This is a genomic window from Rhodospirillum rubrum ATCC 11170, from assembly GCF_000013085.1.
GTDB lineage: Bacteria > Pseudomonadota > Alphaproteobacteria > Rhodospirillales > Rhodospirillaceae > Rhodospirillum > Rhodospirillum rubrum.
In genome coordinates this window covers 1,313,423-1,371,093 of record NC_007643.1, presented here as the reverse complement: position 1 = coordinate 1,371,093, position 57,671 = coordinate 1,313,423, and the positions used below count along the sequence as shown (strand labels likewise).

At 64.2% G+C, this 57,671-nt stretch carries 43 protein-coding genes, 3 pseudogenes, 1 CRISPR repeat array and 1 riboswitch (2 of these 48 running past the window's edge); of the genes and pseudogenes, 20 read left to right on the top strand and 26 right to left on the bottom strand.

All coding sequences use genetic code 11. The features are described from left to right. The 3 genes from kdpB to kdpF all read right to left on the bottom strand — a co-directional run. On the bottom strand, positions 1-931 hold the beginning of the coding sequence (gene kdpB, locus RRU_RS06055) for a potassium-transporting ATPase subunit KdpB (protein WP_011388911.1). 1,118 nt of this gene lie to the left of the window's left edge; only the first 931 of its 2,049 coding nucleotides appear in the window; it begins with the start codon at positions 929-931; its stop codon lies beyond the left edge, outside the window. 9 nt (positions 932-940) lie between these two features. Next, positions 941-2,650: a potassium-transporting ATPase subunit KdpA gene (kdpA, locus tag RRU_RS06050; RefSeq protein ID WP_011388910.1), complete on the bottom strand. Its 1,710-nt coding sequence runs from the start codon at positions 2,648-2,650 to the stop codon at positions 941-943. A gap of 61 nt (positions 2,651-2,711) precedes the next feature. Further along, positions 2,712-2,801: a K(+)-transporting ATPase subunit F gene (kdpF, locus tag RRU_RS06045; RefSeq protein ID WP_081467691.1), complete on the bottom strand. Its 90-nt coding sequence runs from the start codon at positions 2,799-2,801 to the stop codon at positions 2,712-2,714. A 289-nt stretch (positions 2,802-3,090) separates the two neighbouring features. Here kdpF and RRU_RS06040 point away from each other — a divergent pair. Next, positions 3,091-3,508: pseudogene (locus tag RRU_RS06040) on the top strand (transposase); the annotation flags it as partial. A 44-nt stretch (positions 3,509-3,552) separates the two neighbouring features. On the opposite strand, the gene RRU_RS06035 reads toward RRU_RS06040, so the two are convergent. Beyond that, the gene (locus RRU_RS06035) at positions 3,553-3,693 is read right to left on the bottom strand and encodes a hypothetical protein (RefSeq protein WP_158308120.1); all 141 of its coding nucleotides are present in this window, start codon (positions 3,691-3,693) and stop codon (positions 3,553-3,555) included. A 777-nt stretch (positions 3,694-4,470) separates the two neighbouring features. Here RRU_RS06035 and RRU_RS06030 point away from each other — a divergent pair. The 9 genes from RRU_RS06030 (at position 4,471) to RRU_RS05990 (ending at position 15,700) form a co-directional block, all read left to right on the top strand. Then, positions 4,471-4,632 carry a hypothetical protein gene (locus RRU_RS06030; RefSeq protein ID WP_158308119.1) on the top strand — a complete coding sequence of 54 codons (162 nt, stop codon included), beginning with the start codon at positions 4,471-4,473 and terminating at the stop codon, positions 4,630-4,632. Further along, positions 4,599-4,979: a hypothetical protein gene (locus RRU_RS06025; protein WP_162470588.1), complete on the top strand. Its 381-nt coding sequence runs from the start codon at positions 4,599-4,601 to the stop codon at positions 4,977-4,979. Before RRU_RS06030 ends, RRU_RS06025 begins: the two co-directional genes overlap by 34 nt. Next, positions 4,976-6,043, top strand: a complete 1,068-nt coding sequence (gene cas1, locus RRU_RS06020; RefSeq protein WP_014626110.1) for a CRISPR-associated endonuclease Cas1 — start codon at positions 4,976-4,978, stop codon at positions 6,041-6,043. The genes RRU_RS06025 and cas1 overlap by 4 nt, the downstream gene beginning before the upstream one ends. A gap of 28 nt (positions 6,044-6,071) precedes the next feature. Further along, positions 6,072-6,446, top strand: coding sequence for a CRISPR-associated endonuclease Cas2 (cas2, locus tag RRU_RS06015; RefSeq protein ID WP_011388908.1), 375 nt, complete (start codon positions 6,072-6,074; stop codon positions 6,444-6,446). Positions 6,447-6,654: 208 nt separating this feature from the next. Further along, a CRISPR array of direct repeats spans positions 6,655-7,229; the repeat unit is 37 nt; unit sequence CTCGCACCCTATGCCCCGCCATCGAGGGGACTGAAAC. Positions 7,230-7,406: 177 nt separating this feature from the next. Next, positions 7,407-8,312 carry a CRISPR system precrRNA processing endoribonuclease RAMP protein Cas6 gene (gene cas6 / locus RRU_RS06010; RefSeq protein WP_011388907.1) on the top strand — a complete coding sequence of 302 codons (906 nt, stop codon included), beginning with the start codon at positions 7,407-7,409 and terminating at the stop codon, positions 8,310-8,312. 169 nt (positions 8,313-8,481) lie between these two features. After that, positions 8,482-10,107 carry a hypothetical protein gene (locus RRU_RS06005; protein WP_011388906.1) on the top strand — a complete coding sequence of 542 codons (1,626 nt, stop codon included), beginning with the start codon at positions 8,482-8,484 and terminating at the stop codon, positions 10,105-10,107. Then, on the top strand, positions 10,107-11,981 hold the full coding sequence (locus RRU_RS06000; protein ID WP_011388905.1) for an RAMP superfamily CRISPR-associated protein: 1,875 nt from the start codon (positions 10,107-10,109) through the stop codon (positions 11,979-11,981). Before RRU_RS06005 ends, RRU_RS06000 begins: the two co-directional genes overlap by 1 nt. Next, positions 11,974-13,317: an RAMP superfamily CRISPR-associated protein gene (locus RRU_RS05995; RefSeq protein WP_011388904.1), complete on the top strand. Its 1,344-nt coding sequence runs from the start codon at positions 11,974-11,976 to the stop codon at positions 13,315-13,317. The genes RRU_RS06000 and RRU_RS05995 overlap by 8 nt, the downstream gene beginning before the upstream one ends. Further along, on the top strand, positions 13,310-15,700 hold the full coding sequence (locus tag RRU_RS05990; RefSeq protein WP_011388903.1) for a TIGR03986 family type III CRISPR-associated RAMP protein: 2,391 nt from the start codon (positions 13,310-13,312) through the stop codon (positions 15,698-15,700). The genes RRU_RS05995 and RRU_RS05990 overlap by 8 nt, the downstream gene beginning before the upstream one ends. An 82-nt stretch (positions 15,701-15,782) precedes the next feature. Here RRU_RS05990 and RRU_RS05985 read toward each other — a convergent pair whose 3' ends face one another. From RRU_RS05985 to RRU_RS05970, 4 genes are read right to left on the bottom strand one after another with little or no spacing between them, the layout of a single operon-like run. Then, entirely contained in the window at positions 15,783-16,967 is a 1,185-nt protein-coding gene (locus RRU_RS05985) for an aspartate aminotransferase family protein (protein ID WP_011388902.1), read from the bottom strand. Continuing rightward, on the bottom strand, positions 16,964-18,229 hold the full coding sequence (gene hemA / locus RRU_RS05980) for a 5-aminolevulinate synthase (RefSeq protein WP_011388901.1): 1,266 nt from the start codon (positions 18,227-18,229) through the stop codon (positions 16,964-16,966). Before hemA ends, RRU_RS05985 begins: the two co-directional genes overlap by 4 nt. Continuing rightward, entirely contained in the window at positions 18,226-19,092 is an 867-nt protein-coding gene (gene pdxY / locus RRU_RS05975) for a pyridoxal kinase (RefSeq protein ID WP_014626109.1), read from the bottom strand. Before pdxY ends, hemA begins: the two co-directional genes overlap by 4 nt. Next, on the bottom strand, positions 19,089-20,315 hold the full coding sequence (locus RRU_RS05970; RefSeq protein WP_011388899.1) for a benzoate/H(+) symporter BenE family transporter: 1,227 nt from the start codon (positions 20,313-20,315) through the stop codon (positions 19,089-19,091). The genes pdxY and RRU_RS05970 overlap by 4 nt, the downstream gene beginning before the upstream one ends. Positions 20,316-20,428: 113 nt before the next feature. On the opposite strand from RRU_RS05970, the gene RRU_RS05965 reads away from it, so the two are divergent. The 3 genes from RRU_RS05965 to RRU_RS05955 all read left to right on the top strand — a co-directional run bounded on the left by RRU_RS05965 (position 20,429) and on the right by RRU_RS05955 (position 24,282). Continuing rightward, the gene (locus RRU_RS05965) at positions 20,429-21,919 is read left to right on the top strand and encodes a PLP-dependent aminotransferase family protein (protein WP_011388898.1); all 1,491 of its coding nucleotides are present in this window, start codon (positions 20,429-20,431) and stop codon (positions 21,917-21,919) included. Positions 21,920-22,133: 214 nt separating this feature from the next. Continuing rightward, a complete protein-coding gene (locus RRU_RS05960) occupies positions 22,134-23,438 on the top strand; it encodes a serine hydroxymethyltransferase (RefSeq protein ID WP_011388897.1) in 1,305 nt (434 codons plus the stop codon). Between the two features lie 28 nt (positions 23,439-23,466). Further along, positions 23,467-24,282 carry a YggS family pyridoxal phosphate-dependent enzyme gene (locus tag RRU_RS05955; protein ID WP_011388896.1) on the top strand — a complete coding sequence of 272 codons (816 nt, stop codon included), beginning with the start codon at positions 23,467-23,469 and terminating at the stop codon, positions 24,280-24,282. 144 nt (positions 24,283-24,426) lie between these two features. On the opposite strand, the gene RRU_RS05950 is transcribed toward RRU_RS05955, so the two are convergent. The 7 genes from RRU_RS05950 to RRU_RS05920 form a co-directional block, all read right to left on the bottom strand. Continuing rightward, a complete protein-coding gene (locus RRU_RS05950) occupies positions 24,427-26,442 on the bottom strand; it encodes an elongation factor G (protein ID WP_011388895.1) in 2,016 nt (671 codons plus the stop codon). 373 nt (positions 26,443-26,815) lie between these two features. Next, the gene (locus tag RRU_RS05945) at positions 26,816-27,268 is read right to left on the bottom strand and encodes a pseudoazurin (RefSeq protein ID WP_011388894.1); all 453 of its coding nucleotides are present in this window, start codon (positions 27,266-27,268) and stop codon (positions 26,816-26,818) included. Continuing rightward, positions 27,265-28,065, bottom strand: coding sequence for an ABC transporter ATP-binding protein (locus RRU_RS05940; protein ID WP_011388893.1), 801 nt, complete (start codon positions 28,063-28,065; stop codon positions 27,265-27,267). The genes RRU_RS05945 and RRU_RS05940 overlap by 4 nt, the downstream gene beginning before the upstream one ends. After that, on the bottom strand, positions 28,062-29,090 hold the full coding sequence (locus RRU_RS05935; RefSeq protein ID WP_011388892.1) for a FecCD family ABC transporter permease: 1,029 nt from the start codon (positions 29,088-29,090) through the stop codon (positions 28,062-28,064). The genes RRU_RS05940 and RRU_RS05935 overlap by 4 nt, the downstream gene beginning before the upstream one ends. Further along, entirely contained in the window at positions 29,087-30,118 is a 1,032-nt protein-coding gene (locus tag RRU_RS05930; protein ID WP_011388891.1) for an ABC transporter substrate-binding protein, read from the bottom strand. The genes RRU_RS05935 and RRU_RS05930 overlap by 4 nt, the downstream gene beginning before the upstream one ends. Positions 30,119-30,344: 226 nt before the next feature. Beyond that, a riboswitch (cobalamin riboswitch) is annotated at positions 30,345-30,561 on the bottom strand. A 168-nt stretch (positions 30,562-30,729) separates the two neighbouring features. Beyond that, positions 30,730-31,932: a pyridoxal phosphate-dependent aminotransferase gene (locus tag RRU_RS05925; protein WP_011388890.1), complete on the bottom strand. Its 1,203-nt coding sequence runs from the start codon at positions 31,930-31,932 to the stop codon at positions 30,730-30,732. A 143-nt stretch (positions 31,933-32,075) separates the two neighbouring features. Beyond that, positions 32,076-33,572 (bottom strand): TrkH family potassium uptake protein, encoded by a 1,497-nt coding sequence (locus RRU_RS05920; protein ID WP_011388889.1) that lies wholly within the window; start codon positions 33,570-33,572, stop codon positions 32,076-32,078. Between the two features lie 264 nt (positions 33,573-33,836). Between RRU_RS05920 and uvrB the strand changes: the two genes are divergently transcribed. The 5 genes from uvrB to RRU_RS05895 all read left to right on the top strand — a co-directional run bounded on the left by uvrB (position 33,837) and on the right by RRU_RS05895 (position 40,581). Next, positions 33,837-35,981, top strand: coding sequence for an excinuclease ABC subunit UvrB (gene uvrB / locus RRU_RS05915; RefSeq protein WP_162470604.1), 2,145 nt, complete (start codon positions 33,837-33,839; stop codon positions 35,979-35,981). Positions 35,982-35,997: 16 nt separating this feature from the next. Continuing rightward, positions 35,998-37,422 carry an anthranilate synthase component I family protein gene (locus tag RRU_RS05910; RefSeq protein ID WP_011388887.1) on the top strand — a complete coding sequence of 475 codons (1,425 nt, stop codon included), beginning with the start codon at positions 35,998-36,000 and terminating at the stop codon, positions 37,420-37,422. After that, the gene (locus tag RRU_RS05905) at positions 37,419-38,285 is read left to right on the top strand and encodes an aminotransferase class IV (protein WP_011388886.1); all 867 of its coding nucleotides are present in this window, start codon (positions 37,419-37,421) and stop codon (positions 38,283-38,285) included. The genes RRU_RS05910 and RRU_RS05905 overlap by 4 nt, the downstream gene beginning before the upstream one ends. A gap of 448 nt (positions 38,286-38,733) precedes the next feature. Beyond that, a complete protein-coding gene (locus RRU_RS05900) occupies positions 38,734-39,072 on the top strand; it encodes a P-II family nitrogen regulator (protein ID WP_011388885.1) in 339 nt (112 codons plus the stop codon). A 213-nt stretch (positions 39,073-39,285) separates the two neighbouring features. Beyond that, entirely contained in the window at positions 39,286-40,581 is a 1,296-nt protein-coding gene (locus RRU_RS05895; protein WP_011388884.1) for an ammonium transporter, read from the top strand. A gap of 56 nt (positions 40,582-40,637) precedes the next feature. On the opposite strand, the pseudogene RRU_RS05890 reads toward RRU_RS05895, so the two are convergent. Continuing rightward, positions 40,638-41,228 (bottom strand): annotated as a pseudogene (locus RRU_RS05890) (integrase core domain-containing protein); the annotation flags it as partial. Positions 41,229-41,458: 230 nt separating this feature from the next. Here RRU_RS05890 and RRU_RS05885 point away from each other — a divergent pair. Continuing rightward, positions 41,459-41,650 (top strand): hypothetical protein, encoded by a 192-nt coding sequence (locus RRU_RS05885; protein WP_014626102.1) that lies wholly within the window; start codon positions 41,459-41,461, stop codon positions 41,648-41,650. A gap of 277 nt (positions 41,651-41,927) precedes the next feature. Here RRU_RS05885 and RRU_RS05880 read toward each other — a convergent pair whose 3' ends face one another. The 9 genes and pseudogenes from RRU_RS05880 to RRU_RS05840 all read right to left on the bottom strand — a co-directional run bounded on the left by RRU_RS05880 (position 41,928) and on the right by RRU_RS05840 (position 53,055). After that, positions 41,928-42,641 (bottom strand): AbiV family abortive infection protein, encoded by a 714-nt coding sequence (locus RRU_RS05880; protein ID WP_081467690.1) that lies wholly within the window; start codon positions 42,639-42,641, stop codon positions 41,928-41,930. A gap of 120 nt (positions 42,642-42,761) precedes the next feature. Continuing rightward, positions 42,762-43,522, bottom strand: a protein-coding gene (locus RRU_RS05875) for an IS5-like element ISRhru5 family transposase (protein WP_085977019.1) whose coding sequence is annotated in 2 segments (ribosomal slippage) — positions 42,762-43,207 and positions 43,207-43,522 — 762 coding nt in all. Because the reading frame shifts where the segments join, the coding sequence is not laid out codon by codon here. A 71-nt stretch (positions 43,523-43,593) separates the two neighbouring features. Next, positions 43,594-43,887 (bottom strand): annotated as a pseudogene (locus RRU_RS05870) (transposase); the annotation flags it as partial. Between the two features lie 240 nt (positions 43,888-44,127). Then, positions 44,128-44,442 (bottom strand): helix-turn-helix domain-containing protein, encoded by a 315-nt coding sequence (locus tag RRU_RS05865; RefSeq protein WP_011388880.1) that lies wholly within the window; start codon positions 44,440-44,442, stop codon positions 44,128-44,130. Positions 44,443-44,526: 84 nt separating this feature from the next. Then, entirely contained in the window at positions 44,527-45,930 is a 1,404-nt protein-coding gene (locus tag RRU_RS05860) for an FAD-binding oxidoreductase (protein ID WP_014626100.1), read from the bottom strand. A 72-nt stretch (positions 45,931-46,002) separates the two neighbouring features. Then, positions 46,003-46,518 carry a prolyl-tRNA synthetase associated domain-containing protein gene (locus RRU_RS05855; RefSeq protein ID WP_011388878.1) on the bottom strand — a complete coding sequence of 172 codons (516 nt, stop codon included), beginning with the start codon at positions 46,516-46,518 and terminating at the stop codon, positions 46,003-46,005. Between the two features lie 57 nt (positions 46,519-46,575). Then, positions 46,576-47,553, bottom strand: a complete 978-nt coding sequence (locus RRU_RS05850) for an MBL fold metallo-hydrolase (RefSeq protein ID WP_011388877.1) — start codon at positions 47,551-47,553, stop codon at positions 46,576-46,578. 49 nt (positions 47,554-47,602) lie between these two features. Next, the gene (locus RRU_RS05845) at positions 47,603-51,064 is read right to left on the bottom strand and encodes a pyruvate carboxylase (protein ID WP_011388876.1); all 3,462 of its coding nucleotides are present in this window, start codon (positions 51,062-51,064) and stop codon (positions 47,603-47,605) included. Between the two features lie 137 nt (positions 51,065-51,201). Then, positions 51,202-53,055 carry an ABCB family ABC transporter ATP-binding protein/permease gene (locus tag RRU_RS05840; RefSeq protein ID WP_011388875.1) on the bottom strand — a complete coding sequence of 618 codons (1,854 nt, stop codon included), beginning with the start codon at positions 53,053-53,055 and terminating at the stop codon, positions 51,202-51,204. 176 nt (positions 53,056-53,231) lie between these two features. Here RRU_RS05840 and RRU_RS05835 point away from each other — a divergent pair, with 176 nt between their 5' ends. After that, positions 53,232-54,422, top strand: coding sequence for an NnrS family protein (locus RRU_RS05835; protein ID WP_011388874.1), 1,191 nt, complete (start codon positions 53,232-53,234; stop codon positions 54,420-54,422). A 385-nt stretch (positions 54,423-54,807) separates the two neighbouring features. Here RRU_RS05835 and RRU_RS05830 read toward each other — a convergent pair whose 3' ends face one another. Continuing rightward, positions 54,808-57,671: the 3' portion of an efflux RND transporter permease subunit gene (locus RRU_RS05830; RefSeq protein ID WP_011388873.1), read on the bottom strand. It continues 295 nt past the right edge of the window; 2,864 of the gene's 3,159 nt are visible here — the last part of the coding sequence; the start codon falls outside the window, past its right edge; it ends in the stop codon at positions 54,808-54,810.

Here is a 57,671-nt window from a genome sequence, read left to right as displayed (position 1 = left end):
CGGTTTTATCGAGCAGCAGCACGTCGATATCGCCCGCCGCCTCGACCGCCCGGCCGGATTTGGCGATGACGTTGAAGGTGACCAGCCGGTCCATGCCGGCGATGCCGATGGCCGAAAGCAGGCCGCCGATGGTGGTGGGAATCAGGGTGACGAACAGGGCGAGCAGGAAGACCACCGGGATCATCGCCCCCGAGAAGGCGGCGAAGGCCGGCAGGCTGGCGACCACCAGCAGGAAGATCAGCGTCAATCCGACAAGCAAGATAGTCAGGGCGATTTCGTTGGGGGTCTTCTGGCGCTTGGCCCCTTCGACCAAATTGATCATGCGATCCAGAAAGGACTCGCCGGGATTGACGGTGATGCGCACGACGATGCGGTCCGACACCACCCGGGTGCCGCCGGTGACCGCCGAGCGATCGCCGCCGCTTTCGCGGATGACCGGGGCGGATTCGCCGGTGATCGGCGATTCATCGACCGTGGCGATGCCGACGATCACATCGCCGTCGCCGGGGATGACGTCGCCGGCTTCGCAGACCACCAGATCGCCGCTGCGCAAGCTGGCCGCCGAGACGCTTTGCTCGGCGGTGGCCGTCGGGCTGGAGAGCTTGCGCGCCAAGGTTTCGGTACGCGTCTTGCGCAAGGAGTCGGCCTGGGCCTTGCCCCGGCCCTCGGCCATCGCCTCGGCGAAATTGGCAAAGAGCACGGTGAACCACAGCCACAGGGCGATCTGCCCCTCGACGGCGACGGGGCCGAGGCCATGGATCAGGTCGCGCACGAACAGCACGGTGGAGAGCACAGCGACGACGGCGGTGACGAACATCACCGGATTGGCGATCAGGCTTCGCGGGTCGAGCTTCAAGACCGCGTTGCGGGCGGCGGGCACGACCAGGGCGCGCTCGAACAGCGCGGCATGCCTGGGGCGATGGATGCTCATGATGTCACCTCAGAAAAGGCTGCCCGATCTGAGCATAAGCTGCTCGAGGATCGGACCCAGGGCGAGGACGGGGAAATAGGTCAGGCCGCCGACGACGACGATCACCCCGACCAGCAGGCCGATGAACAGCCCGCCATGGGTGGGGAAGGTGCCGGCCGAAACCGGAACGATCTTCTTGGCGCCCAGGGACCCGGCGATGGCAAGAACGGGCAAGATCACCAGGAAGCGCCCGATCAGCATCGCCAGGCCGATCATCAGATTATGGGGGAAGACATTGGCGGCGAAGCCGGCAAAGGCCGAGCCGTTGTTGGCCGTTCCCGAGACATAGGCGTACAGCGCCTCGGTCAGGCCATGGGGGCCGGGATCTTGCACCGAGGCGGCCGCCTGGGGCCAGGTGAGCGCGACGGCGCCGAAGCCCAGGATGCACAGGGGCGGCACCAGCAGCGAGATCACCGCCAGCTTCATCTCGCGGGCCTCGATCTTCTTACCCAGATATTCGGGGGTTCGCCCAACCATCAGCCCGGCGATGAACACGGTGACCATGACGAAGATCAGCATGCCGTAAAGACCGGCGCCGACCCCGCCGAAGATCACCTCGCCCAGCATCATGTTGATCATCGGCACCATGCCCGCAAGCGGCATGAAGCTGTCATGCATGGCATTGACCGAACCGTTGGAGGCCGCCGTCGTCGCCACCGCCCAGATCGCCGAATTGGCCACGCCCAGGCGCACCTCCTTGCCTTCCATATTGCCGCCGCCGGCCTCGATGCCGGCGACGACCATCGCCGGATTAGCCGCGGATTCCTGCCAGAGTGTCACGCCAAGGCCGACGACGAACATCAAGGACATGGCGGCGAAAAGCGCCCAGCCCTGGCGGGTGTCGCCGACCATGCGGCCAAAGGTGTTGGTCAGACCGGCGGCCACCGCCAGCAGCAGAACCATCTCGATCAGATTGGACAGCGGCGTCGGGTTCTCGAAGGGATGGGCGGAATTGACCGAAAAGAAGCCGCCGCCGTTCGAGCCAAGCTGCTTGATCGCCTCTTGCGAGGCCACCGGCCCCAGGGCGATCACCTGGGAGCCGCCCTCGAGCGGCGCGGCCTGGACATAATCGCCAAGGGTTTGCGGCGCGCCCTGCCAAACCAGAACCAGGGCGGTGACGAAGGCGAGCGGCAGCAGCAGGTAAAGGACGGTGCGGGTGAGATCGACCCAGAAATTGCCGAGCGTGCGGGCCGAGCGCCGGGCGAAGCCGCGGATCAAGGCCACCAGCACGGCGATGCCGGTCGCCGCCGAAACGAAATTCTGCACCGTCAGCCCGACCATCTGCGAGAAATACGACAGCGTGCTTTCGCCGCCATAGGCCTGCCAGTTGGTATTGGTCACGAAGCTAACGGCGGTATTGAAGGCGAGATCGGGGGCGACGGCGCCCAGGCCCGCCGGATTGAGCGGCAACCAGCCCTGGACGCGCAAGATCAGATAGAGCCCAAGCAGGCCCGCCAGATTGAAGACCAGCATCGACAGCGCATAGGCCGCCCAATGCTGCTCCTCCTTGGGGCGCACCCCGCTTAGCCTGTACAGGCCGCGCTCGAGCGGTCCGAAGACCACCGAGAGCAAAACCCGCTCGCCGCTGAAAACCCGGGCCATATAGCCGCCGAGCAGCGGCGTCAGCCCAAGAATGATCGCGCAAAACAGAACGACCTGAAGAATGGCGTTGGCGTCCATGATCGGACCTTCATTCTAGAAAGTTTTTTTGGCGGACCCGGCCGGAGTCTCCCCCGCCGTTCTAAAATTTCTCGGGTCGGACCAGGACATAGCCGAGATACCCCAGCAGGCCCAAGGCCACCACGGCCCCCAGGATAAGGTCGAAAGCCATCGCCTTGTCCCTCACAACTGATCGCAGCCGCGCAGGAAAGCCGCGCAGCCGGCAAAAAAGACAACAATGATCGCCAGGAAGAAAACGTCCATGAAGCGGCTCCCGCACGAAAAGAAAGGATCCCCTTCCTTAGAACCAACGCCCATAAAGGCGCCACGCGGATTTAGACGCTTCGCATCAAGCCGGTATAAACGGCTCTTATCGGGGTAAGCGGGAAAGGGAGCGCGGAAGGCCCGCTTTGTGGGGATAAAAGGGGATTGGGGATAAAAGGGGTCAGACCCCTTTTATGGGGCACCGCGTCGTCTCCGCCTTCATCGGCACCGCCTTTGCCCAGGAAACCGCCACCGCCGCCCATGCCTAATGGCGCTAGGTCGCCGACCAACTGCGTCCCAAGGCGCGCAAACTGGCCGAACTGATGGATGAGGTCGAAATAGATGTCCTCACCTACATAGTCTTCCCGGCGCCCCACAGGGCCAAGCTGCACTCCACCAATCCCATTTGAGCGGGTCAACGGCGAAATCAAACGCAGAACCGAGGTCGTCGGCATCTTTCCAAACGAAAACGCCATCACCCGCCTGATCGGCACTATCCTCCTTGAGCAGAATGACGAATGAGTCGTCCAGAGAGCCCGCTACATGCCCCTGGAATCCGTCGCCCCCTTCGGCGATGATCCCATCATCGACTTGCCGCCCGTCGCGGCAGTATGATCAAACTGGCCACCCCTGCCGGAGATCAAATGGCGATACCGCTGTTACACCACTCGGCGGGACACGATCCGTTCGAGATCGGTGAGAATGCGCTCCGCCGCCTTGAGGATGCAGCCGGCCTCTTCTTCAGGCGCACAGATGGGTGCGGCGATCGTCTCCGCCGCCGCTGGCGTCATAAGGTTCATGAGATTGCTCTGGGATTGAGGTTTCAGGAAAAGGCCGGGGCAGACTCTCTCTTTCCCGCTCCCGGTCCACCCGTCCCGGAACAGCACTCTTGCTCTTTCCCTTTGCGAAGCGGCTACCTATATCTCGTTTGTAAGGCCGCCATGGGTCTCCAATCCTCACCGCAGGGACGATGTCTCTTGCGACCAACCTAGCGGACAGGGTGAGGCTTTACCACCGGCAGGCTGGAGCCGACCTGCCTTCTTCGATCCGATTGCCTAGTCGGGTCGAAGGACACGGTAATGAATGATCGACAGCGGGCGACGTGGCGTCGCCTTCTTACGTTCTTGATCTGGCTCCTGAAAATGATCTTGAACGGAGAACCGACGTTGTAGCCCAGAGAGCTCCCCTCCCAGAGGGGGGCTCTTCTTACTTCCTAAATATCGCAAACCTTGGCGAGCCGTTGCAGAGCGCGTGGCGATCGGGATCGATGACGACGCCGAATCTGCTGCGCTGGTCATATTCGGCATCCGGCACGAGATGGCGGCGCTTTTCCCGATCGAACTTGCCCCACCCCCACGCGTACCGCCAAGAGTGACGATGCATTCCCACTATGCCGGAATGCTGGTCCGACCTGATGGCGCTGATCACCACCCAGTCTTGCGCATGGCATTCGTGGAAGAGGCGCTAGGCCGTGTAGACGAATTTCGCTCAGAAAAGAATTGCCTATTTCCAAGGAAAATCTGTTGTGATTCATAGAACTCCGACCGGAAGGAGGAGTCGGAAGGATGTCCACGCAGATGAGCGAAGAGGACTGGGAGCACACGTTGATGGTGTTTCGCGCGTGCCTTCCGCGCCGAGGGCGCAAGGCCGCAGATGATCGGCGGTTTCTGGGAGTCTTGCATTTTTTCACGGTCGAGAACGTCCGTTGGCGGGCGCTTCCCAAGGAATACGGCAACTGAAATACCGCCTAAAAAGTGGTCTAAAAAGTGGTCAGACCCTTTTTTTATTTCATAAAAATAGACCTCATTATTCGTTTCCACAGCAAAACTCCCTAAGATTTTTGAAATTTATAGGGGACAGCTCTGGAGAATCACTTGTAAACTTTTTCAAAAGTGGCAGCACATCCAAACGTAACACCAGCCTGCTCATTCATGGATTCTCGGCAACCGGTCCGGCCGACGCCTCGATCTTGATTGGCCAGTTCGACGCCCTGGCCGGCTTGCTCATCCAGGCCTTCCCGGCGGAGGCGGAGCGTTGGTTGGATCTGGCGGCACAGGTGCCCCCCCGCCTCGGTCAAGCCCCATGACCACCCTTTACGTCACCCAGCCCGGCTCGGTCGTGCGCTCCGAAGGGGGATCGCTGACGGTTTGGGTGGAGACCGAGGCCGACGATCCCGGCCCCAATGACTCGCCCGTGCGCCGCAAACGTCTGGCCTCGGTCGAACCCCACCGGCTGGAAAGCCTTGTTCTTCTTGGCTTCACCACCATCACCGCCAATGCCATGCGCCTGTGCATGGCCAATAAGATCGCCGTCTCGCTTCTTGACGGCGGCGGGGGATTGGCCGCCCGCGTCGTGCCACCCGAGGCCCGCTCGGCCGACCTGCGCCTGCACCAATACGCCCTTCACTTGGACCCGCCCGAGCGGCTGATCCGCGCCCGCGCCGTCGTCACCGCCAAATTGCGCAATGCGGCGGCGGTTCTGCGCGGCATCCGCAGCAATCAGGCCTCCAGCGCCGCTTTGGCCAGCGCGATCACCCAAACCGAGGCCAGCGCCGAGGCGGCGGCGGCGGCCGTTTCGGCGGAAAGCCTGCTGGGAATCGAAGGCAATGGCGCCCATCAATATTTCGCCGGTCTGCGCACGGCCTTCGTCGGTGGCATTCCCTTTCTTGGACGGGCCCAACGCCCACCCCCCGACCCGGCCAATTCCCTGCTGTCCTTTGGCTATGTCTTGCTGGGCAATCGGCTGACCGGCCTGCTGGAAGCCCGGGGTGTCGATCCCTGCCTGGGCTTCTTTCACGATCTGCGACCGGGACGGCCGTCGTTAGCCCTGGATCTGCTGGAAGAACTGCGCCACCCGGTGGTTGATCGCCTGGCCCTGCGGATCTGCAATCTGCGCAAGATCCAGCCCCAGCATTTCGAACCCGACGCCGAGCGCCCGGGCGGAGTCAAACTCACGGTCGACGGCCGCAAGATCTTTCTGGAGGAATGGGAAGGCCACCTTGCCCGCCCCTTGCGCGAACCGGGCGTGGCCGCCGAGCACCGCCTTGACGTGCACCGCCTGCTTCAGCGTCAGGTCGACCGTCTGGTCAGCGACCTGCGCGGCGGCGAACCCTATCGCCCGTTCCGCTTTGGCACCAGCCGCCCGGGCTGACCCGGCCGAACCAGGAAAGAGCCAAACGATGGTTTGGTGGGACGATCCCGACGACGCCTTCTGCGAAGATCCCTTCGATCCCGAAGGAGATTACGGCGCCTTGCAGGTGGGGAAACAGCCGATGAACCGCTATGTGATCTGTTATGACATCGTCGATGACAAACGCCGGCTCAAAGTCGCCAAATGCCTTGATAGCTATGGCAGCCGGGTTCAGTTCAGCGTGTTCGAAGTGCTGGTGTCCAAGCCGCTGATGACCCGCATGGTCCGCGAACTGGGCGCGCTGATCAACGCCAAAACCGATCGCATCAGTATTTACCCCCAATGCGCGACCTGCGACGCCCGCCGCACCGATCTGGGCGCCACCGTTGAAAAGCCGGTTCACGAACCGTGGATCATCGTTTAAACTGCCCCCATTGCGTGAGTCGTAACCTCAAAAACCACCCAAAAACCCCTTAGGTTACGACTCAGGCCAACTGTTTGAAATCGTTTATAAAATGTGAAAACCTTCTGCTTAAGAAGGGTCTTTTCGCCCCCTAAAAACACCCCGTCCGCCGAGGTTACGACAAACCACCCTGTAACCCATTGAATAATAGAGCCTTTTAGAACCGGCTCTCGCACCCTATGCCCCGCCATCGAGGGGACTGAAACCCCTTCCAGGAAAGCCTGGGCGCGAGCGCCCCGGACGTCTCGCACCCTATGCCCCGCCATCGAGGGGACTGAAACCCGCGAAAGTCGGGATCATCGGGGCGAAGAACAAGCTGGTCCTCGCACCCTATGCCCCGCCATCGAGGGGACTGAAACGGGAACCCCAGCTTAACGAGGCCGCTCTTGGCGTTGTAGCTCGCACCCTATGCCCCGCCATCGAGGGGACTGAAACATCGGGGCGGTAATCCTGCGCACCCTTCGCCATGTCAACCTCGCACCCTATGCCCCGCCATTGAGGGGACTGAAACATCAGCAAGGAAAACTCGGTGGGGGTTTCAGTTTGCGGCTCGCACCCTATGCCCCGCCATCGAGGGGACTGAAACGCGGTCCCGTCCGGCCGAAGGATGGTGGCGTGCAAGGGCATATCCTCGCACCCTATGCCCCGCCATCGAGGGGACTGAAACGTGTTCCAGAGGCCGGAGGGTGGAGGGAGCTATCCCAATCCTCGCACCCTATGCCCCGTCATCGAGGGGACTGAAACTGGATTACTCCCGAACGGCAAGGGGATGTAAAAAAGGGGTCAGACCCCCTTTCTCTCCTTTGACCCCCTTTCTCTCCTTTCTCGCCTTTCTCTCTGGGGTGTGGAACGCCTTGCCCAGGGCGGGCCGGGAAACACTCCCCCCTTGTCAACCAAATCGGGTGGACGGCATACTGGCTGATGCTTGGCTTTGATCCCATTGATTGGATGGCGGTTCCCGGCTCGTTGGCGAACGACTTGCAACGGCGGTTGCGCGGGGTTGTGGTGTCGCCGCGCCGGCTGTCTTTGCTGACGCCGGGCGTGAACGCCACCATTCCCATGCTGCGCGGGGTCTGGGGATGCGCCCTGCATGACCGCGACCGGGAAACCTATGCCACGGTGTTCGAGGGTCTGGGGCCCGATGGCGATCCCAGTGACCGGCGGCCGCTTTATGTGTTGCGCCCAGCCCCGGCCGACCCGCGCGACGCCCCGGCCCTGGAGTGGATCAGCCTGGGCGGCGCCCTGGCCCACGACAGCGTGTTGCTCGACGCCTGGATGGATGCGGCCGACCGTGGCCTTGGACCGCGCCGCCACCCTTTCGGATTTCGCGCGATGCGCCACCTGCGCGCCGATGGGTCCTGCGGGGGCGTAGCGCCCGCGGCGCTGCCGCTGGCTCCCCTGCCCTGGCCGCTGGCCGGTCCCCCGGCCGACACGCCCTGCCGGCTGACGTTCCATGTGCCTTTGCGCCTGATGCGCAAGGGGCGGCTGATCCTTTGCCCGACGCTGGGCGATATCGTCGCCGTCGGCCTGCGCCGTTTGGCCGATCTGGCGGGCAGCGCCGCCGAGGGCGAAGCCCTGCGCGCCCTGCAACCCGCCCTGCTGGAAACCGCCCATGCCGTGGCCGTTCGCCCTTGGCAGGGGGAAAGCGCCATCTTGCAGCGCTATTCCGCCAATCAGGGCGAGATTGAAATGAATGGCGTGCGGGGAACCCTGGCGTTTCCCTTCGGTCCCGGGGCCCTTTGGCCGCTGCTGGTCGCCTTGAGCTGGGTTCACCTAGGCAAAGGCACGGTCTTTGGCCTGGGGCAGCCGATCCTCGAAGACCTGTAAGCGGGATCGGGCCGGCGACCGTGGCGGGGAAAAACCCGGCCATTTCGTTCGCTTATTCCCCTCGAGCATGATTTTAAAGAAAAAAACCACCTTCCCTAGCCAGACTTTCGGTATCACGCTACAGTGATTTGCTGGTTTCAACCGATGGAACAGGGAGGGCCGAGACCCCATGGCGCGACTATTGTGCCGTGTCGAAGGCGTCAATTTTGGCGCGACCGTCTTCGACACCAATGATCTTTCAACCATCCGGGGCGCCTCCCTAGCCCTTCTCGCCCTTCCCGAAACCGTCTCCGCGGCCCTTCCGTCCGACGCGATGCTTCTTTACGCCGGGGCCTCCCAATGCGCCCATATCGTCGACACAGCGCTCTCGGCGGACGCCCTTGCGGCGACGGTAACCAAGGCCCTGGCCGCCGCCGATGGCCCTCTGGCCCATCTGACCACGGTGGTCGATGTCGTCGCCATTAAGGGCGGCGACGAGATGGACGCCTTGAACCGGGCCGAGGCCCGCAACCACGCCCGGCAGTTCCGGCAATGGACCCTCGACCCCCTGCCCTTCACCGCCGACGCCAAGGATGTCGGCGCCCTGGAAGGCGCGCGGCCGGGGACCGTTTCTTCGATCCTGCCCAAGGGGAAGGGCGCCCCCCTCCTTGATCCCGAGGCCGCCGCGACCGGCGGACAGCCCGACCGTCCGCTGTCGGAGGCCGTGAACGCCAAGCGACGTCATGGCAGCAGAAAAGCGCGTCAGGGCTTTTTCACTAGCCAATTGGCGGAGCAAGCCGATGCCATCCTGGGACGCGGCCCCGACCGTTTGGCGTTCACCGACAGTCTTCAAGATATGGTCGAGGGCGCGCCGGCGACCATTCCCCCCTCGGCCCGGGGCAAGGTGGCGGTCGTCTACGCCGATGGCAATGCCTTTGGCAAAGCCCGCAAAAAGGCCGGGGTCGAAGTCTTCTCCCGGCAGCTTGGCGCCTTGCGCAAAACCCTGTTGAAGGAAATCCTGCGCTGGTTCGCCGCCGGGGCGAGAACCCCGGCCCTGGCGCCCCTCTTCGCCGTCGACGACGGGGCTCAACGCCACCTGCGGCTGGAGACCCTGCTGTGGGGCGGCGACGAGGCCCTGTTCGCCATGCCGTCCTGGCTGGCCCTGCCCTTCGCCCGGGGGGTCTTCAAGGTCACCGAGGGGTGGTCGATCGAAGGCCAGCCCCTGACCCACGCCATGGGCATCGTCATCGCCGACCGTAAAACCCCCATCCGCCAATTGACCGCCCTGGCCCACGCCTCGGCGGATCTGGCCAAGGCCGCCGGCCTCAACGATCGGTCGAGCTTGACGGTGGACGTGTTTGAAAGCCTTGCCCCGCCCGACGAACCCGACGCTCTGGGCGAGGCCCGCGAAACGCGGTTCGGCACGCCCGGCGAAGGGGCTTTGGCCCGGGTCTTGGCCTTTCCGGCGACGGCGGACGACCTGGACACCCTGTTCAAACGGCTGGGCACCCTCAAGGGAACAAAACAGGACGAGGGCTTCCCCAGAAGCCAGATCTACGCCGCCCTGCGCGCCGTCACCGCCAAGGGGGCGCGACCCCTGGACCCGGTAGCCGAGGACTTGGCCTATGCGGTTCTGAACGACCACGACTTGCGCACGGGCCAGGACGCGATGAATCCCGTCAACCATCGGCTGCCCGCCATCGGGGGCCGCCCCTTGGCCGTCGACCTCGTCTTGCTGACCACCCTGTGGGACTACCTCCATTTCGAAGAGGCCAACCCGCCCGCCTTCCCCGAAGATCAGAGGGGGAACCCCTGATGACCATGGCCCGTTATCGCTTCGACCTCCGCCTTTGCGTTCGCTCGCCGTTCTTGTTTCGCGGCCTGACCACGGCGGCCTTGGGACTGGACGCCAGCGCCCTGCGCGATCCGGCGGGGCGCCCGCTTATTCCCGGCGACCAGATCCGCGGCGTTCTCAAGGAAGCCCTTGGCGACCTGCCCGAAACCGTGGTTCCAAAGGAAGGAGCCCTGTCCATCGACTGCCTCTTCGGCCGCAAAAGCGCCCGGGAGGACGAAGTTGGCGCGGCCAACCTGCCCGCCCGGCGCCGCATCCATTTCACCGATCTGGTGGGCGTGGACATGGTCGGCGATCCCACCGACAAAACAGCGCCACGCCTCGGCCTTGACGGAAAGGGCGCCATTCACACCCGTATCGCCCTTGATGGCGAAAGCGGAACAGTGAAGACCGGCGCCCTCCAGGTCATTGAACTGGTCGCTCCCATGGGAGCGGCGGTGACCTTCAAGGGGACGATCACCGTTTTCGCCCCCCGGAACAGCGGGGAAAGCCTCACCGCCCTGTTGCGCAAGGCCCTTGCCCTCGTCGGATCCATCGGCGGATTGAAAAGCCCAGGTTTCGGGGAAGTGCTTGCCCAACGCTCCTCCCTCACCCTGAGCGAAACCAGCCCTCTGGCGGCGGTCGCCGCCAAAGACGGTCCCAGCGGGCGCAAGCGCCTGAGCGTCACTTTCGATCGCCCCCTTTTGGTCGATACGGAGCGGCTGGCGGCCAATGTGGTGGCCGGCGCCGCAGTGATTCCTGGAACCGTCTTCAAGGGTGCTCTCGCCGACCGGCTGGCCCTTGGACAAGGCGCGCCGGAAGACGCGCCCGACATTGGCGGAGATTTGGGTGAAGCCCTGAGCGGCCTATCGCTGAGCCATGCCTACCCCCTGGACAAGGACGGGCGCCGTCTCTGCCGCCCGCTCCCCCTGTCCCTGGTCGCGGCGAAAGGGGAAGGGGACATCCTGCTGGGCGACGCCCTGGACCTTGGCGATGGCGAAGGGGCTTTCCTGAACGGCCATCCCGCCCTGTTTCAGGGGGATTGGAAGCCCGAGGTATTCGCCCCGGCCCTGCGCGCCGCCGGCTATCCACAGGGGAGCGCGCCTCCCAGGCTCGCCCGCACCCATACGGCCATCGATCCGAAAACCGGAACGGCGGCGGAAAGCATGCTGTACACCACCTTGCTCCGCGCCGTTTCCTCGCCCGACGACACCCCCCACTTTTGGGGGCTCGAGGTCGATACCTCCGGCCTGACGGGGCGGGCCGCCCAATTGGCCGAGGGCCTGATCGCCCTGATGCTGACGGACGGACTGGATGGCCTGGGCGGCACCGGGGCGACCGCCACCTTCACGCTTCAAGAAGATTCGCCCCCCGCCGCCCTGGCGGAAATCCATGGCAAGCCCGGCCATTACGCCCTGTTGCTGGAAACACCCGCGGTGCTCTTCCACCCCAAAGAGGCTTGGCCGGAACAGGGCGTGGGCAAGGATCCCCGCACTCTTTACGGCGCTTATTTCGCAACCCATGTCCCCGGCGCCCGCCTCAAGGGCTTTTTCGCCTCCCAGCGCTTGGCGGGGGGCTATATCGCCCGGCGCCGCCGCCCCTATGGCATCACCGGGTATTTCCCCTTCGTCCTTACCGAGGCCGGATCCATCTTCGAGTTGGAAGTGACCGACGCGGTAGGTCGGGCGGCCCTGGAGACGATCCTGGCGCGGGGCTTGCCCCACGCGCCCCTGGATGGATCGCCCCCAACGTGGCGAACCTCGCCCTATCTGCCGGAAAACGGCTATGGCCGCGTGTCCACCACTTATCTGTCCCAACCGGCCCAGGCCCAACTGAGGGGGGCGGTCACCCATGTCTAGGCTGCGTTTCGACATCGAGGGCAAAGTGACCGCCCTCTCCCCTTTGCATGTCGGCACCGGGGACTTCACCACCATAGAGGGGCTCTCCGGCAAAGCCGGAGCCAATGCCGCCCCCCAGGTCGCCCGCATCGCCCGCGACGCCATGGCTCGCCCGATGATTCCCTCCACGGCGCTCAAAGGCGTGCTGCTGACCCTGGCCAGGAGCCTTGTCGATGTATCGGACGAGACCCTTGAGGCGTTGTTTGGAACGATCAAGGCCGAGACCGGCGCCGACGACGAGCCCTCGGGCCGCATGGGCGCGGTGACGGTGTTCTCCGCCTATCGGGTGAGCGAGGCGGTGGATGTGTCTTGCTATCCCTATGGCAGAGACGGTTGCTTCGTCGCCGCCCGGACCAGTATCGACGGCGCCAGCGGCGTGGCGGCGAATGCCAAGCTGTTCCACCAGGAAATGGTCGCCCCCGGCACCACCTTCGGCTTTCGCTGCCGGATCGAGGCGCGGGGCGCGGCCGTGGCCTCGGCCAAGGGCCATCTGGAGGCCCTGCTCCCCATCCTTTCGGCCCTGACCGACGAAAACGGCGTTCCTGTGGGCAAAGGCCAAGCCGATGGCTTCGGCCGCCTGCGCCTGGATGGAAAATCCCTTAAGATCAGCCAATGGTCCCTGGATGGGGAAGGCCGCTACAAGGATAAGCCTCACCCCGTGGCCCTTAAGGCCGCCAAACGTCGCAAGGTTGATGGACGCTGGCGGCTGGGCCTGACCTGCGAGGGGCCTTTCGCCGTGCTTGACGGCTCCTATCAATCCAACAAGGGCAAGCGGGACAAATCCGACAAGGAGCCCAACGCCCGCGCCCAAAGCGCGGGAAAAAACCTGCCGCTGATCCTGGGAAGCAGCCTGTCGGGAGCCCTGCGCTCCCGGGCGGTCTGGCTGGAGAACCTGCGCCGCCACCGGGCGGGCGCCCCCTTGCTCGATCTGGCGGACAATGAGACGCCCCATGCGGTCAACCGCCTGTTCGGCCGCACCGATTTTCGCGGGCTCTTGGCGATCGAGGCCTTGACCGTGACCAAGGCCACGGAAAAGCCCTTCACCTCGGTAAAAATCGACCGTTTCTCGGGGGCGCCGATCGATAACGCCCTGGTCACCACCCAAGCCTTCATCGGCGTGCGGGCGGTGGTGACCCTGGCCCTTGAGGCCCGGGGCGAGGCACGCGCGACCGAAGCGGACCGCATGCTGCTTGCCACCCTGATCGATGACCTGCGCGACAATGGCCTGATGCTGGGACATGGGACGAACAAGGGATTCGGCTGGTTCGATGTGACGACGGAGGAAATCAATGGATAGGGATCGCACCAGGGATATCGCGCTCGCGGTTGCCCAATTCACCAAGCGCTACCCCGCAAACCCGGTCGATGACCTCTATGAACTGCCGGCCTTCGGAGAGTATGACGAGGATTATGTCGAGGAGATCGCCCAGGCCGCTCTTGCTCGTCTGGCCCCCCCACCCTCCCGCCGGACTATTCCAGGCAAACCCCAGAAGAGCATTACCCGACCCCACCCGGAAGACCCCGATAGTAAGAAAAAAGCCAAGATAACGGCGCCTTTCCGCTTTGTCGGATTGGCCGAAACGGTTGTCCAGGCCGATGGCCCCACCGACATTAAGGTCCCCCTCGACGGAGGTGTCTGCGCCACCATCGATGTGGAGTGGGCCGTGGAATCCCCGCTGCTCATCGGCGAGGACGACAAAGGTATCGTCTCGCCGATGAAGCTGTCCGGGGACGGCCCCGAGGCCCGCTATATCATCCCCGGCGCCACCTTGAGGGGGCTGACACGCGCCGCCGTCGAGATCGTCGCCCATGGCCGCCTGGGCTTCGTCAATGCCCATCACCGCTATGGCGTCCGCGACTTCGAACACCGCCATTATGGCGCGGACTCCGGGATCTCCAATGTGGCCAACGTCAAGGCGGGATGGCTGGAATGCACCGGCGACGTGGAGGATCCGGACGCCTCGGTCTGGACCCTATCGCCCGTGGAAAACTGGTCCCACATCCCTATCGACACGGTACTCGCCCTGATTAAGAACAAGGGCGGCGACCGCTTCAAATGGATCGGCATGTCCCTGGAAGATAAATACTCCGCCTCGGGGCAGAAAGTCACCGGCGGCGAATTTGATTTCACCCGAACCGTAACCCTGTCCCCACCCCGGACCCAGTCTATTGACGTTAAAGGAAACACCTTTTCTCGCGAGATTTGTGCCGCTGGCCAGGGCCTAGAGGGCGTTCTGGTCTTCTCCGATAAAGTGCCCTTCGTCTCACGGCCGAAAAATGAGGCCGAAGACAAAATGAAAAAATACGAATACGTTTTCCATGGCGCGGTCGGTGCTCCCCATCCCCTCCACCCAAGCGATGTCGCCGCCTTCCAACGCCTGAATTCCACGCCGTCGGACAACAAGCCCACCCCCACCGGGACTTACAAAAAGCTGCTTCCAACCCTCAAGGCGAGGCGGCGTGTGCCGGTCTTCTACGTCGGCGAGTTGCCCGCATCCAACGACAAGGACCACCCCCAGCGCGCGCCAAAGGAGTTCTTTTTCGGCTTCACCCGCCTGTTCAAAATTCCCCACACCCAATCCGTGGGAGAGGTTCTCAAGGAAAGTCGCCCGAATCATTGGATCACCGAAGGGCAGGACCATAGTCCGGATTTCGTTGAAGACCTGTTTGGCTATGTCATTGAGCCAAAGCAGCTTGGCTACGCGGCCGAGGAGCGGACCGATGTCAAGGCCGTCGCCCGCCGCGGGCGCGTCGCCTTCTCCATGGCCAAAATCAATCCGCGCCAGACCCCCAAGGTCACGGAAAAGATCACCACGGTGATGATGGCGCCCCGGGCCTCTTTCGCCCCCTTCTATCTTGCCGCTTTGGGCCACCCCGGGGAACTGGACTATAGCGCGCCCGAGAAGTCGGTCACCCTGGCCGGGCGCAAGCGTTACCTTCCCCGGTTCACCAAGGGCGGTTCTTCCACCGTGAGTGCGGTTTCGGCCAGGGCGGAGGAGCAGCGCAGCCGTTTGCAGGCGAACAACGCGGATGTGGTCAGCACCCTGCGCTTCCTGACCCCGCCGGCCGCCGGCGACGACCTGCTGTTCACCAGTCGGATCCGTCTGACCAATGTGACACCGGTGGAACTGGGCGCGGTGCTGTTCGCCCTCACCCATGGCGGCGACCCGGCCAAGCCCTATCGGCATATGATCGGCCGGGGCAAACCCTTCGGCGCCGGGCAAACCCGGATCAACGCCGCGCGCCTGACCGTGACCGCCAATGACACCAAGGCGGAGGCCCTGATCCAACCGCCGGAAGGCGACGACCTGGTGGCGGAAAACGGCCTGCGCGGTTTCTGCCCAGCGCCCCAACCCAACCGGCCCAGCCATGCCCACCGACCGTTTTTAAAGGCGTTCGAAACGCACATGCGCCAAGCCTTGAAGCAGCCCGCTTTCCCCGCAGTGCCCGCCATCCAGGAATTCCTCGGGGCGTCCGATCCGAAGATCACCGAACAAATCGGCGCCGATCGCTTGGACTACATGCCCTTGGATAGCTTCAACAAGGTCCGTTACGCTTTCAAACGTCACAAGGACGGCTCCTCCCATCCGGCGGACATCCGCCCGGGCAATGGCAAGGCCATGGGCACGGCGCCCCCCAAGCGCCTGCTTCCCGCGCCCATCCCAAAGAAGGCTCCGTAACCCCAAGGTCGCGGGATCGAACTTATCTGCTCAAGGCGGCGGCTGTCAGGGGAAAGGGGGGTGTTCCGCAGCCTATTCCCCCCTATGCCGCAGGCCTTGAGAGACCGGCGAACGTTTCGTCACAGCGCTCGGCGAACAGGCGGATGTCCTTGTCGGTGACGATCAGCGGCGGTAGCACGCGGGTTACGGTGTCGCCTGCGGCGATCGTCAGCACCTTCGCCCGCGCGCGCAGCGCTTCGACGATTTCCGGCGATGGCCGCGTGGTTTTGAGACCGAGCATCAGGCCGCGCCCGCGCACCTCGACAAGGAGGTCGGGATAACGCCCGGCCAGCTCTTCCAGCAGCCCGCGCAGCAAAGCGCTCTTGCGGCGGATTTCCGCGAGCACCCCATCGTCCATCACGATGTCGAGCACCGCATTGGCGACGGCTCCGGCAAGCGGATTTCCGCCAAAGGTCGAACCATGCGCGCCGGGCCTCATGCCGAACGCCGCACCGCGGGTGGCGAGGCAGGCGCCGATCGGGAAGCCGCCGCCGAGGCCCTTGGCCAGACTCATGATATCGGGGACGACGCCGGCTTCCTGATGGGCGAAGAGATGGCCGGTGCGGGCCATGCCGCACTGTATTTCATCGAAGATCAGCAAAAGGCCGCGTTCGTCGCAAAGCTCGCGAAGCTGGCGCAAGAAGCCGTGGCTCACCGGCCGAATGCCGCTTTCCCCCTGAATGGGTTCGATCATAAGGGCGGCGGTCCGTGGCCCGACGCGGGCGCGGACCGCCTCGATGTCTTCAAGCGGGCATTGGTCGAAGCCATCGACCGCGGGGCCAAAGCCATCGAGATATTTCCGGTTGCCGCCAGCGGCCATCGTGGCCAGCGTTCGCCCGTGAAAGGCGCCGTCAAAGGTGATGATGCGCCAGCGCTCGGGACGGCCATGGGCGTCGTGGTGGCGCCGGGCGATCTTGATCGCGCATTCATTGGCTTCGGCCCCGGAGTTCGCAAAGAACGCGACGTCGGCGAAGCAGGCGGCCGTCAGGCGCTCGGCCAGTCTCTCCGCTTCGGAAATCCGATAGACATTCGACAAGTGCCAAAGCTTGCGGCCTTGCCGTTCCAACGCCCCAACCAGATGCGGATGGGAATAGCCCAGGGCGTTAACCGCGATGCCCGCGCCGAAATCAAGATAGCGCTCGCCATTGGCCGCGACCAACCAAGCCCCTTCGCCATGGTCGAACAGCACGGATGCCGGTGAAAACACCGGAAGAAGCGCATCGCTCATGCTACGTCCCCCCTGCCCAGGGCGGAAGGGTCGGGTCGCGCCGCCTGTGCCAGTTCTCGCCAACGCGGGAATTCCTGACGGATCGCGACGAGCGCCGCGACAAGGGTGTCCTCGTCCTCATCGGTATGAAGCGGGGTTGGCGTGATGCGCAGCCGTTCGGTCCCGCGCGGCACGGTCGGGTAGTTGATCGGCTGAATATAGATCCCATGCTCGACCATGAGCCGGTCGGTTATCGCTTTGGCCAGCGCCGCATCGCCGATCATCACCGGCACGATATGACTGGGGCTGGGCAGAGCCGGGATGGCGTTCGCCTGCATCTTCGCCTTGAGCGAGGCCGTTCGCCTCGCCAGGGCCCGCCGGGGCGTATCGTCTTCCTTCAGGTGATGCAGGGCGGCACGAATGCCGGCGACGACGCAGGGCGGCAAGGCCGAGCTGAAAATGAAGCCGGGCGCGAAACCGCGAACGAAATCGACCGCCTCGAGGCTGCCGGCGATGTAGCCGCCCATTGCGCCGAAGCCCTTGCTGAGCGTCCCTTGAAACATGTCGATGCGATCGAGAAGACCATCCCGCTCGGCGATGCCGGCACCCCGCGCGCCGTAAAGGCCGACGGCATGAACTTCATCGACATAGGTGAACGCAGTGTGCTTTTCGGCGAGGTCGCAGATCGCCTCCATCGGCGCGAAGTCGCCATCCATGGAATAACAGCTCTCAAAGCAGATCAGCTTGGGCCGATGGGGGTCAACGGAGGCGAGTTGGCGTTCAAGATCATGCCAGTCGTTGTGGGCGAACACCCGCTTCTCCGCGCCCGAGCGGCGAATGCCCTCGATCATCGAGGCATGGTTCAAAGCGTCGGAAAAGATCACGCAGCCGGGCAGAAGGCGGCCGAGGGACGACAGCGCGGCATCGTTCGCGACATAGCCCGATGTGAACAGCAAGGCCGATTGCTTGCCGTGCAGGTCGGCAAGCTCGCGTTCGAGCAAGACATGTTCGTGGCTGGTGCCCGAGATATTGCGCGTGCCGCCGGCGCCGGCGCCATAGTGTTCTAACGCGCCAAGCGCCGCGGTAATGACATCGGGGTGGACGCCCATCGACAGATAGTCGTTCGAGCACCAGATGGTGACGCGCTTGCCGGTCCGATGATCGAGCGCGTGAATGCCGCTCCGCGTTTCCCGTTCAAGGTCGGCGAAAACGCGATAGCGTCCCTCCCGGTGTAACTGCGTCAGCTCATTGGTGAAGAAATCTTGATAATTGAACAGGGTCATTGTGAAGTCTCCTTGCAGGCGGGGCCAAGGGTTGTGATGGCTCTGGCGAGCTGCATTTCGTGTTCGCCCGCCGCCATGGTCTGTTGAAGAACGTCAAGCACGCTGGTCGCGGCATGGCACGCGGCTTCGACCAGCGTATGGCCGCGGGCGAGTTTGGCCGTCAGCAGGCCGGTGTAGAGATCGCCTGTCCCGGCCGGCGCCAGCGGCAGGCGCGGCGATGTCAGCCGGGTGTGGGTCTTGTCGTCGAAAACGATATTCTCCAGCGCGCCGTCGGGCGTATCGGAGAGCGCGCAGCCCGTGACGACCAGCCGCGCTCCGCGCGGCGCCCGTATTTTCAGAACGGCCGCCTCAAGCTCACGCCACGTCGATAGCGGCCGACCGGCGATCAGCCCGACCTCGAATTGGTTGGGCGTCAGCAGATCGGCCAGGGGGATCAGGTCATCGCACAGGCACGAGACCACCTGATCGGCCACGAAGACACCAAGAGCGGCATCTCCCATGACGGGATCGCAGATATAGGTGATGTCGGGGTTGAGCCGCCTTGCCCGTTTGACGAAAGAGGCCACGACTTCGCCGTTGGCGCGGGAGCCGAGATAGCCCGAGACGATATAGCCGCTCGTTTCGATCAACCCGCGTTCCTCGACCCCGCGCAACAGATCCCCAACCAGTTCCGACTCCAGCACCCGGCCGCGCACGGTCTCGAAGCCGGGATGGTTGGAAAGCAGCGTCGTCGGCACCGCGGCGACGGTCACCCCATGGCCCTGCATCGGCAAGACGGCGGCGCTGTTGCCGACATGCCCATGCACGACTTGGCTTTGGATCGAGATGATGGACGGCGTTGGCGACATCGGCCGGGTTTTCACTTCGCGGCTCCTTCGCTCACCGGCAGGTCGGCGGGCTCGCGGCGTGGCAGGCGACCGTTGAGGACGAGATAGGCGACGAGACCGATCAGCAGGCCCCAGAACGCCCCGCCGATGCCGAGCAGTTTGATGTTGGCGGCGGAGGCGAGGAAGGTGATCAGCGCCGCCTCGCGCGAGGTCGGGTCGGCCATCGCCGCCGCAAGGCTGCCGCCGATGGTGCCAAGAAGGGCCAGACCGGCGAGCGCGGTGATGAAGGTCGCCGGAAACGCCATGAAGACGGCGGCCAGCGTCACGCCGAACACGCCGACCAGCCCATAGAAGAAGCCTGCCGCGATGCCGGCGATCCAGCGCTTCGACGGATCTTCATGGGCTTCCCTGCCCGTGGCGATCGCCGCCGTGATGGCGGCGATGTTGAAGGCATGGGAGCCGAAGGGGGCCATGAGGAGCGAGCCGAGCCCGGTCACGGTCACGATGGGATTGGCGCTGGTTTTGAAGCCATCGTTCCGTAAGACCAGCATCCCCGGCATATATTGGCCGGTCAGCGTAATCAGGAACAGCGGCAGGGCAACGGACAGCAGCGCATTCACCGAGAATTCCGGCATGGTGAAGACCGGAGCCGCGAATTCCAGCGTGAGCCCCGACAGATCAACCCGGCCTTGCATCAGCAGGAAGGCAAGCCCGAGAAGCAGAATGCCAACCACGGCGTAACGGGCGGAGACGCGCTTCAAGGCGACATAGGCGACGATCAGCAGGCCGACCAGCAATGGATCGACGCTCGCGCCGCCGAAAGCGCCGATACCGAATTGCAGCAGGATGCCGGCCAGCAGACCCGAGGCGATGCCGGGCGGAATCAGGCCGATGACCTTCTCGAAATACCCCGACAGGCCGAGCGCGACGAAGGCCGCCGCCGAGATCATGTAGGCGCCGACCGCCTCCGCATAGGGCGTCGTCGCCAGGGCGGTGACGAGAAACGCCGCCGCCGGAGTGGACCAAGCGGTGATAATCGGCTCGCGATAGCGCCAGCTCAGGAACAGCCCCGTCACCCCGACGCCGATGGAAACCGACCAGACCCAAGAGACCGTGACGTCAGGGTCGAGGCCGGCGACCTGCGCCGCCTGAAAGACCAGAATGAAGGTGCCGCCATAATTGACGATGACGGAGATCAGACCCGCCACGATGGGATGGGTAAGATCGTTGAGGCGAAGGGATGCTGAGCTGGATGGCATGGCTGTGACGAAACCCCTGAAGGTCTGAGCCGCAATGGCAATCAGTCGGCTTGACACTTAGCCGATGAATGGCCTGATATGCCCAGCCACTTTTTTCGAGGGGACCAGACCATTTGTTCAAGCATTCCCAACTGGATTCCGTAAAGGCATGGATTGCCCATCCCGCCCATGCGGTGATGCCGCTTCACGCGCGGATTCAGCGGGCCATTCGGCAATTGATCGTCGACGGCGCGCTGGGAGCGGGCAAGCCGCTGCCCGCCTCGCGCGCCCTCGCCACATCGCTTGGGGTATCGCGCGACACGATCGAAGCGGCCTATTCCCAACTTCATGCCGAGGGGTTCATCGACCGGCGCGTGGGAAGCGGCAGCTTCGTGGCGGAAATGACCGAGTTCATGCCCAGCCGTCCCCTTTCCCAGCGGGATGCGCTCTTGCGCAACCAAGCTCCCACTCTCAGCACCCGGGGGGCGGCCATGTTCCGCAGTGGCGGCGTTCGCGAGATGCTCGCCCCACGGCCTTTCGCTCATGGGGTGCCGGAAACCCGAACCTTTCCCCTCCAACTCTGGGAACGTCTGGAACGGCAGGTGCGCAAGGAGGTCGGCGCGCAAACCCTGTTTCATGGCGACCCGCAGGGGACCGAGGCGCTTCGCCGCGCCATCGCCGACTATGTGAACCTGGAACGCGGCGCCCGCGCCACGGCCGACCGCGTGCTGGTGCTGACCAGTTCGCAACAGGCGATGTCGCTATGCGCGACCATGCTGCTTGATCCCGGCGACCGGATCTTCCTTGAAGACCCCGCCTATTACGGGGCGCGCAAGGCGTTCGATGCGGCGGGGCTGGACTGCGTTCCGATCCCTGTCGACCGGCAAGGTATCGTGGTCGATCAAATCATGGCCGAACCGCACGGGGCCAAGGCGGTTTTCCTGACGCCATCCCACCAGTTTCCGACCGGCGCGACGCTGGCGCTGGACCGCCGTCTGGCGCTGATCGAATGGGCGGCGCGGACTCAGGCGTGGATCATCGAAGACGATTACGACAGCGAGTTCCACTACGCGGGCAAGCCGACGGCCTGCGTGCAAGGTCTCGATAAGCATGACCGCACCCTCTACATCGGCACCTTCACCAAATCGCTCTTTCCGGGCTTGCGGATCGGCTATGTCGTCTTGCCCCCGCCGCTGGTGAAGCCGATGACCGTCGCCCGCACCTTGCTTGATGGCCATACGGCCCCCATGGCGCAACTGACGCTGGCCCGCTTTATGGAAGGGGGGCATTTCGGGGCGTATGTTCGCACCATGCGCGGCGTCTATGCCGAGCGGCTCGCCCTCCTGGCCGGCCTTGTCAGCAAGCATCTGGCGGATTTCGTCGAGCCGCGCGTTCCCATTGGCGGGCTGCAACTGCCCTGTCTGTTGACCCGCGACCTCTCGGAACGCACCGCCATCGACGCGGCGCGACGGGTCGGGATCGAGTTGCTCGGCTTGTCGGCGTTGCACGCCGCCGGCGATGGCAAAGCCGGCTTCCTGATGGGCTTTGCCGCCTATACGCCCCTCGAAATCGAGGAGGCCGTGAGGAAACTGGAAAAGGCGCTGCGGGCGGTGACAAGGCCATAGGATACCCCCGCACGCCAGACATCAGACTGGACAGGACCATCGGACATGGCGCGCCTGCGGCGCAAATGGTCTGAATGATTTGCTGAAAATGGCAGGGCTTATCAGACCATCTCCATGATTAGGTGCTAACGGAAGCCGCCGCGTCAAACCGGCGCGGCGCAGGGCCCCTTACCAGGATCAGGCCCTTACCAGCATCAACAAGGAGAGATCCGTGATGGAAGCATCGGTCGCGCCCCCCGCACTCCGGAACGCCCCCTGCGCAGGCGTCAACGCCGCCTGTTTGTCCGCCGCCGATGACGCCGTTGCCATCGCCATCGCCCAGGAGACGACACGCCAGCGCGAGTCCATCGAGTTGATCGCCTCGGAGAACTTTGTGAGCAAGGCGGTGCTCGAGGCGCAGGGGTCCGTGCTCACCAACAAATATGCCGAGGGCTATCCGCAGCGCCGCTATTATGGCGGATGCGCGAACGTCGATAGGGTCGAGGATCTGGCGATCGCCCGCCTCAACCAGCTTTTCGGCAGCACCTACGCCAACGTCCAGCCCCATTCGGGCAGCCAAGCCAATCAGGCGGTCTTTTTGGCGCTTCTCGCCCCCGGTGACACCATCCTGGGGCTCGACCTTAAGGCCGGCGGCCATCTCACCCATGGCGCCCCGGTCAATATCTCCGGCCGTTGGTTCACGGCCGTCAGCTATGGCGTGGACCCGCGAACCCATCTCATCGACATGGAGCAGATGGCGGACCTTGCCCGCCGGCACCGGCCGAAGCTGCTGATCGCCGGCGGGTCGGCCTATCCGCGCCTCCTGGACTTTGCGCGCTTCCGCCAGATCGCCGACGAGGTGGGGGCGATCTTGATGGTCGATATGGCGCATTTCGCCGGGTTGGTCGCTGGCGGGGTGTATCCGTCGCCGGTGCCCTTCGCTGATGTCATCACCTCGACCACGCACAAGACGCTGCGCGGGCCGCGGGGCGGGTTCGTCCTGACCAATGACGCCGCGATCGCCAAGAAGATCAACTCGGCGGTCTTTCCCGGCCTGCAAGGCGGTCCGCTCATGCACATCATCGCGGCCAAGGCCGTGGCGTTTGGCGAGGCGCTCGATCCCTCGTTCAAGATCTATGCGCGGCGTGTCGTCGAGAATTGCCGCGTTCTCGCCCAAACGCTCCTCGACGGCGGACTGGCGATCACCAGTGGCGGGACCGACTGCCATCTGGCGGTGGTCGATCTGCGCCCCCTTGGTGTCACCGGTACCATCGCCGAACAGGCCCTGGAATCGATCGGCATCACCCTCAACAAGAATGCGATCCCCAACGATCCCGAAAAGCCGATGGTGACCTCGGGCATCCGGGTCGGCAGCGCGGCGGGAACCTCGCGCGGGTTTGGACCCGAGGAGTATCGGCGGATCGCCGCGTTGATCCTCGAGACGCTGCACGCTGTGCGCGCCGGGACGCTCGAGGCCGACCGGGAGGGCATCCGCACCCGGGTGCGCAGCCTCGTGGCGGGTTTTCCCCTGCCTTACTGACCACCACACCCGGGGAGCCCGTTTTGCTATGACAGACTCATTGACCGTCGATCTTTCAGAGGAAGACGTGGCGCGCTTCGGGACGGATCCCGCCCGCGCCTTTGCCGCCAACTTGCTGACTGTGCGAGACCGCATCGCCTCGGCTTGCCGTCGATGCGGCCGTCAGCCCGAGGAGGTGCGTCTGCTCCCCGTCACCAAGACGGTTCCGGCCCCTCTCTTGCGTCTGGCCTTCGCGGCGGGCCTCTCCGACTTCGCCGAGAACAAGCTGCAAGAGGCGCGCGACAAGCAGGTCGAGCTTGCCGATCTCGCGATCCGTTGGAGCATCATCGGCCACCTCCAGACCAACAAGGTGAAATATCTTGTCCGCTTCGCCGCGGAATTCCACGCCCTCGACAGCCTGCGGCTGGCGGAGGAGATGAACCGCCGCCTTGACGCGCAGGGGCGCGATCTCGACGTGTTCGTGCAGGTGAACACCTCCGGCGAAGCCAGCAAATACGGTTTGCCCCCCGCCGAAGTGATACCGTTCGTAGAACGCTTGGCGGACTACCCCCGCCTGAAGCCGCGCGGCCTGATGACGCTGGCGATCTTCAGCGCCGATACCGACCGTGTGCGGACGTGCTTCCGCTTGCTGCGCGCTCTGCGCGACCAGACCGCCACCCTCCATCCCGGCATGACGCAACTGTCGATGGGCATGTCGGGGGACTACGAGGCGGCCATCGAGGAAGGCGCCGATGTCGTTCGCGTCGGCCAAGCCATCTTCGGCCCCCGTCCGACCGCCGACGCCTTTTACTGGCCCGGCCTCATTCCACCGCCCGATCAGCAGAAATCTGGAAACGCCCCATGAAGGACCGCCAAATCCCAGGCGATGGGAACCAGAGTTAGACCGCGAACATAAAGTCTAATCGTCCGATCGCTCCATGCGATCTTCCGATCACGGACTGGGAGGCCCGCTTTGGGGGCCTCCCGCTTTGGATGAGGGCGCGCGCCGTTAGCCGGCCAAAACCAGTTTGCGGGCGGTGACCACCTCGTCGGCCTGTTTGCCGATGACCTCTTGCAGGTGGTCGAAGCTCCAGGCGAAGGTGCCCACGCCCATGGTCGCCGAGCGCAGATCGGTGATCAGATCGTGCATTTCGGATTGGGGCAGATAGCCCTCGACCACGTCCCAGCCGCTCCACCCCTCTTTGGGCGTATAGCCGAGGATCTGGCCGCGCCGTGTGGTCAGGGCGCGCTGGGCCCGGCTGGTGGCGTCGGTCGGCACGCTGATCTCGACGCGCAGGATCGGTTCAAGCAGCACCGGCTCGCAGGCCGGCATGCCCTCGCGCATCGCCAGCTGGGCGGCCGATTTGAAGGCCTGTTCCGAGCTGTCGACCACGTGATAGCTGCCATCGGTCAAGGTGACGCCGACATCGACCACCGGGAAGCCCAAGGGGCCGCGCGGCAGGAACTCGCGGATCCCCTGTTCGACCGCCGGAATATACTGCCGGGGGACCACGCCGCCGGTGATGCTGTCGGTGAAGACGAAGCCTTCGCCGCGCGACAGCGGCTTGATATCGAGATGCACATCGCCGAATTGGCCGTGGCCGCCGGTCTGGCGCTTGAAGCGGCCCTGGCGGCTGGTCGCCTTGCGGATGGTCTCCTTATAGGGCACCTGCGGACGATGGGCCTCGACCTCGACGTGGAACTGGCGGGCCAGCCGGCGCACGGCGATCTGCAGATGGATATCGCCCTGCCCCCACAGCAGCAGCTCGGCGGTGTCGGGATTGTTTTCGACGCGCAGCGAGGGATCCTCCTCGCACAGCTTGGCCAGGGCGCCGGTCAGCTTGACATCGTCGCCCTGTTTGCGGGCATGCAGGGCAAGGGCGAACAGCGGTCCCAGGACCGGCGGGTCGTCGGCGGCGCTGTCGCCGCCAACCAGGGCGCCGGTCGACAGCTTTTCCAGCTTGCCGATGCCCACGACCGCCCCGGCGCCGACACTATCGACCTTGGCTTGCTGGCCGGCCGGGAAGCTGAAAAGCCCGGTGGCGCGATCGCCGTTCAGCGCCTGACCATCCTTCAAGGTGCCGTTCCATAGCCGGGCCAACGACAGCTTGCCCATATGCTCGGCGTGCTGGGTCTTGAAGACCTGGATGACCGGCCCCTTGCCTTCGATGCCCAGGCGGGCGCGGGTCTCCTCCAGCGTCGGGCTTTCGTGGCGGAGCGCCTTGAGCAGGCGGCGGATGCCGTTATCGGCCAGGGCGCCGCCAAAGAACACCGGCACCACCAGATCCTCGGCCAGATCGCGGGCCAGGGAGTCATAGACCGCGCCCTTGGGCGGCACCACGTCCGACAACAGCCCCTCGAGCAGGGCGTCGTCGTAATCGGCCAGATTTTCCAAAAGCTCCTGGCGTTCGTTGACGTGGCGGTCTTTCAGATCCTCGGGGATCGAGATCAGATCGCTGGCCTCGCCCGGCTTGTAGCGATAGGCGCGCTCGCTGACCAGATCGAGATAGCCAACCACCTTGCCGTCTTCGCGGATGGGAATCTCGCGGGCGACCAGCGGCTTGGTCGAGACCATCTGCAGGGCCTCGATCATGTCGCGCAGGTGGGTTTCGGTGGTTTCGATCTTGTTGATGAAGATCATATGGGGGATGGCGCGGCTATCGAGGAATTTCAACAGCGGCGTCAGCATCACGGCGCGGGCGGGATCGGGTTCGCAGACGACGACGGCGACATCGCAGACGGTCAGCGCGTTATAGGTGTCTTGCATGAACTCGACCGATCCCGGACAGTCGAGAAAGGTCCATTGTCCGCCAAGATAGGTGGTTTCGGCCAGATTGACCTCGACGCCCATTTCTCGGTCGCGGGCTTCGGGAGAGGAATCGCCGACGGTATTGTGGTCTTGGATCGTTCCCTTGCGGTGGATGGCCTCGGTCGCCAGCAGCAGGCTTTCCAAAAGACTGGTCTTGCCACTGGCGTAAGGCCCAACGATCGCCGCCACACGCGGCGCGGACGCTCTGTCGGGCATGGGCTTCACTCCCCTGATCATTCTTCATTGATGGGGGCGCGGACCGAACCCGGCGACCTGCGGCAACGCCCCCCGATACCCCAGAGCCGGGTCGCGACGCCCCGCCGAAAGGAGAGTCAGACCTGGGGACCGGAGCGAAATCCCCTTTGATAAGGATTTCGGCTCCGGGGAAGCGCGACCGCTTCACCGGCCCCGGGGCGCCAAAAGATGGCTCCCGAACGGGAACCGAAGGGCGTTATCGTCCCAGGCCGCGACGGTCCTGGCAAGGGAAAAGGCGCAGCCATGCGCGGCGCGCGGGTCTCATGCTTAAAATGGTCGGTTTTAGAAGAAGCCAAAGGAATAAGGGGGGGAAACGCCCCCCTCCCCGCTCCGATCAGCCCTTGGAACCGGCCGCCCCGCTCCGCTCGATGATCTCCTCGAAGCGCGTCCGCGCCCGTTCGGGCAGGTCCGCCGGCAGGGTGATCTCCGCGGGCGACCCCGCGCCGACGCGGACCAGCATGACCATGCCCATGGCGAAATGCGGCGAGCATTTTATGCCATAGACCCCGGGAACGTCGAAGGTCACGCTCGTTTCCTGGTCGATCTTGCCCTTGAAGGCCACCGCCCCGGCCGGCAGCATCGAAGGGATCGACGCCGCGTTGTGGCTGCGATCGCTCGGCAGGAAGCGCAAGGTGTCACCGGGCGCGAGCGTGATATCCTCGGGCTCGAACACCATGCTGCCGTGGACGCCGCGCGTAAGCATCTTCACGTCGAAGGTTTCGGCCTGGGCCGGCACCACGCCGAGCAGGCACAAGCAGGCGATAAGGGCGGATCGGCGAAGCATCATGGGAAGTCTCCAAAGGCGACCCGCGGATGGACCGGGCAAGGTCGCGTGTAACGAATGAAACAGCCGCCCTCGCCATCGTTCTCGACGCGGGCGTCAACGTTGAAAACACCGGCCAGCCGGTCACGGGTCAGGATCTCGGGCGGCGGGCCGACGGCGCAGACCAAGCCGTCTTGCATCACCGCGATGCGGTCGCAGAACATGGCGGCGTGGTTGAGATCGTGAAGAACGGCGACGACGGTGATGCCAAGGGCGCGGACCAGGGCGAGCAGGCCGATCTGATGCTCGATATCAAGATGATTGGTCGGCTCGTCGAGCAGCAGCAGGCGCGGTTCCTGGGCCAGCGCCCGGGCGATGTGAAGGCGCTGGCGCTCGCCGCCCGACAGCTTGTGCCAGGGGCGCGCGGCGAAGCCGGCCATTCCGACAAGGTCGATCATCGCCGTGACGACCGCCTCGTCGCGCCGCGACCAGGGCGTAAGCGCGCTCAGATGGGGGGTGCGGCCAAGCTCCACCGCCTGACGGGCGCTGAGGCGCTCGCTGGTCTCGGCCTGTTGTTCGACCAGGGCGACGCGTTGCGCCAGATCGCGCCGGCCGAGGGCGGTCATCGGCACCCCGCCAAGCAGCACGACCCCCGAGGACGGCGGCCGCAGTCCGGCGAGCATGCGCAAAAGGGTGGTCTTGCCCGAACCATTGGGCCCGACGATGCCGAAGAACTCGCCGGCCGCGACCTCGAGATGAACCCGGTCGACAATGGTTCGCCGATCGATCGTGAAGCTGACATCGCGCGCGCACAGCATCATCGGTGCGCCGGCCTGCGCATGAGGATCAGGGCGAAGGCCGGGGCGCCGACCAGGGCGGTCATGACGCCGATCGGCAGGACCTGTCCGGGGATGATCTTTCGCGACAGGATATCGGCGGCGATCATGAAGATCGCGCCGATCAGGGCCGCCGCCGGCAGCACCTTGTTGTGGCGAACGCCGACGGTCAAGCGCGCCACATGGGGGATGACAAGGCCGACGAAGCCGATCGATCCGACGATGCTGACCATCGTCGCCGTCGTGCCGGCGGCGATGGCGATCATCATGATATAAACCCGGCGCACCGGGATGCCGAGCGAGGCGGCGGAATCGGCGCCGAAGGCGAAGGCGTCGAGGGCGCGGGCGTAAAACAGGCAAATGACCAGCCCGCCCAGCGCCACCGGAACGGCAAGCGACACGTCGGGCCAGCGCACGCCCGAAAGATTGCCCAGAAGCCAGAACATGATGCCGCGCGCCTGATCGGCGGTCGCCACCTTGGTCACGACGAACGAGGTGAGCGCATTGAACAACTGCGATCCGGCGATGCCGGCCAGGATGATCGCCGCCGGCCCGCGCCCGGCCTTCAGCGCGATGAAGGACACCAGCGCGAAAGCGAGGACGGCGCCCAGGAAGGCCCCGACCGATAGCGAAACGAGGCCGCCGCCCAGGCCGAGAACCGCCACCGCCACCGCCCCGCTCGACGCGCCGGCCGAGATGCCGAGGATATAGGGATCGGCCAGGGCGTTGAGCAGCAGGGATTGGAGGACGACGCCGCTGACCGCCAGCGAGGCCCCGCAAGACGCGGCGACGAGGGCGCGGGCGACCCGGTAGTTCCAGATGATCCCCTCATCGATAGGGTCGAGCGCATAGCCGGCGCCCAGAACCTTGTTGGCCACCACTTCGATCACGGTGACGAGGGGGATCGGCGCTTCGCCAAGGGCGGCGCCCGCGGCGAGCGCCACCCCCAGGACAACGACGGCAAGCAGACAGATCGCGGTGATCCGCAAAGCCGCGGGGCCGACCTTCATTGGGCGAGGCCGGCCTTGATGACCGCATCGGCCACGACCTCGATGCCCTCGATGGTGCGGATGGTCGGGTTCATCGCCTGGGCGTCAAGGGGCACGATACGGCCCTCCTGGACGGCGGGCATCAGGCGGGTGACCGGATCATTGGCCAGGAAGGTCTTCTTCACGGCGATATCATCGACCGGAAAGCGCCGCCGGGTCATTTCACCGGCGACGATGATCGTCGGATTGGCCTTGGCGATGGTCTCCCAACCAACCGTCGGCCATTCCTCCTCGCTTTTGATCACATTGGTGATGCCCAGAACGGACAGGATGTATCCGGGGGCACCGTCGCTACCGGCGACATAGGGATCGATGTCGAGATCGGCGCTTGAAAACCAGAAGACGGCGGAAACCGGGCTGCGGAGAGAAGCGATTTTTTTCTTCGCCGCCGCCTCGCGGGCCTTCAAATCGTTGATCAAAACTTCACCGCGCTCGCTGACATCGAAGATGCGGGCTAGGTCCTCGATCTCCTGATAGATCAGATCCGTGGTGAAACGGCTCGTGCGCAGACCGTCGCCCCCTTCGGAATTATCCTTGCCGACGCAATCGGCCGGAGAGGTGTAGACGGGGATCTTCAGTTCGGCGAACTGGGCGTTTGTCGCCACCACCCCTTTGGGGCCGACCTGCCATTGGTATTGATTGGTGACGAGATCGGGTTTCTTGCCGACGACGCTTTCAAAGCTCGGGTCGTTGTCGGCCAGGCGCGGGACCTTGGCGTCGACCGCCTCATAGCCGGCGATCACGGGACCGACCCACAACGCCGTGCCAACGACCTTATCGGCCAAGCCCAGAAGATAGAGGATCTCGGTGGAACTCTGGCCGATCGAAACGACGCGGCTGGGCGCCCGATCAAAGGTGATGGTCTGGCCGCAGGTCTGGAGCGTCAGGGGATAGCGGGTAGGCTCGGCGGCGCCGGCGCCGGAGGCCGAGACGACGAGGGGGGCGGCGAAAGCCGCGGCGAGAAAAGACAAGCGCATGGGTGAAGACAAGGGGGAGTCTCCTCTTCCGTCAATCGTGACAGGGAAAAGTTCGGCGACCCGCAAGGGTCACGGTTCAGCAGTGGCTGAAAGGGCTTGAAAACGTCGACCTCGCCCAGAATCGATGGGCGCAGGCGAGGGTCTCGTCGAGCTATCGACGGACTCTGACGGGACCTTGGGGGTGATCAGACGTGATGCGTCGTCATTGCCATCCTTTCCGAGCCTCCCCGCTCGTGATCATGGATTAGGGTCGGACGGCAGGTCTCCTGGCTCACGGGTCATCGCCTTCATCCCCCTTCCCAAGGCACGCGCCCCAGTGGTTTTCATCGGAGGAAGGCTCGCCGCTCACAGTTGCGGGGGCAGCCACGGTTTCGGACAAATCCTTCGCCTGCACCGTGTTCCCTTTTAATCCCTTCGGCTTGCGCTTGGGGGGAACCGTCAGCCGCAGGCTAGCCGATGCAACCTTGGGCCGTCAACGCCGCGACACCCCGGCACCGCGCCCCCCCGACACCATAGGGGTTCCCAAGGTTCCTATATGACCGCGCCAAGCCCCCAGACGAAAAAAAGGGCGCCCCGCGAAGGGCGCCCTTTCCATCAGATCCGGCTTGCGCGGTGGAGAGAAGTCAACGCAGGCTTTCGCAGAAGCGGCGGATGCGCTGGCAGGCGTCCTCCAGGGTGGCGGTCGCCGTGGCGTAGCTGATGCGGAAATAGGGCGACAGGCCGAAGGCCACGCCCTGAACGGCGGCGACCCCTTCGCTTTCGAGCAGGGCGGCGACGAAATCGCTGTCGGTTTCCAGCAGCTTGCCCTCGGGCGTCGTCTTGCCGATCACCCCGGCGCAGGACGGATAGACATAGAAGGCGCCTTCCGGCGTGCCGACCGACAGGCCCGGGCAATCATTGATCATGCGCACGACCAGATCGCGGCGTTCCTTGAAGATGGCGTTGCGTTCGATCAGGAAGTCCATCGGCCCTTCAAGGGCGGCAAGGGCGGCGGCCTGACTGATCGAGCTGGTGTGGGTGGTCGACTGGCTTTGGATCTTGTTGATCGCCTTGATCACCGCCACCGGGCCGGCGGCATAGCCGACGCGCCAGCCGGTCATGGCGAACGACTTGGAAACGCCGTTCAGCGTCAGGGTGCGGTCCTTCAGCTTGGGCTCGACCTGGGCGATGGTGGCGAACTTGAAGCCGTCATAGACGAGGTGCTCGTACATATCGTCGGTCATCACCCAGACATGGGGATGCTTGAGCAGAACCTCGGCCAGGGCCTTGAGATCGGCGGCCGAATAGGCCACGCCCGTCGGATTGGACGGGCTGTTGAGGATCAGCCATTTGGTCTTGGGCGTGATGGCGCGCTCCAGATCGGCGGGCTGCAGCTTGAAGCCGACCTCGGGGCCGCTGGGAACGAACACCGGCACGCCGCCGGCCAACAGGGCGATATCGGGATAGCTGACCCAATAAGGCGCGGGGATGATCACCTCCTCGCCCGGGTTCAGCGTCGCCATCAGGGCGTTGTAGATGGTCTGCTTGCCACCGCAGCCGACGCTGATCTCTTCGATCGTGTACTCAAGATCGTTCTCGCGCTTGAGCTTGGCGCAGATCGCCTTGCGCAGGGCGGCGGTGCCGGGAACGGCGGTGTATTTGGTCTCGCCGCGCTCGATGGCGGCGATCGCCGCCTGTTTGATGTGATCGGGGGTATCGAAGTCGGGTTCGCCCGCGCCCAGACCGATAATGTCACGGCCGGCGGCCTTGAGTTCGGCGGCCTTGGTGGTAACCGCCAGGGTCGGCGACGGTTTGATGGCGGACAGACGCTCGGCGACGATCGACATGGAAATCCTCGAGGATTGGTTGTGTCGGTTGGGAGGGGGCGAGTGGCCGCGCCGCCCCTGACGACGGGGGCTCTCTTGGCGGGACCGGGGGAAAAAGCTATCCCCCTTCCCGGCGGCACGCAAGCGCCGGGAAAGCGCTTTCCTCAGGATTTCCAGAAGTCGCGGCTGAAAAGCACAAGAAGGGTGAAGAATTCCAGCCGCCCCATCAGCATGGCCAGCGACAGCAGCCATTTCGCGCTATCGGGCAAGGTGGCGTAATTGCCCGCCGGGCCGACGATGGTACCGAGTCCCGGACCGACATTGGCGATCGCCGCCGCCGTCCCGGTCAGGGCCGTCACCCAATCCAGGCCGACCATGGTCAGCGCCAGGGCGATGATCGCCGTCGTCGCCCCGGTGGCGAAGAAGAACAGCACCACCGACACCGCCACGTCCTCGTCGATCGCCCGCCCGCCATAGGTCGAGACGATGACCGCATTGGGCATATAGCGCCGGCGGATATTGGCGCTGAGAACCTTATAGGCCACCTGATAGCGGAACATCTTGATGCCGCCCGAGGTCGATCCGGTGCAGCCGCCGGCGAAGGTGATCATGAAAAAGAACAACTGCGGGAAGCCGCCCCACAGGGTGTAATCCTCCGAGGCGTAGCCCGTCGTCGTCACCACCGAGGTGATGTTGAAGGCCGAGGCGGTCAGGGCATCAAGGAAGGGCCGGCCGTTCTCCAGGCTCTGCCACAGGGCCATGACCAACCAGCAGGCGACCAGAAAGCCGGTCAAAGCCTGGACCTGGGGATCGCGCACCACATCCATCGGCCGGCCGCGCGCCACCTGCACATAGAGCACGAAGGGCATGGCGCCCAACATCATGCCCACCGTCGACATCCACAGCCCGGCGGCGTCGAGATGGCCAAGCGAGGTGTCCCAATTCGAAAAGCCGCCGGTCGACACCGTGCCGAAGGCGTGGCAGATGGCGTCGAAAACCGACATGCCGACGGCGATATAGCCCAAGGCGATGACCACGGTCAGCGTCAGATAGACGGCGGTGATCGCCAGCCCCAATTCGCCGATGCGGTTCATGCCCTTTTCGCTGGTATCGGAGCTTTCGGTGCGGAACAGCTGCATGCCGCCGACGCGCAGCGCCGGCAGCAGGGCGATGGCCATGCCGATGATGCCGATGCCGCCGATCCAATGCAGCAGGCAGCGCCAGAACAAGATCCCCGGCGGCTGATGCTCCAGGCCGCTGATCACCGTCGCCCCGGTGGTGGTCAATCCCGAAACGCTCTCAAAAAACGCCCCGGCGAAATCAAGCCCGGTGGTCGCCAGCATGAACGGCATGGAGCCAAACAGCGACATGGTCAGCCAAGCCAGGGCGGTCATCAGGAAGCCCTGGCGGATATTGAAGCGCAGCGGCATCCGCCAATTGGCCAGGGTCAGCATCATCCCGCAAAACAGCGTGATCACCGAAGAGCCGAGGAACGCCCGCCAGTCGCGGTTTTCAACCACCAGATCGACCAAGGCCGGCGCCAGCATCGAGAGCCCGAGGCCCGACAGCAGCAGCCCAAGGACCATCAGCACCGGGGCGAGATCGATCCCCCCCAGCATCAGGCCCCGGCTGGTGCCGAGTTGGCTTCCCCTCAGGCTCATTCCGTTTCCTTCCCAGGCTTGCGACCGCGCGAAAAAACCGCCCCCCGCGCCGCGCGGCGCCGGAGGTCGTAGGGGGCGAACCCCCGTCGATCACCTCGATCGACGCCGCCCGCCCCCTTCAGCGTGGCGATCATAAGGCAGGCCCGGGACGATTTGGCAAGCCGGGCGCTGTGGCGGTCCTTTTGAAATGGGTCGAAAAAGGGAGCGATGACGGACGGCGCGCCCCCCTGGTCAAGCCCGGGCGGGCGGCTTATCTTAAGGGCCATGACCATGCTTCTCCCCCTGTTCGAGCGCCCGCCCGCTGGCCCCCGCGCCGAGTTTCGTCTGGCCAGCGACTATCAGCCCGCCGGCGATCAGCCCCAGGCCATCGCCGAGCTGTTGCGGGGTCTGGCCGCCCAAGACCGCGATCAGGTGCTGCTGGGCGTCACCGGCTCGGGCAAGACCTTCACCATGGCCCAGGTCATCGCCGAGATGGGCCGGCCGACCCTGATCCTCGCCCCCAACAAAACCCTGGCCGCCCAGCTTTACGGCGAGTTCAAGAATTTCTTTCCCGACAACGCCGTCGAGTATTTCGTCAGCTATTACGACTATTACCAGCCCGAAGCCTATGTTCCGCGCACCGATACCTATATCGAAAAAGACTCCAGCATCAACGAGCAGATTGACCGGATGCGCCACGCCGCCACCCGCGCCCTGCTTGAACGCCGCGATGTCATCATCGTCGCCTCGGTCTCGTGCATCTATGGTATCGGCTCGGTCGAGTCCTATTCCCGGATGATCATCCCCATCAAGGTGGGAACGACGCTGCCGCGCGCCGATCTGCTCAAGGCGCTGGTCGAGCTGCAGTTCACCCGCAATGACATCGCCTTCACCCGGGGTATGTTCCGGGTGCGCGGGGATTCGGTGGAGATCTTCCCCGCCCACTATGAGGACCGCGCCTGGCGGGTCAGCCTGTGGGGGGACGAGATCGAATCCGTGCGCGAATTCGATCCCTTGACCGGCGAGATCACCGCCAGCCTCGACGAAGTCACCGTCTATCCGGCCAGCCACCATGTCACCCCCCGCCCGGCGCTGTCCCAGGCGGTGCGCACGATCAAGGCCGAGCTCAAGGAAACGCTCGCCCGCTTTTACGACCAGGGCAAGGTGCTTGAGGCCCAGCGCCTGGAGCAGCGCACCACCTTCGATCTGGAGATGATCGAGGCGACCGGCCACTGCAAGTCCATCGAGAACTACTCACGCCATCTGACCGGACGCCGCCCCGGCGATCCGCCGCCGACCCTGTTCGAATACCTGCCCGAGGACGCCTTGCTGTTCGTCGATGAAAGCCACGTCGCCGTGCCGCAGATCGGCGGCATGTTCCGCGGCGACTTCAATCGCAAAAGCGTGCTGGCGGAATTCGGCTTCCGCCTGCCGTCCTGCGTTGATAACCGGCCGCTGAAGTTCGAGGAATGGGACGTCATGCGCCCGCCGTCGATCTTCGTTTCGGCCACCCCGGGGCGCTGGGAACTTGAACGCACCGGCGGCGTCGTCGCCGAACAGGTGATCCGCCCCACCGGTCTGGTCGATCCGGTCTGCATCATCCGCCCGGTCGAGGCCCAGGTCGACGATCTGCTGGGCGAGGTCAAGGCCTGCGCGGCGCGCGGCGAACGGGTGCTGGTCACCACCTTGACCAAGCGCATGTCCGAGGATCTGACCGAATATCTGACCGAACAGGGGGTAAGGGTGCGCTACATGCACTCCGACATCGAAACCCTGGAGCGGATCGAGATCATCCGCGACCTGCGGCTGGGCGCCTTCGATGTGCTGGTCGGCATCAACCTGCTGCGCGAGGGCCTTGATATCCCCGAATGCGCCCTGGTGGCGATCTTGGACGCCGATAAGGAAGGCTTCCTGCGCTCGCGCACCTCGCTGATCCAGACCATCGGCCGCGCCGCCCGTAACGTTGGCGGCCGGGTGATCCTTTATGCCGACAAGATGACCGATTCCCTGACCTTCGCCATCGAGGAAACCAGCCGCCGCCGCCAGCGTCAGCAAGACTACAACGCCGCCCATGGCATCACCCCGGAAACCGTGCGCTCGCGCATTTCCGATGTTCTCAGCAGCGTTTACGAAAAAGACTACGTCACCGTGACCACCGGGGTATCGGGCGACAACCAACTGGTCGGCAAATCCCTGCGCGAGCATCTCGCCGATCTCGACAAACGCATGCGCGCCGCCGCCGCCGATCTGGAATTCGAGGAGGCCGGCCGCCTGCGCGACGAGATCCGCCGCCTGGAGGCGCTGGACCTTGGCCTGCCCGGAGACGCCGGGGCGACCGGCCTTGCCGAAGCCGCCATCCCCTTGCGCGCCGCCGTCGCCAAAGGCCGGGGGGCAGCGGCCAAGGGCCGTGGTCGCAAGGGCAAAAGGTGAAAAGAAGCCGCAGCCCTTGTCCCTTCATATCCGCCCCATCGCCTTTGCCGACCCGCTGACCCTGGTCCCGGCCTTGGCCAAGGATCCGGTCTTCGCCTTTCTCGACAGCGCCGCCGCCGATCCCGGCGCGGGCGACGAGGATCGCGGCCGTTACAGCTATCTCTGCGCCGATCCCTGGCGGGTGATCACCGCCGATGACACCACGGTCCGGGTCGATAGCCGGCCGGTCGCCGGCGATCCCTTCGCCGTTCTCGCCGCCACCCTGGCCGAAATCGCCGAGGACGAGCCCGTCGCTTGCCCGGTGCCCTTCGCCACCGGCCTATGCGGTGTCCTTGGTTACGGCCTGGGTGCTTGGCTGGAACGGCTGGCCCCCGCCCCGGCCGATCGGCTGGCCCTGCCGGCGATGACCCTGGGCGTCTATGACTGCGTCGCCGCCTTCGACCTGCGCGCGCGCAAGGCCTGGATCGTTTCCAGCGGCCGGCCCGAACGCGATCCGCGGCGCCGCGCCGCCCGCGCCCTGGCCCGCGCCGAAGCCCTGGAACGGCGCTTGGCCGCGGTTTCCCTTGTCCCTGACGAGACCGCCGCCGCTTATGAAAAGACCGGGTCCTGGCGCGCCGAGCGACCGCGCGCGGCGATCTTGGCGGCGATCGGCAAGACCATCGACGCCATCGAAGCCGGCGAGCTGTTCCAGGCCAATATCACCCAGCGCTTCCTGGCCGACCTTCCGCCCGGCCTCGACGACCTCACCTTGTATCGCCGCCTGCGCCGGCTGAGCCCGGCCCCCTTCGCCGCCCTGGTCGGCTGCGGCGCCGACCACCGCCTGATCGGCGCCTCGCCCGAACGCTTCTTGCGCCTGGGCGCCGAGGGCCGGGTCGAGACGCGGCCGATCAAGGGCACCCGCCGGCGCGACGCCGATCCGGCGCGCGACGCCGCCCAGGCCGCCGCTCTGGTGGCCAGCGAAAAGGACCGGGCCGAGAACCTGATGATCGTCGATCTGATGCGCAACGACCTGGGCCGGGTCTGCGCCATCGGCAGCGTCCGTGTGCCCCGGCTGATCGCCCTGGAAAGCTTCGCCAGCGTCCACCATCTGGTCTCGGCGGTCGAAGGGCGGCTGCGCCCCGGCCTGGGGGCGATCGACCTGCTGCGCGCCTGTTTTCCCGGCGGCTCGGTCACCGGGGCGCCGAAGATCCGCGCCATGGACCTGATCACCGCCCTGGAGCCGGCCCGGCGCGGCTGGTATTGCGGATCGGTGGCCTGGATCGGCGCCGATGGGGCGATGGATTCCAACATCGTCATCCGCAGCCTCACCCGGGCCGGTGCCACCCTGATCGCCCAGGCCGGCGGCGCCATCACCGCGCCCTCCGATCCGGCCGAGGAATACGAGGAAAGCCTGATCAAAATGGCCCCCCTGCTCAGCGCCCTGGATGGGATCGAGCGATGACCGCCCGGCGACCGGCCGTCATTTGGCTGAACGACCGGCTCGTGCCCGCCGCAAAGGCCCGCATCGATCCCGCCGATCGCGGATTTCTGCTTGGCGATGGCCTATTCGAAACCATCCCGGCGCGCGACGGCCGCCCCCTGCGTCTGGCCGCCCACCTCGCCCGCCTGGGGCGCGGCGCCCGAATTTTAGGCATTCCCCTACCCGCCCTGGATATCGCCGCCGCCTTGGCCGCCACCCTGGCGGCCAACGACCTGAGCGAGGGGGTGCTGCGCCTGACCCTGACCCGGGGTCCCGGGCCGCGCGGCCTGTTGCCGCCGCCCGCGCCAAAGCCCACGATCATGATCACGGCGACGGCCTTTCCGCCGCCAACGGGGCCGGCGCGGCTGATCGTGGCGACGCGGACAAGGCGCAACGAGGCCTCGCCGCTGTCGACGATCAAATATCTTGCCTATGGCGACGCCATCCTCGCCCGCCAGGAGGCCGCCGAGCGCGGCGCCGATGACGCGATCTTGCTCAACCTCGGGGGTCGGGTCGCCGAAACCACCGTCGCCACGCTGTTCATCGTCCAGGGCGGGCGGCTTCTCACCCCTCCGCAGACCGACGGCGCCCTGCCCGGCATTCTTCGCGCCGAGATGCTGGCCTGGGGAGCGCGCGAACACTCGCTGACCCCCGCCGATCTTTTGACCGCCGACGGCGTTTTTCTGGCCAACAGCCTTGGGTTCCGCTTGGTCATTTCCATTGACGGACAGGCCGTTCCCGATTGCACACCCCTTGTTCATGACCTTCAAGGCTATGTAAGACAAAGGGAAAATGGCACCTCACCGGAAGAGCCCTCTGATGGGGGAAGCCCCTTCCCGAAATAACAAACCGTGCAAATAGGTTTTTAATCTTGCCAAGGTCGCGCTTGACCGCTACTGTTAAGATGACGATTGCCGAAGGCCGCCCTTCTGGTCCGCCTTCCATCCTACCGGTGTCTTCAGCCAATGACTTGCCCCGGCGGCCACTCCCTCAAAAGGGTTCGGTCGCCGTTTTTTTGTGCCCCGCCTTTCCATACCCCGCCAAAAGGGCGGAGGAAGGGCTGGGAAACGGGCGAATGCCCAAGGCTTAGGCAAAACCGCTCCCTCTCTCCCGCCACCGTCCCGAAAAATTCCCGGAAATCGGGCTTTTTTGCGTTGCGGCACGCGTCTTGAATAGGCTGGATCAATAAGCGCCTCTCAGGGGCGTTCGCCCGCCCCTCGGACAAGCGGCCGATCAAAGGTCGATACCCATCCGGCGGGCCCAGGTCTTGATCAGGAAAAGTGGGGAGTGATCATGAAATTCGTTATTGCGATAACCAAGCCCTTCAAACTCGACGAGGTCCGCGAAGCCCTCGGCGCCCTGGGGATCCAGGGGATGACCGTTACCGAGGTGAAGGGGTTCGGCCGGCAGAAGGGCCAGACCGAGGTTTACCGCGGAGCTGAATACGTGGTGAATTTCCTGCCCAAGGTGAAGATCGAACTGGCCGTTCCCGATAATCTTCTCGATCAGGTGGTCGAGACCATCCAATCCACGGCGCAAACCGGCAAGATCGGCGACGGCAAGATCTTCGTCTTCGATCTGGGCGAAGCCGTAAGGATCCGCACCGGCGAGCGCGGCGAGGAAGCCCTCTAGGGCGACCGATGCCGACGGGTCTGATGGTTTTTTAATCTTGACCGAAGGTGTTCTGCCCGCTTTACGGGCAAGGCGCAGGTTTTCCAGGGGGTTTTCCCCGGAAAAAGCGCCGCGCCGGGTGGGATGTGGGTCGTGGCACGGTTCTTGTTACGACACTCCCCGCCGGAGGGCGGAAGACCTCCCGATCAGCCAGCTCCTGTGAGACAAACCACCATGATGAGAGCCTTCACGTTCCTCCCCGCCGCCCTGGTCGCCCTTCTGGCGCCGGCCCTGGCCTATGCCCAGGATGCGGCCCCCACCCTGGATTCGGGCAATACCGCCTGGATGCTGACCTCGACCGCGCTGGTCCTTCTGATGACCATCCCGGGCCTCGCGCTTTTCTATGCCGGCATGGTCCGCAAGAAGAACGTGCTGGCGACCATGATGCAGAGCTTCATCATCACCGCGCTGGTCAGCGTCGTGTGGATGGTGGCCGGCTACTCGATCGCCTTTGGCACCGGCAACGCCTATTTCGGTGACTTCTCGAAGTTCCTGCTGTCGGACATCAGCATTGACAGCCTGAACGGCACCTTCCCCGAAACGGTGTTCGTCGTCTTCCAGATGACCTTCGCCATCATCACCCCGGCCCTGATCACCGGCGCCTTCGCCGAACGCATGAAGTTCTCGGCGATGCTGTGGTTCATCGGCCTGTGGGTGCTGATCGTCTACGCGCCGATCTGCCATTGGGTGTGGAGTTCCTCGGGCTTCCTGTTCAACGCCGGCGTCCTTGATTACGCGGGCGGCACCGTGGTTCACATCAACGCCGGCGTGGCCGGTCTGGTCTGCGCCCTCGTCTTGCGTCGTCGCGCCGGCTTCGGCAGCGAGAACATGGCCCCCTATAACCTGTCGCTGGCCGTGATCGGCGCCGCCCTGCTGTGGGTGGGCTGGTTCGGCTTCAACGCCGGGTCCGCCGTCGCCGCCGATGGCCGTGCCGGCATGGCCATGCTGGCGACCCAGCTTGGCGCCGCCGGTGCCACCTTGTCGTGGATCGCCGCCGAATGGCTGGTGCGCGGCAAGCCCAGCGTGCTGGGCGCGGTTTCGGGCGCCGTCGCCGGTCTGGTCGCCATCACCCCGGCCTCGGGCTTCGTTCTGCCCGGTGGCGCCCTGGTCATCGGCCTGGTGGCCGGCGTCGTCTGCTTCTGGGGCGCGACTTGGCTGAAGAAGACCCTGGGCTATGACGACAGCCTGGACGCCTTCGGCGTGCATGGCATCGGCGGTCTGGTCGGCGCCCTGCTGACCGGCGTCTTCGCCGCCCAGAGCGTTGGTGGCGAAGCCGCCGTCGGCCTGCTCGAAGGCAATCCCGGTCAGGTCCTCACCCAGGCCTGGGGCTGCCTTGCCACCATCGTGTGGACGGCCGTCGCCTCCTACGTGATCTTGAAGGTCATTGATCTGGCCATCGGCCTGCGGGTTTCGCCCGAGCAGGAAAGCGAAGGCCTCGACATCTCGCTGCACGGCGAGCGCCTGCAGTAAGCGATCACACACATTCGATGGAAACGGGGGCGCTCCGCGGGGCGCCCCCTTTTTTTTCAGGACGACAGAGTGTGTGGTCCCTGGGTGAGATGGTGCGGGTCGATCTTGAAGATTGACGGGTCTTTAGTCCGGGCGTCGCAGATCGCCTGGTAGGGAGTTCGCCAGCGGAGTGCCTTGAGGTGCTTGGCAAAGTTGTAGGCGGTGACAAAGGCCAAGACGTGAGCCTTGAGGCTTTCCAGGTCGTCATAGTGGTAGGCCTTGATGGTGGCGTCCTTGATGGTGCGGTTCATCCGCTCGGCTTGGCCGTTGGTCCACGGATGGTAGGGTTTGGTGAGCCGATGCTCGATGCCGTGTTCGATGCAGACCCGGTCGAAGATATGTGGGCCGAAGAAGCGGCGGCTGGGACCGTTGCGGTTCTTGGGTAGATCAGCGAAGGCCATACCGTTGTCGGTGAGCACGATGTGGATCTGGTAGGGGAAGGCCTCCACGACATTTCTGAGGAAGGCTGCCCCTTCCATTTTTCCGGCGCAATCGTGGAAATCGACATAGGTGAACTTCGAGACGCGATCGATAGCCAGGAACATCACCAGTTTGCCGTCGGCGTGGCACAACTCGCAGCTGTCAATATGGACGTAGCCGATCTCGTAAGGAGCTATGGGGGAAACTGGGTGATGACGGTCTGAAGAAGGCGGCGTATCGAGGCGGGTAACCAGCCTGCCAGCCCCTCCCAGAAGAAGCGATACGCCATAAAGGAAGATAGCACCGTGTCTCGCCTGCGTCAGCCTGATGAGCTTGACGATCCGCTGACCGAGATCTTGCGCCAAGGCGCGCGGCGCCTGCTGGCCAAGGCGGTTGAACAGGAGGCTGAAGCTAGGCGATGCATAAACTGGTCGCGACAATCATGGCAACGATTGGCGAAGCGAAGGCAATCGATGAGGAGAAGCGCGATCTTCCCCAGATCAATCCGCCTCAACCGCTTTTGCCGCCTCGTCCGGCCGACTACGTCTTGAGCCCGAAGGAGAAGCAGAACGCGTTTGCCGCGGATTTGGACGACGAGATCCCATTTTAGCCTGGGGACAATTCCATTCCCGGCCCATGGTCATCATGGTTTAAGTGGCGAAGAGTATTCTGAAAATTCGAGCGTAAGAAGTCCACTTTTGAGTATCATCAGAATCTGAGCGGATGGCGCCATATGAGGCGCGAAACGGCAGTGACGGGCCCGAGACGGACTGGCGAATTTCGGACGCGAAATAGGTAATACAGACGTTGTTTCTGGATAGGGGCTTCGGTAACAACTACCTCAAAAGAGTAGCAGTTTGGCCTAACGACTCGGCATCGCAAAGTTGTCACTGTGTAATTTGTGGTTTCTCAGTCCATTTGGCGGCGGTTTCTTCACCAAAAACAAATTTGGCGTACTCCTCTGGCGTCCTATCGGACAATCCCTCCCTGTGCATCTGCGTTGCCCAGCGCAGCAGGCCGTTGGACATCTCTGAAGTGCCGTAGACGGGTCGAATAGCATCGACCCAAAGCTCTAGCTCCCGAACTGTTACGTCGTTCTTTGGAGTCAAAATTTCAGCAATTTTAACAAGGCTATTAGCCAATTCACGATCTATTACCATGGAAGGATTTGACCAATGAATTTTTCCGTAGCAATCCGTGTAGAATCCTATCTGCTTAATACTGTTGAGAATAGCCGTGTGTTCACCATCTCTCTCTATTGTCATTGCAAGTTCATAGAGATGTCTTGCGCCTTTACGCGCTAGATCCGGAAGAATCCATGCGCCATTCTTAGAGCGATGGTCCCGGTAGCGTCGCCACTCATCGCGCAACCGATTTACGTCCGATAGAACGACAATAGTTCGAAGAATAGACAGCTTGCCGCTTTCTTCAATTGAAAGTGCGGCGACAGAGGCCGCTGTAGGGTAGCGCTCTGCTTCCAGGAGAAGTTTCGCATCAAAGACCAAGCGCAGCGCGTTTTGCCGCGCAGCGTTCATACCTTCTGCTGCGGAAGCGGGCGTGATCGGCCCCCTATATTCTTCGAGTTGTCCGGCCTTTGCCATCTTTCCGAACCTAATATAAGGATATGATATTGAGGAACACCATAAGTCAGTTTGAAAAAAGATGAAACGTTGGCAGGTCACTTCCAAGAGAGTCGGCGCTTCATCTAGGCCGTCGACTCATTATGGCTGACACCAAATCCGCAGGGCGACGAGTTTAACGGCAGCGAGGAAATTGAGCGGGTCTTTGTCATATCGGGTGGCGATGCCCCGGAACTGCTTGATCCTGTTGAAGAAGCGCTCGACCAGAGTGCATTGGCGGTAGACCCAGGAAGAAAAGGCGAAGCTGCCTTTGCGGTTGGAGCGGGGCGGGATATTGGCCCAAGCCTTCTTCTCTGCGGCCAGGGCGCGAATGGCGTTGCTGTCATAGCCCTTGTCGGCGAGCAGGATGTCACCCTCGCCGAGGTTTTCGATCAACGCCTCGGCTTCCAAGCTATCATGAACTTGGCCGCCGGTCAGCCGCAAGGTGACGGGGCGGCCTTCCGCATCGACGAGCGCGTGGATTTTGCTGATGAGGCCGCCACGGGAACGTCCCATGCCGCCATCCTCAAGATCCCCTTTTTTCCCGTGGCTCCGTGCTGGTGAACACGGACACAGGTCGAGTCGATCATGACGATGTCGCCATCGTAGGTCTTTGAAACTTCTTCCGAAAGCCGGTCCCACACCCCGGCCTTGCGCCAGCGGACGAAGCGGTTGTAGCAGGTAGTCGGCGGGCCGTAGCGCTCGGGGACTTCTGCCCACGGCGACCCGGTACGAAAGCGCCACAGAATTCCATTGAGGACCCGCCGGTCATCGACGCGGGGAACTCCGCGCTGCTTGTTCGGCAACAAAGGCTGGATCACCGACCACTCATATTCCGTCAATTCATAGCGCCGACGCGTCATCAAAACCCCCGCTCCAGGACGGGAATCACGGACCACGGCGAGAGGAAAGCAGATTTATGAGTTCACCGCCTAGCTTCCTTACCGGCCACCTCGCGGACCTCGACGAACAGGGCGTGGTGGATGCGGGCCAGCGTGCCATCCATTCCCGCAGCCCGAGATACTCATGTACCGTGCTCTTGGGCGGTAGATCCTTTGACAGCGCCCGCCACTGACAACCGGTCATCAGCACGTAAAACACACCGTTCAGCACCTCCCGGATAGTCACCGTTCGCTGGCGGCCGCTCCGCTTTGCTGGGTGGGATCAGCGGTTCCACCCGCGCCCATTCTTCGTCCGTCAGGTCATTGAAGTACCTCTGTCCGCGCAGCTCATAGAGCCATCAATTTTCTTTCGTCCACATGGATCCTCCAAAATCTCGGAGGACCATGCGATCACAAAATCTTCATCAGAAGCAATAACCTGCCGAACGGGCTCTTAGAGATTCCAATAAAAACGGAAAGCTAAATTTAATTGTAGCTACCCATATTATGATACGTCTAGGTCGCCGGCAAAACGGGTCAGCGAACCGATCGTCCGACCGTGGAGAACGACAGAAAGACGGCCGGCGTCATCCATCGTCCTCATCCTCGTCCTCATCCAGGCGATAGGCCGGACGGTTGGCCTTTTCGGGCTGGCCGCGCGCACTCTGAAGGATCACCCGAACGGCGGGCAAAGCCTGGCGCGGCACAAGAACCAGATCAAGGCCCACCCCATGGGCCAAGGCGATCAAACTCGAAAGCCGCAGATCGACGCCGTTCCTCTCGATCTTCGAGATATGCGACTGCGGCACACCCGTATTGGCGCTCAGCTCGCGCTGGCTCATCGCCTTGGCTTCGCGGGCCTCTTTCAAGGCTTTGGCGATAGGATCCGTGGCATAGCTCATCGGGCGATCTACTTTTCTCTATCAAAAGTCGCTTTCTATAGAGAATAGCAGATCGGCCGAGGTGCAAGAGCCGGCTTGCCCGCCTTACAGGCGGACGATCTTGCCGGGGTTCATGATGTCGTCGGGATCAAGGGCGCGCTTGATCTTGCGCATCATGTCCAGGGCCTCGCCGTGTTCGTCTTCGAGGAAATCCATCTTGCCATGGCCGACGCCATGCTCGCCGGTGCAGGTGCCGTCCATCGCCAGGGCGCGGGCGACGATGCGATCGTTGAGCCTGCGGGCTTCTTCGATCTCGGCCGGGTTTTCGGGATCGACGATGAAGATCACATGGAAATTGCCATCGCCGACATGGCCGACGATCGAGGTGAACAGCGCGCTCCGCGCCAGATCCTCTTCGGTCTGGGCGATGCACTCGGTCAGCCGCGAGATCGGCACGCAGACATCGGAGCTAAAGCCCCGGCCGCCGGCCTTGGTCGCCAGCGACGCGTAAAAGGCGTTATGGCGGGCCGTCCACAGCCGGTCGCGTTCTTCGGGGGTTTCCGCCCAGCGAAAACCGGCCGCCCCCTGATCGGCGGCAAGGTCTTGAACCATGCGCACCTGTTCGGCCACATGGTCGGGAGTGCCGTGGAATTCAAAGAACAAGGTGGGGGCGGCGGCGTAATCAAGTTTGGAATAGGCGTTCACCGCCAGGATCTGGCGGGCGTTGAGAAATTCGATGCGGGCGACCGGCACGCCGATCTGGATGGTGGCGATCACCGTGTCGACGGCGGCGCGCACGCTGGGAAACGGACAAACCGCCGAGACGATCTTTTCGGGGATGCCATGCAGGCGCAGCGTCACCTCGGTAATCACCCCAAGCGTGCCTTCCGAGCCGACGAACAGCCGCGTCAGGTCATAGCCGGCCGATGACTTGCGCGCCCGGCCGCCGATCTTGACCACCCGGCCTTCCGGGGTGACGACACTCAAGGCCAAAACGTTCTCGCGCATGGTGCCATAGCGCACGGCGTTGGTGCCGCTGGCCCGCGTCGCCGTCATGCCGCCCAGGCTGGCGTCGGCGCCGGGATCGATGGGGAAGAACAGCCCGGTATCGCGCAGATGGGCGTTCAACTGCTTGCGCGTCACCCCGGCCTGGACGGTCACGTCCATATCGGCGGGGCGGACCTCGAGAATGGCGTTCATCGCCGAGACATCGATGCAAACGCCGCCGCGCAACGCCGCGATATGGCCTTCCAACGAGGTTCCGGTGCCAAAGGGAATGATCGGCACCTTATGGGCGGCGCAGGCGGTGACGATCGCCGCCACCTCCTCGGTCGAACGGGCGAAGGCCACGGCGTCGGGCGGCATCGACGGGTGATAGCTTTCATCGCGCCCATGCTGCTCGCGCACCGCCGTAGCGGTCGAGAAGCGCTCGCCCAGCAGCGCCGCCAGGGTGCCGACCAGGGCGGCGGGCAAGGGATCGCGCGGAGCGGATTGCGACAGGGACCTCATCACAGCAACTTTCGTAAGGAAAAACGCAAAAGCCGGGCCCGCCCCGAAAGACGCGGCCCGCATGGGAAAGGCTCAGGCGCCGGCGATCTCGGGCGTTTCCAGATCGACCTCGGCGACGGACTGGCCGCAGGCGGCGAGGAACCGCCGCAGATCCGCCGCGCTGATCGTCGTCGTCGCCGTATTGACCAGCGGATGATAATTGAGCCGGTCTTGGGCCATCATGGCGCGATCGAGCACCACCTTGACCCGATGGGCCGTATCATTGACCAAGGCGAAGGGCGTCACGCTGCCCGGGCGCACGCCCAGAACCTCGTCAAGCAGCTCGGGCTTGCCAAAGGACAGCCGGGCGGCGCCGATCCGCCGATGAAGGGTCTTGAGATCGACGACGCGGTCATAGGGGCAAACCACCAGCCATAACTGGCCCTTGGCGTCCTTGAGAAACAGGTTCTTGCAATGGCAGCCGGCGATCTGGTCGTGGGTGGCCTTGGCCTCCTCGACCGTATGAACCGGCGGATGCTCGGTGGTGACCGAGGAGATCGCCAATTCCGACAGGTGAGCCAGAAGATCGACGGGCGTGGTGATGGGCATGGCGAAGCCTCGGGTTGTCGGCGGGGTCTTCCGTGATATCCCCTCCCCGGCCCCGGCTCAAGACGAAGCGGGCGAAATCCCCGTCTCGGGCGTCCATTCCAGCGCAAAGCCGAAGGGCGGCGGCACGAAGCGCGTGCTGGGGATGGCCTTGCGCGCCAGGGCCTTGGTCAAAGCCTGGGCCGGGGCGTCGATCCCCTCGTCGGCCAGGGCGAAGGTGCCGGTATGCAGGGCGAGGGCGGCCCGCGCCCCAAGCTCGTCAAAGGCCGCCACCGCCTCCTCGGGGTCCATGTGATGCTCGCCCATGAACCAACGCGGCGCATAGGCGCCGATCGGTAGCAGGGCGACATCGGGCGACCACAGGCGGTGGCGGATGGCGCGGAAGGGGCCGGGATAGCCGGTGTCGCCGGCGAAATAGACCGATCCGGCCGGAGCGTTGATGAAAAAACCGCCCCACAGCGTTTTGCGTCCGTCAAACAGACCGCGCTTGGACCAATGCTGGGCCGGTACGAAGGTGATCTCGGTGCCGTTCTCCAGGCTATGGGCCTGCCACCAGTCCAGATCGATGCCGCCGGGAACACCGCGTCGGCCAAGATAGCGCGTGTTGCCCAGGCCAGTCAGGATCGGCGCGCCCCAGCGCTTGGCCAGGGCGCGCAAGCTGGCAAGATCCATGTGGTCGTAATGGTTATGGCTAAGCAAAATGGCATGGATCGGCGGCAGGGCGTCCAGGGCGATGCCCGGGGCGCGCACCCGCTTTGGCCCGACCCACGGCAGCGGGCTCGCCCGCTCGGAAAACACCGGATCGGTCAGGATATTCAGCCCGTTGGTCTGGATCAGCACGCTGGCCTGACCGATGAAACTAAAGCGCAGGCGATCCTTGCCCACCGCCGCCAGCGGGGCCGGGGCGACCGGCTCGTCGATATGGGTGGGCCAGGGTTCGGGTCGGCGGCTCCACCGCCAGCGCAGGAAAGATCCTATCCCGAGGTTTTCCGGGCGTCCCGGATTGAAAAAACGCGTTCCGTCGAAGTGATCGGACATCAGAAGATCCTTGGGGGAAAAAGGGGGCCGAAGCCCCCTTGCCCCAGGCTCAGCCCTTGTAGACGACCAGCAGGTCCTTGGCTTCCACCGCGGTGCCGGCGGCGATCGGCAGGCGTTCGATCACCCCGGCGCGTTCGGCGGTGATCGAGGTTTCCATCTTCATCGCCTCGATGGTCAGCAGCGGATCGCCCGCCCGTACCGTCTGCCCGACGCTCACGCCAACCGACGAGACCAAGCCGGGCATCGGGCAGGCGACATGGGTGGGATTGGCCGGATCGGCCTTTTCATGCTGGATGACCGTCGATTTGACCGCTCGGTTAACCACGCGCACAACGCGCGGCTGGCCATTCAGTTCGAAGAAAACCTTGATCATCCCCTCTTCATCGGTCTCGCCCAGGGCCTGACAGCGGATCACCAGGGTCTTGCCGGCTTCCAGGGTGACGGCGGTCTCCTGGCCGGGCTTCATGCCATAGAAGAAGATCGGCGTCGGCAGCACGCGCACCGGACCAAATTCGGCGCGCTGCTTGGCGTAGTCGATGAACACCTTGGGGTACATCAGATAGGACTGGAATTCCTCGTCGCTGATCGCCCGTCCGGCCTTTTCCTCGGCGGTCTTGCGCTCGGCGGCCAGATCGGCCGGCGGCACCGCCGCGCCCGGGCGGCCCGCCAACGGCGCCTGACCGCGCAGAACCTTGCGCTGAAGGGCTTCGGGGAAGCCCTCGGGCGGATGACCCAGCTCACCGCGCATCAGGCTAACGACGCTTTCGGGGAAGCTCACGTCCTTGTCGGGGTCCTCGACATCGGCGCGGGTCAGCCCGGCGCCAACCATATAAAGCGCCATGTCGCCGACCACCTTGGATGACGGCGTCACCTTGACGATATCGCCAAACATCTGATTGACCTCGGCATAGGTGCGCGCCACCTCGTGCCAATGGCCGGCCAGCCCCATGGCGCGGGCCTGCTCCTTCAGATTGGTGAACTGGCCGCCGGGCATTTCGTGGAGATACACCTCCGAGGCCCCGGAGCGCAGATCACTTTCAAAGCCGGCGTACTGGCGGCGCACCCCTTCCCAATAATCGCTGACCTGACGGACGATGAGCGGATCAAGCCCGGTATCGCGTTCGGAAAAGCGCAGGGCTTCGACGATCGAGCCCAGGCAGGGCTGGCTGGTCAGCCCCGAGAAGCTGTCCATCGCCGCGTCGATCGCATCGACCCCGGCGCGCACGGCCTCCAGCACGCTGGCGGCGCTGATGCCGCTGGTGTCGTGGGTGTGGAAATGCACCGGCAGGCCGGTTTCCTCTTTCAGCGCCTTGACCAGGGCATAGGCGGCGCGCGGCTTGACCAGACCGGCCATGTCCTTGATGCCGATGATATGGCTGCCGGCCTTCCGCAGTTCGCGGGCCATCGAAACATAGTATTTAAGGTCGTATTTGCTGCGCTCGGGATCGTTGATATCGCCGGTGTAGCAGACCACGCCTTCGAGCAGCTTGCCGGTTTCAAGCACAGCGTCCATTGAGACGCGCATATTCTCGACCCAGTTCAGGCTGTCGAACACCCGGAACAGATCGACGCCGGCCTCGGCCGCCTTATGGGTGAAGCCCTTGACCACATTGTCGGGATAAACGGTATAGCCAACGCCATTGGCGCCGCGCAGCAGCATTTGGAACAAGATATTGGGCACGCGCTGGCGCAGTTCGGCCAGCCGCTCCCAGGGGCATTCGCGCAAGAAGCGCATGGCGACATCGAAGGTGGCGCCGCCCCAGCATTCCAGGCTGAAAAGCTCGGGCAGATTGCGGGCATAGGCATCGGCGACCTGGATCATGTCGAAGCTGCGCATGCGGGTGGCGAGCAGCGACTGATGGGCATCGCGGAAGGTGGTGTCGGTGACCAGGGTGCGCTTCTGGTCAAGCATCCATTCGGCAAAACCGGTCGGCCCCAGTTCGGCCAGGATCTGGCGGGTGCCGCGCGGCGGCTCCTGGGCCTGGACGATCGGCAGGCGCGGCGCCGGTCCGGGGGTGGGCAGAACCCGGCCCTTGACCTCGGGATTGCCGTTGACCGTCACATCGGCGATGAAGCGCAAAAGCTTGGTCGCCCGGTCAAGGCGGCGGTCGAAGTGGAACAGCTCGGGCGTCTCGTCGATGAAGCGGGTGGTATAAGACGCCTCGCGGAACTTCGGATGGTTGATCAGGTTCTCGACGAAGGCCAGATTGGTCGCCACGCCGCGAATGCGGAATTCGCGCAGGGCGCGGTCCAGGCGGTCGATGGCCTCCTTGGGCGTCGGCGCCCAGGCGGTGACCTTTTCCAGCAAGCTGTCGTAATAGCGGGTGATCACCGCCCCCGAATAGGCCGTGCCGCCATCCAGGCGGATGCCAAAGCCCGTCGCCCCGCGATAAGCGGTGATGCGGCCGTAATCGGGGATGAAATTGGCTTCCGGATCCTCGGTGGTGATCCGGCATTGAATGGCATGGCCCTGCAGCCGCAGATCGGCCTGGGCCGGCACGCCGGTTTCCTCGACGACGCCGATATGGCCGCCTTCGCAAATGCGGATCTGGGCCTTGACCAGATCGATGCCGGTGACCTCCTCGGTCACCGTATGTTCAACCTGGATGCGGGGATTGACTTCGATGAAATGGAAGTCACCCGTATCGGCATCCATCAGGAATTCGGCCGTTCCGGCGCAAACATAGCCCGCCGCCCGCGCCAGCCGCAGGGCGGCCTCGCAGACCTCCTCGCGCTTTTCGGGGGTCAGATAGGGGGCCGGCGCCCGCTCGACGACCTTCTGGTTGCGGCGCTGGACCGAACAATCGCGCTCGAACAAATGAACAACCGTGCCGTAATGATCGCCGAGCAACTGCACTTCGACATGGCGGGCGCGCAGCACCAGCTTTTCCAGATAGACCTCGCCATTGCCGAAGGCGGCTTCGGCCTCGCGCCGGCCGGCCGAGACCTGACGCTCCAACTCGTCGGGGGTGTTGATCACCCGCATGCCGCGCCCACCGCCGCCCCACGACGCCTTGAGCATCAGGGGATAGCCGACCTTTTCGGCCATCGGGCGGATGAGGTCGATCTCCTCGGGCAGGGGGCCGGTGGCCGGCATCACCGGCACATCGGCGGCCTCGGCCATGGCGCGCGCCGAGACTTTGTTGCCAAGCGAGCGCATGACCTCGGGCGGCGGACCGATGAAGATCAGCCCGGCCTCGGCGCAGGCCTCGGCGAACTCGGGGTTCTCCGACAAGAAGCCATAGCCGGGGTGGATGGCGTCGGCGCCGCTTTGCCGGGCGACGCGCAGGATCTCGTCGATCGACAGATAGGCCCGCACCGGGCCCATGCCGGTGCCGATCAGATAGCTTTCGTCGGCCTTGAACCGATGGAGCGACAGCTTGTCCTCCTCGGCATAGATGGCGACGGTGCGGATCCCCGATTCATTGGCCGCGCGGAACACGCGAATGGCGATCTCGCCCCGATTGGCGACAAGGATCTTGGTGATCTTTCTCGGAGACTGACTCGTCATGTCGGGAGGATCTTTCTTAAGAACGGATCGACGGGAAAACCCGCATGTGTTGCGGCGCGGCAAGAATGCTGAGTTGATCAGGCGATTGCAAGGGAGAGGCGGGTTGATCGACAAGAAACCCTTTCCGGTTGGCCCCCTTAGGCCGGAGCGGGAAGAATGGTATCAGCCTCCTCGTCGACGGCAAGGCTCGAAGACTGTTGTTGCTTGCGCCAAAGCGCGGCGTAAAGACCCTCGGCGCGCAGCAGGTCGTCATGGCTGCCGCTTTCGGCCACCCGCCCGCCATCGAGCACCAGAATGCGATCGGCATCGATCACCGTCGACAACCGATGAGCGATGACCAAGGTGGTACGACCGCGCGAAACATCGCGCAAGGCCCCCTGGATCTCGCGTTCGGTATGGCTGTCAAGGGCGCTGGTCGCTTCATCGAGGATCAGGATCGCCGGATCCTTGAGGATGGTGCGGGCAATGGCGACGCGCTGCTTTTCGCCGCCCGACAGCTTCAAGCCGCGCTCGCCGACCTGGGTGTCATAGCCGTTCTTCAGGCTCTGGACGAAATCGTGGATTGCGGCAAGGCGGGCGGCGCGCTCGACCTCCTGGCGCGAGGCCCCCGGGCGACCATAGGCGATGTTATAGCCGATGGTGTCGTTAAACAGCACGGTGTCCTGGGGGACGATGCCGATGGCCCGGCGCAAAGACGCCTGGGTGACATCGCGCAAATCCTGGCCATCGATCAGCACCCGGCCGCCGGTCACGTCATAAAAACGAAACAGCAACCGCGAGAGCGTGCTTTTGCCCGCCCCCGAGTGGCCGACCACCGCCAGGGTGCCGCCGGCCGGAATCTCCAGGCTGACGCCCTTGAGCACCTCGCGCTCGGGATTATAGGCGAAGCGCACGCCCTCGAAGCGCACGGCGCCGCCGCGCACCACCAGATCGGCGGCGTTCGCAGGATCGGCGACTTCGGGCGGACGATCGATCAGCCCGAACAGCACCTCCATATCGACCAAGCCCTGTTTGACCTCGCGGTACACCATGCCCAGAAAATTCAACGGCACGTAAAGCTGCAAGAGGTAGGTATTGACCAGCACGAAATCGCCCGGCGTCATCCGTCCGCCGCGAATATCGACGGCGGCCATGATCATCACCGCCACCAGACTCAGCGAGATGATGGCGCTTTGCCCGACGTTGAGCAGCGACAGCGAGCGGTGGGATTTGACGGCGACCTCCTCATAGGCCGACAGCGCCCGGTCGAAGCGCTTGGCCTCGTGCTCCTCATTGCCGAAATACTTGACGGTCTCGTAGTTGATCAGGCTGTCGATGGCCTTTGAGCTGGCCTCGGCGTCGTGGGTATTCATGGAGCGGCGGAAATCCAGCCGCCATTCGGTGATCGCCAGCGTCCAGGCGACATAAACCGCCAGGGCGCCGACCATCACCACCGCATAGGTCCAGTCATAGAGCGTCCACAGCACGCCGCAGACCATCACCAGTTCGATCAACGACGGTCCGGCCCGCAGCACGAACTGGCGCAGCACCACCTCGATGGCCCGCGTGCCGCGTTCGATCACCCGGCTCAGGCCGCCGGTCTGGCGATCAAGATGGAAGCGCAGCGACAGGCCGTGGAGATGGCGGAAGGTGCGCAGCGACAACACATGGATCGCCCGCTCGATCACCCGGGCGAACAACAGGTCGCGGATCTCGGTAAAGGCCAGATTGCCCAGGCGGGCCAGCCCATAGGCGGCGATCACGCCCAGCGGCAAAACAATGGCGGCGCGTTCGGGAACCGACAGGGCGTCAACCGCGTGTTTATAGAACAAAGGCACCACCACCCCGGCCAGCTTGGCCAGCAGCAGCACGCCCATCGACAGCACCAGCCGCAGGCGCAGGGCCGGGGCATCGGCCGGCCACAGGTGGGGGAGAAGCCGGGCGATCACCCGCCAGTCGCGGACGGCTCCCGAGGTGGTCGGCGGAGGAAGGGTGGAAGCGGGTCTTCTCACGGTTGCCTACTCTACAGGACGGCGGAAGGGCTCCCTGACTTAAGCCCCCCACCCCGACAGCGCAAGCCGTGCGCGCCCGCCCCCGGCCGGCGGCTTATCCATGCTCAAGGCGGCCCCCGATCATCCCCCCTAAGCTGGCCCCTCCCTCCCCGCCCCTCCCGCCGGAGATCCCCGCCATGAGCGCCCCCCCGATCCTGTCGCGCGACGTTCCCTTCCTCAGCCTGGGCTTCCGTCCCTTTTTCCTGGCGGCGGGCTTGTGGGCGGCCTTGGCCATGGGCCTGTGGCTGCCCTGGCTGATCGGCGCCGCCGAAGCCCCAACGGCTTTCGCCCCAGTCGACTGGCATGTCCATGAAATGCTCTTTGGCTATGCGGGGGCGGCGGTGGCCGGCTTTTTGTTGACGGCGGTCCCCAATTGGACCGGCCAGCCGCCATTGGTCGGCGCGCCCCTGCTGGCTTTGGCCGGGCTGTGGGCTTTGGGCCGGTTGGCGATTCTGACCTCGGCCGGGCTTGGCGGGGAAACCGCCGCCGTCCTTGATGTCGCCCTGCCGATCCTCCTAGCCCTGTGGACGGCGCGCGCCCTGATCCGCAGCGGCAACCGGCGCAATCTGGTAGTGGTCGGGCTGGTGCTGCTCCTCGCCCTGGCTTCGGCCCTCCATCACGCCGGCGCCCTGGGGTTGGCCGAGACCACCCGCCTCGGCCAGAGGCTGGGCATCGCCACTTATGTGATGATGATCAGCCTGATCGGCGGGCGGATTATTCCGACCTTTACCCGCAATTGGCTGAGCGGCCCGGGCAAGACGACGTACAGCGGCCTTTTGCCGCCCGATTTCGGCGCCGTCGATCGCGCTGCCCTGATCCTGACCGCCCTCACCCTGGCCGCCTGGCTGGCCGATCTCGGCCTTGCCTGGGCGCCGCTGGCCCTGGCCGCCGGCTTGGCCCAGGCGCTGCGCCTTGGGCGCTGGCGGGGATGGGCGACGCGGCGTGAACCGCTGCTGATCATCCTCCACCTGGGCTATGTCTGGCTGCCGATCGGCCTGATCTTGCTGGCGGCGGCCGGGATCGGCCTGCTGCCCGAGGTCGCCGCCGCCCATGCCCTGGGAGTGGGCGCCTTCGGCACGATGATTTTGGCGGTGATGACCCGCGCCATCCTCGGCCATACCGGCCGCCCGCTGCGGGCCGGCCCGGCGACGACGGCGCTTTTCGCCCTGCTGCTGGCCGCCGTCACCCTGCGCGTGCTGTCGGCCGCCCTGCCCGATCTGGGATTATGGGCGCTCCACGCCAGCGCCAGCCTGTGGATCCTCGCCCATCTCGGCTTCCTGATCCTCTATGGCCCGATGCTGCTGCGCAAAAGAATCGCTGGGGTGTGAGGCCGGAGGACGGCAACGCCCCCTCGTCGGCCCCTTTACGTGAGGTGGCGCCGGAAAATCGGACCGAGTGATAAGCTAATCCCGACCTGAGGAAAGACAGGGCAAATGGGTAAGGTTACACGGAAATTGCGCCAGGGCTTGGCGAAAGGGATCAGTTTTTACAACACCCGACGGCCGTACTCCGTGTTCGCGGGACGGACATCCAAGGCGGTGTCTTTTCAAATCGCGACAACACCGTCTCCGGGACATGATCATGATCCGGGATGAGCGTAGTCGGGCCGCCGATCTATCCGAACAGACGGCACCACCACAGAACCCGGTAAGCGGAAAACTGGAAATGGGTGAATGGAATGTCCCGCCTTGGGAAGGCGGGACATTCTTCAGCTCAGGCCACGGGCTTCCCGGCGACCTCATCACCGGTTTCGGGCTTGTCGTCCTCGTGGTCCTCGACCGGCCGTTTCGTGCGGAAGAGCTTCAGCACGAAGACGAAGAAGGCCGGAACGAAGAAGATCGCCAGAATGGTTCCCAGGATTATGCCGCCCAGAACGCCCGTACCGATGGCGTTCTGGCTTGCGGCGCTCGGTCCGGTCGCGATCGCCAGCGGCACGACGCCGAGCGCAAAGGCGAGCGACGTCATGACGATCGGCCGAAACCGAACCCGGGCGGCGTCCACGGCCGAATCGAACAGCGACCGTCCTTGAGCGAAGTAGTCCTTGGCAAATTCCACGATCAAGATCGCGTTCTTCGCCGACAGACCAATGATCGCGATCAGACCAACCTTGAAATAGATGTCGTTGGGCATCCCACGCATCATGACGGCAAGCACGCATCCAATCGCGCCGAGCGGCACGACGAGCATCACCGAAAGCGGGATCGACCAGCTTTCATAGAGGCCCGCGAGCAGCAGGAAGACGAACAGGATGCTGAGCCCGAAAAGCATCGGCGCCTGTGAACCCGACTTGATCTCTTCGAGGGCCTGACCGGTCCATTCGAAGCCGAAGCCTTCCGGCAGTTCGGACGCCAGCCGCTCCATCTCGGCGATCGCGGCGCCGGTCGACTGGCCCGGTACCGGCTCACCGGCGATACGCACTGTCGGATAGCCGTTGTAACCGACGATCTGCGGTGCGCCCTTTTGCCATTCTGCGATCGCGAAGGACGACAACGGCACCATGCCGCCGCCGGCATTGCGCACGTTCAGCTTCAACAGATCATCGGCCTGCAGTCGATCCCGGTCCTGCGCCTGCACGATGACACGCTGCATGCGTCCCGCATTCGGATAGTCATTGATATAGGACGATCCGAGATTGGCGGTGATCGTGCTGTTGATATCTGCGAAGGTGACACCAAAGGTGTTGGCCTTCTCACGATTGATCACCAGCACCACCTGAGCAGCGTCCGGCAGACCTTCAATACGCAGGCCTGTCAGCACCGGGCTTTGTTCGGCTTTGGCCATCAGTTTTGCGGCCGCCGAGCTAAGCGCTTGCTGCCCAAGTCCGCTCCTGTCTTGAAGACGGAAGCTGAAGCCATTCGTCGTGCCGAACCCTTCGATCGGCGGCGGCGACAACGCAAACGAGGTCGCATCCTTCAGGGCGAACAATCGCATGTTCACCCGTTCGGTGATTTCGTCGACGGTGTTGCCGGCGCCACGCTCCTTCCAGTCCTTCAGCGTGACGAAAACCATGGCGGCGTTGGCGCCACTGCCTGAGAAGCTGAAGCCCTGGATGACGAGCACGTCGCGCACGGCGGACTCGCCTTTGAAAATCTCCTCGATCTGCTTGATGGACGCGACCGTGCGGTTGGCGCTGGCTTCGGGCGGTCCCTGGACGTCGACCAGAAAGTAGCCCTGATCTTCGTTGGGCACGAAGCCGCTCGGCAGGTTCACGAACAGATAGCCAAGCCCGACCACCAGGGCGAGGTAGACGACCATCACCCGGCCGGCGCGACGCACCAGTCCCGTCACGGAACGCGAATAGCCCGCGGTCAGGCGGTCGAACTTCCGGTTGAACCAGCCGCCGAGGCCCTTCTTGTCGTGATGCCCCTGCTTGATCGGCTTCAGGAACGTCGCGCAGAGTGCGGGGGTGAGCGACAGCGCCAGGAACGCCGAGAAAAGAATCGACACCACCATCGTCAGCGAGAACTGGCGATAGATGATGCCCGTCGAGCCGGGGAAGAAGGCCATCGGGATAAAGACCGACGACAGCACCAGCGTGATGCCGAGGATCGCGCTGGTAATCTGCGTCATCGCCTTATTCGTCGCAGCCTTTGGCGACAGGCCTTCCTCGGCCATGATCCGTTCGACGTTCTCCACGACGACGATGGCGTCGTCGACGAGGATGCCGATCGCAAGCACCATCGCGAACATGGTCAGGACGTTGATTGAAAAGCCCGTCGCTAGCATGGCGGCGGATGTGCCCAGCAGGGCGATCGGGACCACGAGCGTCGGAATGACAGTGTAGCGGAAGTTCTGCAAGAAGACGAACATCACCAAAAAGACGAGCCCGACCGCTTCCAGAAGGGTCATCAAAACCTTCTGGATGGACGCCGAAACGAACGGGCTGGTGTCATATGGCACGTCATATTGAACCCCGGACGGGAAGAAGCGGGAAAGCTCGTCCAGCTTGGCCTTGATGGCGGCCGAGGTCGCCACGGCGTTGCCCGTCGAGGACAACTGGATGGCGACGGCCGCACTCGGCTGCCCATTGAGACGGCTGGAGAAGTTGTAGCTCTCCGCGCCAACCTCCAGGCGCGCAACGTCCTTCAGCCGGACAGTCGAGCCGTCCGGGTTGGCGCGCAGCACGATGTTGCCGAACTCTTCGATATCGGTCAGTTGCCCCTTCACCAGCACCGTCGCGGTCAGATCCTGGCTGACCGGATTGGGCGCGGCGCCTATCTGACCAGCGGCCACCTGGGCGTTCTGGGTTGTGATGGCGGTGTTGATATCGCCGACCGTCAACTTGAGACCAACCATCTTGTCGGGGTCGATCCAGACGCGCATGGCGCGTTGAGCCGAGAAGAGCTGAGCCTTGCCAACGCCATCGATGCGCCTTAGCTCGCCGAGCATATTGCGGTTCAGATAGTCCCCAAGACCGACCTCATCGACCGCCCCGTCGGTTGAGGTCAGCGTGATTAACATCAAGAAACCGGCTGTGACCTCTTCCACCGTAACGCCCTGTGCGGTGACAGCCGCAGGCAGCCGCGATGCGACGCTGCGGATGGCGTTTTGCACGTTGACGGATGCCTGTTGGAGAT

Excerpts from the sequence above, each read along its gene's own strand:
- RRU_RS05995 (WP_011388904.1), top strand. The coding sequence starts at position 11,974 with ATGTCTAGGCTGCGTTTCGACATCGAGGGCAAAGTGACCGCCCTCTCC.
- RRU_RS05945 (WP_011388894.1), bottom strand. The coding sequence starts at position 27,268 with ATGATGCTTCGCCGATCCGCCCTTATCGCCTGCTTGTGCCTGCTCGGC.
- kdpA (WP_011388910.1), bottom strand. The coding sequence starts at position 2,650 with ATGGACGCCAACGCCATTCTTCAGGTCGTTCTGTTTTGCGCGATCATT.
- RRU_RS05925 (WP_011388890.1), bottom strand. The coding sequence starts at position 31,932 with ATGTCGATCGTCGCCGAGCGTCTGTCCGCCATCAAACCGTCGCCGACC.
- RRU_RS05940 (WP_011388893.1), bottom strand. The coding sequence starts at position 28,065 with ATGATGCTGTGCGCGCGCGATGTCAGCTTCACGATCGATCGGCGAACC.
- cas6 (WP_011388907.1), top strand. The coding sequence starts at position 7,407 with ATGCTTGGCTTTGATCCCATTGATTGGATGGCGGTTCCCGGCTCGTTG.
- cas2 (WP_011388908.1), top strand. The coding sequence starts at position 6,072 with ATGGTTTGGTGGGACGATCCCGACGACGCCTTCTGCGAAGATCCCTTC.
- RRU_RS05905 (WP_011388886.1), top strand. The coding sequence starts at position 37,419 with ATGACCGCCCGGCGACCGGCCGTCATTTGGCTGAACGACCGGCTCGTG.
- RRU_RS06005 (WP_011388906.1), top strand. The coding sequence starts at position 8,482 with ATGGCGCGACTATTGTGCCGTGTCGAAGGCGTCAATTTTGGCGCGACC.
- RRU_RS05950 (WP_011388895.1), bottom strand. The coding sequence starts at position 26,442 with ATGCCCGACAGAGCGTCCGCGCCGCGTGTGGCGGCGATCGTTGGGCCT.
- RRU_RS05970 (WP_011388899.1), bottom strand. The coding sequence starts at position 20,315 with ATGCCATCCAGCTCAGCATCCCTTCGCCTCAACGATCTTACCCATCCC.
- RRU_RS05935 (WP_011388892.1), bottom strand. The coding sequence starts at position 29,090 with ATGAAGGTCGGCCCCGCGGCTTTGCGGATCACCGCGATCTGTCTGCTT.
- RRU_RS05990 (WP_011388903.1), top strand. The coding sequence starts at position 13,310 with ATGGATAGGGATCGCACCAGGGATATCGCGCTCGCGGTTGCCCAATTC.
- RRU_RS05885 (WP_014626102.1), top strand. The coding sequence starts at position 41,459 with ATGCATAAACTGGTCGCGACAATCATGGCAACGATTGGCGAAGCGAAG.
- RRU_RS05850 (WP_011388877.1), bottom strand. The coding sequence starts at position 47,553 with ATGTCCGATCACTTCGACGGAACGCGTTTTTTCAATCCGGGACGCCCG.
- RRU_RS05855 (WP_011388878.1), bottom strand. The coding sequence starts at position 46,518 with ATGCCCATCACCACGCCCGTCGATCTTCTGGCTCACCTGTCGGAATTG.
- kdpF (WP_081467691.1), bottom strand. The coding sequence starts at position 2,801 with ATGGCTTTCGACCTTATCCTGGGGGCCGTGGTGGCCTTGGGCCTGCTG.
- uvrB (WP_162470604.1), top strand. The coding sequence starts at position 33,837 with ATGACCATGCTTCTCCCCCTGTTCGAGCGCCCGCCCGCTGGCCCCCGC.
- RRU_RS05845 (WP_011388876.1), bottom strand. The coding sequence starts at position 51,064 with ATGACGAGTCAGTCTCCGAGAAAGATCACCAAGATCCTTGTCGCCAAT.
- cas1 (WP_014626110.1), top strand. The coding sequence starts at position 4,976 with ATGACCACCCTTTACGTCACCCAGCCCGGCTCGGTCGTGCGCTCCGAA.
- RRU_RS06030 (WP_158308119.1), top strand. The coding sequence starts at position 4,471 with ATGAGCGAAGAGGACTGGGAGCACACGTTGATGGTGTTTCGCGCGTGC.
- RRU_RS05900 (WP_011388885.1), top strand. The coding sequence starts at position 38,734 with ATGAAATTCGTTATTGCGATAACCAAGCCCTTCAAACTCGACGAGGTC.
- hemA (WP_011388901.1), bottom strand. The coding sequence starts at position 18,229 with ATGACCCTGTTCAATTATCAAGATTTCTTCACCAATGAGCTGACGCAG.
- RRU_RS05985 (WP_011388902.1), bottom strand. The coding sequence starts at position 16,967 with ATGAGCGATGCGCTTCTTCCGGTGTTTTCACCGGCATCCGTGCTGTTC.
- RRU_RS05860 (WP_014626100.1), bottom strand. The coding sequence starts at position 45,930 with ATGAGGTCCCTGTCGCAATCCGCTCCGCGCGATCCCTTGCCCGCCGCC.
- RRU_RS06035 (WP_158308120.1), bottom strand. The coding sequence starts at position 3,693 with ATGAACCTTATGACGCCAGCGGCGGCGGAGACGATCGCCGCACCCATC.
- RRU_RS05955 (WP_011388896.1), top strand. The coding sequence starts at position 23,467 with ATGACAGACTCATTGACCGTCGATCTTTCAGAGGAAGACGTGGCGCGC.
- RRU_RS05920 (WP_011388889.1), bottom strand. The coding sequence starts at position 33,572 with ATGAGCCTGAGGGGAAGCCAACTCGGCACCAGCCGGGGCCTGATGCTG.
- RRU_RS05880 (WP_081467690.1), bottom strand. The coding sequence starts at position 42,641 with ATGGCAAAGGCCGGACAACTCGAAGAATATAGGGGGCCGATCACGCCC.
- RRU_RS05835 (WP_011388874.1), top strand. The coding sequence starts at position 53,232 with ATGAGCGCCCCCCCGATCCTGTCGCGCGACGTTCCCTTCCTCAGCCTG.
- RRU_RS06000 (WP_011388905.1), top strand. The coding sequence starts at position 10,107 with ATGACCATGGCCCGTTATCGCTTCGACCTCCGCCTTTGCGTTCGCTCG.
- RRU_RS05865 (WP_011388880.1), bottom strand. The coding sequence starts at position 44,442 with ATGAGCTATGCCACGGATCCTATCGCCAAAGCCTTGAAAGAGGCCCGC.
- RRU_RS05960 (WP_011388897.1), top strand. The coding sequence starts at position 22,134 with ATGGAAGCATCGGTCGCGCCCCCCGCACTCCGGAACGCCCCCTGCGCA.
- RRU_RS05895 (WP_011388884.1), top strand. The coding sequence starts at position 39,286 with ATGATGAGAGCCTTCACGTTCCTCCCCGCCGCCCTGGTCGCCCTTCTG.